Annotated in this window: 44 protein-coding genes and 5 tRNA genes; 20 read left to right on the top strand and 29 right to left on the bottom strand. The window is 33.7% G+C overall.

The window, feature by feature from the left end; translation table 11 throughout:
- Window positions 1–360 precede the first annotated feature (360 nt).
- Window positions 361–1,521 carry a tyrosine-type recombinase/integrase gene (locus tag ES948_RS08690; protein ID WP_152184558.1) on the top strand — a complete coding sequence of 387 codons (1,161 nt, stop codon included), beginning with the start codon at window positions 361–363 and terminating at the stop codon, window positions 1,519–1,521.
- Window positions 1,522–1,535: 14 nt separating this feature from the next.
- On the opposite strand, the gene ES948_RS08685 is transcribed toward ES948_RS08690, so the two are convergent.
- From ES948_RS08685 to ES948_RS08675, 3 genes are all read right to left on the bottom strand, one after another.
- Window positions 1,536–2,255 carry a hypothetical protein gene (locus ES948_RS08685; protein WP_152184557.1) on the bottom strand — a complete coding sequence of 240 codons (720 nt, stop codon included), beginning with the start codon at window positions 2,253–2,255 and terminating at the stop codon, window positions 1,536–1,538.
- On the bottom strand, window positions 2,240–3,259 hold the full coding sequence (locus tag ES948_RS08680) for a winged helix-turn-helix domain-containing protein (RefSeq protein ID WP_152184556.1): 1,020 nt from the start codon (window positions 3,257–3,259) through the stop codon (window positions 2,240–2,242). Before ES948_RS08680 ends, ES948_RS08685 begins: the two co-directional genes overlap by 16 nt.
- A 376-nt stretch (window positions 3,260–3,635) precedes the next feature.
- Complete coding sequence (locus ES948_RS08675) at window positions 3,636–4,445, bottom strand: hypothetical protein (protein ID WP_152184555.1); 810 nt, start codon at window positions 4,443–4,445, stop codon at window positions 3,636–3,638.
- 249 nt (window positions 4,446–4,694) lie between these two features.
- On the opposite strand from ES948_RS08675, the gene ES948_RS08670 reads away from it, so the two are divergent.
- The 3 genes from ES948_RS08670 (at window position 4,695) to ES948_RS08665 (ending at window position 6,293) form a co-directional block, all read left to right on the top strand.
- Complete coding sequence (locus ES948_RS08670; protein ID WP_152184554.1) at window positions 4,695–4,922, top strand: MerR family transcriptional regulator; 228 nt, start codon at window positions 4,695–4,697, stop codon at window positions 4,920–4,922.
- A 17-nt stretch (window positions 4,923–4,939) separates the two neighbouring features.
- Complete coding sequence (locus ES948_RS10890; protein ID WP_188109494.1) at window positions 4,940–5,116, top strand: hypothetical protein; 177 nt, start codon at window positions 4,940–4,942, stop codon at window positions 5,114–5,116.
- A 70-nt stretch (window positions 5,117–5,186) separates the two neighbouring features.
- Window positions 5,187–6,293 (top strand): hypothetical protein, encoded by a 1,107-nt coding sequence (locus ES948_RS08665; RefSeq protein WP_152184553.1) that lies wholly within the window; start codon window positions 5,187–5,189, stop codon window positions 6,291–6,293.
- A gap of 69 nt (window positions 6,294–6,362) precedes the next feature.
- On the opposite strand, the gene ES948_RS08660 is transcribed toward ES948_RS08665, so the two are convergent.
- From ES948_RS08660 to ES948_RS08620, 9 genes are all read right to left on the bottom strand, one after another.
- On the bottom strand, window positions 6,363–7,631 hold the full coding sequence (locus ES948_RS08660) for an McrC family protein (RefSeq protein ID WP_152184552.1): 1,269 nt from the start codon (window positions 7,629–7,631) through the stop codon (window positions 6,363–6,365).
- A complete protein-coding gene (locus tag ES948_RS11075) occupies window positions 7,621–9,939 on the bottom strand; it encodes an AAA family ATPase (protein WP_188109493.1) in 2,319 nt (772 codons plus the stop codon). The genes ES948_RS08660 and ES948_RS11075 overlap by 11 nt, the downstream gene beginning before the upstream one ends.
- A 4-nt stretch (window positions 9,940–9,943) precedes the next feature.
- A complete protein-coding gene (locus ES948_RS08650) occupies window positions 9,944–13,087 on the bottom strand; it encodes a type I restriction endonuclease subunit R (protein ID WP_152184550.1) in 3,144 nt (1,047 codons plus the stop codon).
- Window positions 13,080–14,057 carry a Fic family protein gene (locus ES948_RS08645; protein ID WP_152184549.1) on the bottom strand — a complete coding sequence of 326 codons (978 nt, stop codon included), beginning with the start codon at window positions 14,055–14,057 and terminating at the stop codon, window positions 13,080–13,082. The genes ES948_RS08650 and ES948_RS08645 overlap by 8 nt, the downstream gene beginning before the upstream one ends.
- Before the next feature lie 70 nt (window positions 14,058–14,127).
- Window positions 14,128–14,955, bottom strand: coding sequence for an HNH endonuclease (locus ES948_RS08640; RefSeq protein WP_152184548.1), 828 nt, complete (start codon window positions 14,953–14,955; stop codon window positions 14,128–14,130).
- A 4-nt stretch (window positions 14,956–14,959) separates the two neighbouring features.
- Entirely contained in the window at window positions 14,960–16,447 is a 1,488-nt protein-coding gene (locus tag ES948_RS08635) for an AAA family ATPase (RefSeq protein ID WP_152184547.1), read from the bottom strand.
- Window positions 16,444–18,501: an ATP-binding protein gene (locus ES948_RS08630; protein WP_152184546.1), complete on the bottom strand. Its 2,058-nt coding sequence runs from the start codon at window positions 18,499–18,501 to the stop codon at window positions 16,444–16,446. The genes ES948_RS08635 and ES948_RS08630 overlap by 4 nt, the downstream gene beginning before the upstream one ends.
- A 33-nt stretch (window positions 18,502–18,534) precedes the next feature.
- Window positions 18,535–19,707, bottom strand: a complete 1,173-nt coding sequence (locus ES948_RS08625; RefSeq protein ID WP_152184545.1) for a restriction endonuclease subunit S — start codon at window positions 19,705–19,707, stop codon at window positions 18,535–18,537.
- Window positions 19,691–21,259: a type I restriction-modification system subunit M gene (locus tag ES948_RS08620; protein WP_152184544.1), complete on the bottom strand. Its 1,569-nt coding sequence runs from the start codon at window positions 21,257–21,259 to the stop codon at window positions 19,691–19,693. The genes ES948_RS08625 and ES948_RS08620 overlap by 17 nt, the downstream gene beginning before the upstream one ends.
- Window positions 21,260–21,530: 271 nt before the next feature.
- On the opposite strand from ES948_RS08620, the gene ES948_RS08615 reads away from it, so the two are divergent.
- The gene (locus tag ES948_RS08615; RefSeq protein WP_152184543.1) at window positions 21,531–22,184 is read left to right on the top strand and encodes an AAA family ATPase; all 654 of its coding nucleotides are present in this window, start codon (window positions 21,531–21,533) and stop codon (window positions 22,182–22,184) included.
- A gap of 41 nt (window positions 22,185–22,225) precedes the next feature.
- Window positions 22,226–22,477: a hypothetical protein gene (locus ES948_RS08610; protein ID WP_152184542.1), complete on the top strand. Its 252-nt coding sequence runs from the start codon at window positions 22,226–22,228 to the stop codon at window positions 22,475–22,477.
- 165 nt (window positions 22,478–22,642) lie between these two features.
- On the opposite strand, the gene ES948_RS08605 is transcribed toward ES948_RS08610, so the two are convergent.
- The 6 genes from ES948_RS08605 to ES948_RS08580 form a co-directional block, all read right to left on the bottom strand.
- Window positions 22,643–22,873, bottom strand: a complete 231-nt coding sequence (locus ES948_RS08605; RefSeq protein ID WP_152184541.1) for a hypothetical protein — start codon at window positions 22,871–22,873, stop codon at window positions 22,643–22,645.
- Between the two features lie 473 nt (window positions 22,874–23,346).
- A tRNA-Leu gene (locus ES948_RS08600) sits at window positions 23,347–23,431 on the bottom strand.
- 42 nt (window positions 23,432–23,473) lie between these two features.
- A tRNA-Arg gene (locus ES948_RS08595) sits at window positions 23,474–23,550 on the bottom strand.
- A gap of 58 nt (window positions 23,551–23,608) precedes the next feature.
- Window positions 23,609–23,685: transfer RNA gene (locus ES948_RS08590), tRNA-Arg, on the bottom strand.
- A gap of 39 nt (window positions 23,686–23,724) precedes the next feature.
- Window positions 23,725–23,801, bottom strand: a tRNA-His gene (locus ES948_RS08585).
- A gap of 48 nt (window positions 23,802–23,849) precedes the next feature.
- Window positions 23,850–23,927: transfer RNA gene (locus ES948_RS08580), tRNA-Pro, on the bottom strand.
- Between the two features lie 145 nt (window positions 23,928–24,072).
- Between ES948_RS08580 and ES948_RS08575 the strand changes: the two genes are divergently transcribed.
- Window positions 24,073–25,410, top strand: a complete 1,338-nt coding sequence (locus tag ES948_RS08575) for a sodium-dependent transporter (RefSeq protein ID WP_152184540.1) — start codon at window positions 24,073–24,075, stop codon at window positions 25,408–25,410.
- A complete protein-coding gene (locus ES948_RS08570) occupies window positions 25,411–25,683 on the top strand; it encodes a hypothetical protein (protein WP_152184539.1) in 273 nt (90 codons plus the stop codon).
- Here the strand turns inward: ES948_RS08570 and ES948_RS08565 are convergent.
- The 3 genes from ES948_RS08565 to ES948_RS08555 are packed head-to-tail and all read right to left on the bottom strand — an operon-like array spanning window position 25,680 to window position 28,617.
- Entirely contained in the window at window positions 25,680–26,459 is a 780-nt protein-coding gene (locus tag ES948_RS08565; RefSeq protein WP_152184538.1) for a thiazole synthase, read from the bottom strand. The two genes, ES948_RS08570 and ES948_RS08565, sit on opposite strands and share 4 nt — an antisense overlap.
- 51 nt (window positions 26,460–26,510) lie before the next feature.
- Window positions 26,511–27,881, bottom strand: coding sequence for an NAD(P)H-hydrate dehydratase (locus ES948_RS08560; protein ID WP_152184537.1), 1,371 nt, complete (start codon window positions 27,879–27,881; stop codon window positions 26,511–26,513).
- A 1-nt stretch (window position 27,882) separates the two neighbouring features.
- Window positions 27,883–28,617 carry an ATP-binding protein gene (locus ES948_RS08555; RefSeq protein WP_152184536.1) on the bottom strand — a complete coding sequence of 245 codons (735 nt, stop codon included), beginning with the start codon at window positions 28,615–28,617 and terminating at the stop codon, window positions 27,883–27,885.
- Window positions 28,618–28,683: 66 nt separating this feature from the next.
- Between ES948_RS08555 and ES948_RS08550 the strand changes: the two genes are divergently transcribed.
- Genes ES948_RS08550 through ES948_RS08520 form a run of 7 tightly spaced genes read left to right on the top strand, consistent with a single transcriptional unit; the run spans window position 28,684 to window position 36,562 of the window.
- Window positions 28,684–29,646, top strand: coding sequence for a KpsF/GutQ family sugar-phosphate isomerase (locus ES948_RS08550; protein ID WP_152184535.1), 963 nt, complete (start codon window positions 28,684–28,686; stop codon window positions 29,644–29,646).
- A 4-nt stretch (window positions 29,647–29,650) separates the two neighbouring features.
- On the top strand, window positions 29,651–30,451 hold the full coding sequence (locus tag ES948_RS08545; RefSeq protein ID WP_152184534.1) for a pseudouridine synthase: 801 nt from the start codon (window positions 29,651–29,653) through the stop codon (window positions 30,449–30,451).
- Window positions 30,452–30,454: 3 nt separating this feature from the next.
- Window positions 30,455–31,630, top strand: coding sequence for a replication-associated recombination protein A (locus tag ES948_RS08540; protein WP_152184533.1), 1,176 nt, complete (start codon window positions 30,455–30,457; stop codon window positions 31,628–31,630).
- A 52-nt stretch (window positions 31,631–31,682) separates the two neighbouring features.
- A complete protein-coding gene (locus ES948_RS08535; protein ID WP_152184532.1) occupies window positions 31,683–31,970 on the top strand; it encodes a hypothetical protein in 288 nt (95 codons plus the stop codon).
- Window positions 31,971–31,973: 3 nt separating this feature from the next.
- On the top strand, window positions 31,974–33,950 hold the full coding sequence (locus ES948_RS08530) for a methyl-accepting chemotaxis protein (RefSeq protein WP_152184531.1): 1,977 nt from the start codon (window positions 31,974–31,976) through the stop codon (window positions 33,948–33,950).
- Window positions 33,950–35,209, top strand: coding sequence for an ATP-binding SpoIIE family protein phosphatase (locus ES948_RS08525; protein WP_152184530.1), 1,260 nt, complete (start codon window positions 33,950–33,952; stop codon window positions 35,207–35,209). Before ES948_RS08530 ends, ES948_RS08525 begins: the two co-directional genes overlap by 1 nt.
- Window positions 35,210–35,257: 48 nt before the next feature.
- Entirely contained in the window at window positions 35,258–36,562 is a 1,305-nt protein-coding gene (locus ES948_RS08520; RefSeq protein WP_152184529.1) for a malic enzyme-like NAD(P)-binding protein, read from the top strand.
- Here ES948_RS08520 and ES948_RS08515 read toward each other — a convergent pair.
- Window positions 36,559–37,209 carry an MqnA/MqnD/SBP family protein gene (locus tag ES948_RS08515; RefSeq protein WP_152184528.1) on the bottom strand — a complete coding sequence of 217 codons (651 nt, stop codon included), beginning with the start codon at window positions 37,207–37,209 and terminating at the stop codon, window positions 36,559–36,561. The genes ES948_RS08520 and ES948_RS08515 overlap by 4 nt on opposite strands.
- Window positions 37,210–37,275: 66 nt before the next feature.
- Between ES948_RS08515 and ES948_RS08510 the strand changes: the two genes are divergently transcribed.
- Genes ES948_RS08510 through galE form a run of 5 tightly spaced genes read left to right on the top strand, consistent with a single transcriptional unit; the run spans window position 37,276 to window position 40,732 of the window.
- Window positions 37,276–37,497 (top strand): MoaD/ThiS family protein, encoded by a 222-nt coding sequence (locus ES948_RS08510; protein WP_152184527.1) that lies wholly within the window; start codon window positions 37,276–37,278, stop codon window positions 37,495–37,497.
- Window positions 37,498–37,500: 3 nt separating this feature from the next.
- The gene (locus tag ES948_RS08505; RefSeq protein ID WP_152184526.1) at window positions 37,501–37,947 is read left to right on the top strand and encodes a molybdopterin synthase catalytic subunit; all 447 of its coding nucleotides are present in this window, start codon (window positions 37,501–37,503) and stop codon (window positions 37,945–37,947) included.
- Window positions 37,944–39,170: a molybdopterin molybdotransferase MoeA gene (locus ES948_RS08500; RefSeq protein WP_152184525.1), complete on the top strand. Its 1,227-nt coding sequence runs from the start codon at window positions 37,944–37,946 to the stop codon at window positions 39,168–39,170. Before ES948_RS08505 ends, ES948_RS08500 begins: the two co-directional genes overlap by 4 nt.
- Entirely contained in the window at window positions 39,170–39,715 is a 546-nt protein-coding gene (locus tag ES948_RS08495) for a hypothetical protein (protein ID WP_152184524.1), read from the top strand. The genes ES948_RS08500 and ES948_RS08495 overlap by 1 nt, the downstream gene beginning before the upstream one ends.
- Window positions 39,716–39,718: 3 nt before the next feature.
- On the top strand, window positions 39,719–40,732 hold the full coding sequence (gene galE, locus ES948_RS08490) for a UDP-glucose 4-epimerase GalE (protein WP_152184523.1): 1,014 nt from the start codon (window positions 39,719–39,721) through the stop codon (window positions 40,730–40,732).
- On the opposite strand, the gene ES948_RS08485 is transcribed toward galE, so the two are convergent.
- The 7 genes from ES948_RS08485 to ES948_RS08455 form a co-directional block, all read right to left on the bottom strand.
- A complete protein-coding gene (locus ES948_RS08485) occupies window positions 40,710–41,726 on the bottom strand; it encodes an HlyD family secretion protein (RefSeq protein WP_152184522.1) in 1,017 nt (338 codons plus the stop codon). The two genes, galE and ES948_RS08485, sit on opposite strands and share 23 nt — an antisense overlap.
- On the bottom strand, window positions 41,723–42,526 hold the full coding sequence (locus ES948_RS08480) for a hypothetical protein (protein ID WP_152184521.1): 804 nt from the start codon (window positions 42,524–42,526) through the stop codon (window positions 41,723–41,725). Before ES948_RS08480 ends, ES948_RS08485 begins: the two co-directional genes overlap by 4 nt.
- A gap of 2 nt (window positions 42,527–42,528) precedes the next feature.
- Window positions 42,529–43,848 (bottom strand): glycosyltransferase family 2 protein, encoded by a 1,320-nt coding sequence (locus ES948_RS08475; protein ID WP_152184520.1) that lies wholly within the window; start codon window positions 43,846–43,848, stop codon window positions 42,529–42,531.
- Window positions 43,849–43,851: 3 nt separating this feature from the next.
- A complete protein-coding gene (locus tag ES948_RS08470) occupies window positions 43,852–45,207 on the bottom strand; it encodes a TackOD1 domain-containing metal-binding protein (RefSeq protein ID WP_152184519.1) in 1,356 nt (451 codons plus the stop codon).
- 106 nt (window positions 45,208–45,313) lie between these two features.
- Complete coding sequence (locus ES948_RS08465; protein WP_152184518.1) at window positions 45,314–45,790, bottom strand: DUF2628 domain-containing protein; 477 nt, start codon at window positions 45,788–45,790, stop codon at window positions 45,314–45,316.
- Window positions 45,791–45,834: 44 nt separating this feature from the next.
- The gene (locus tag ES948_RS08460; protein ID WP_152184517.1) at window positions 45,835–46,386 is read right to left on the bottom strand and encodes a ribonuclease HII; all 552 of its coding nucleotides are present in this window, start codon (window positions 46,384–46,386) and stop codon (window positions 45,835–45,837) included.
- 1 nt (window position 46,387) lies between these two features.
- Window positions 46,388–47,452 carry a DUF4143 domain-containing protein gene (locus ES948_RS08455; protein WP_152184516.1) on the bottom strand — a complete coding sequence of 355 codons (1,065 nt, stop codon included), beginning with the start codon at window positions 47,450–47,452 and terminating at the stop codon, window positions 46,388–46,390.
- Between the last annotated feature and the right edge of the window lie 284 nt (window positions 47,453–47,736).

The following is a 47,736-nucleotide window of genomic DNA, read 5'->3' as shown; positions in this document are numbered from 1 at the left end:
TTAAGAGGTGGAAATTGCATTTATTGGTTGAATGGGCGCAATTCAAGGTTAGAAATAGGTTAGAAAAATTATTTATGAGTTTTCTTAAAGTCTTTAAAATTTCGTTGTTTTGGTAGTTTTAAGAGATTTAATTATTTGATGGTGCGGACGAAAGGACTTGAACCTTCACACCTTGCGGCACCAGATCCTAAGTCTAGACTATATAACTTATATTAAATTATATAGAGTTGTCTGTAGAGCTTAAAATAGGGGTTTTATAAATACTATTTGTTCTATAATATATATAGAAATATATCAAATTATATCTAATACCATACCCTAAACCATACCCTAAGTTTATTATGTTAAAATTTCTTTATTATGGCATTACAAGATAAATTAATTAAAATTAGTATAGATGGATTGGACACAACTGGACTTTATTATAAAGATAGCAAGTCTATTTTCTCAAAAAAACAACTTAGTCGTAGTGATTTGAAAAAACTTGACTATACCTTTATGTCTATCATTATAAAATTTTACTTTAGAAATAAACAAATGAAGAAGACAGTTAAATATAATAATATAACTGGCTTGCAAGCAGTGAAAAAAGCAATTTCAAAGCGTATAGAACTTAGGGAAGAATTAGAAGAAAATGGCATGCTTGAAAAAAAACATTTTGTTTCCTTGCATAATTTATTTATTGAATATAAAGAGCTGAAATCAAAAACACTATCAGATGAAACCATCTACAATATGGAAGTAACCTATAGTAAATGGATTAAAAAAGTATTAGGGAATGTTTCAATACAAAATATTAAAACATCTGATATTCAAAAAATTGTAAATAAAATGCTCAAAGATGGTAAAAAACCGAGAACAGCACAAACTATTAAGCAAATTTTGAGACCTTTATTTAATTATGCCATTGATCTAGAAATTGTACAAATTAATCCAGCAGTCAAGGTCAATATTCCTTCATATGACAATACAGTAAACTTTGAGCTTTCTGATGATAAAAGAACAGATTTATATCACGCAATTTTAGAATATCCATATAAAAAATATAGAGGGATAATGCTTTTTTTATACTTTGGTAGACGTTTAAATGAAGTATTGACCCTACAGTGGAGAAATATTAATTTTGATCAAATGACTTATACTATTGAAGATGTATATTCTAAAATTAGAAGACGGCAAGAATATCCTTTACTAAAACCATTACAAGACTTTTTAGAAGAATACGGTTCTAGTAATAATGGCTATATTTTTAAAGGGGAAAAGACTAAACATGTAACAAAAAATACATTTCGACATCATTGGGAAAAAGTGATTCAGAATGCAGGAATTAAGCATATGCGTATACATGATACTAGACACTTGCTTGGGAATACACTTGTCAATAATGGTGAAAGTTTAGAAAATATTGGTAAAGTATTAGGTCACAGTTCAATAGCAGTTACAAAAAGATATGCTAAAACAACTCTTGAAACTGCTGATAGATTGTTAAATGGTTATTTGGAAGATAGTCTTGATTCCTGATTATGCAGAATATTCTATTTTTTTACATATACTTTTAAAGCATTTTCCACAGCTTCTTCTTTGCCTCTAATTTTTTTTACTTCATTTAGAACTGTAGTAATTTGATCGAGTATTTTTGTACTAATCTTTACTTCATCTTCTTCAATAAAACCTATTAATTCCTTTATATCTTGAAGATGTTTTTGTTGATCCCTTTTAGCTCTTGAAGAATTTTCTTTTCCTAAATTTACATATGCTAAAGCTTTTAATGCTATTAAAACTTCAGGTGCAGCTATGGATAAATTATAATAGTCCAACTTAAACTGATCGATAAGCTCTTTATAATCATTATCAAGAACTATTGCACTTATATAATAATAATGCTCGCTACCTTCTAAACGTATAAAGTTTAATTCATCATCTTTAATATCATCTATGGTGAAAAGTTCTATTTGTTCTGGTGCTTCTTTATCTTTAGGACTTTTAAATTGATATAATATTCTAGATTCTTCTTTATATTTTCCACAATGCCGATAACCTACTTTTTTTATATATGAAACCATTCTATCTACAAATCCAGATTTTTTTTCATCATCTAAAACTATAAGGTCAATATCTAATGTAGCTTTAGAAGTAACACCAAATCTTCGTTGATTTAATGCTGTTGCAACACCACCAATAATTATATAATCATCTTTATAGTCTTTAAAAAAATCAGAAAAATGAGTTAATCCTTGCACTATATCGTTTGCCATCCATATATCCTTTCAATATTTTCAAATAACATTTCTATTGCATCTCCAACTCTGATATCATCACTACTATTTCTTAAGCTTAAATATAGTGATATTGGATCAACATTATTTTGATTATAAGTATGTACATCTTTCATCATCCGAATAATACTTTTTGGGTCATAATACCATTTTTGTATTTCATCATATTCGTCATAATAACGGGAGGAATAGTTGAGCTTATCCCAAGCAGTTTCTTGTGTATCCTTATAAAAAACTGCATAGCATTGTTCACTCACTGCTAAATTATATTGATTTAAAGCACTTTTCCCTGCTATACAATATATTTGATTCTTATTTATATGTTGAAAATCTTCATCTTTAATAAAAATTGTTTCTTTTATCGGTGAGTGTAATAATTTAATCATATCTTTAAAAGAAATTTTTTTATTCAATTGAAAATGTTTAGTTCTCCCATCTTTTTTGACACTTATTAGGGATAAGTCTTCTAAATCTTTTATATGCCTATATAAACTAGGAGTACTATAATCTAATTCTGATTGAATTGTTTCAATATCAAAATATTCATAGTATTTATAATTATACAAAATATATAGTATTAAAGGCTGTATAGATATAGGTATACTTTTCCTTTTATTAATAATTTCTCCTTTCTCTTTTTTAAGTAATAGAAGAGGATAAAGATAAATCATTTGTTCTGATATGAATGATATACGTGACTTCAAAAATTGTTGTTGTAGAGGTAATATAATGTTCTCGCTTAAATACAATAAGGGTAAATTGTATTTCTCTTGTATTATGTTGATACGCTTTATGGATTCGGACTCTTGATGCTTTGGCGTTATAAGAACAAAATCAATAAATTCTATTTTGATTGTAAATATTTCATAGTCCATCTTTATTATAGGTGGTAATTTTACATTATGCTTTGTTTTAATAAATGATATAGACAGATTAAACTTGTCTTTTATAGTATTTAAAAGCTCTTTATTTTTCTTTTTCATAAACTTATATTATCATAAAAATATTATTTTATCAATAGTGTTGATAATATTGTATTTTTATGATAATATCAAATATATATTTGAGAAAAAAATTGATAATGTAACATTTTATAAGATTTAGACAAATTTAATTCTTTATTTCATTAAATACAATTATAATAATTGTGATATGAAGGAATAAACTCAAACTAAATCTTGTTCTTTTAACCGATTTAAACTATTAATAAAAATACTTCTCTTAACGCGAAAGATTTTACATAAGACTATTTTAATTATGCTCTCATCAAGTACTTTTTACTGAAAACTTTTAGGATTCATTCAGCAGCAGATAATTCGGATATGCTATCTATATGAATAGGATATCTCCAATATTTAGTTAGGTTATTTCTGCTAAATACTTCAGTTGTAAACTATTTAACTGCTGAAATAATTCTTCTTTATTTTTGAAAATAGTAGAGCTTAAATTAGAAAAGATTTTTGATATAAGACTTATCTTTTCATTAAAGTTTAGCTTATTGTCTATATTAGAATAGACATGATACCCTATGATATGGTACAAAGCTTCTTTTCTTGTAATTTCATTATCTTCACAATCAAATAAATCAAACATATGATTATCTATGATGTCTTGTAAAGTTATAAGCATATAATCATCCCAACTTTGAAAAATACAAAAGTGTGGTTGTATTCTATTTATTATATCTTCATTGATTATTTTATTAAGGCTATTAAGTATATTTTGAAGTTCATTTTTATCGTTTGTATAATCCTTTTCAAACTCGTCTTCAATTATAGATGGTTGATATGTATATAAACAATAGGAGAGTAAGTGCTTTTGTATAAGTAAATCTAGAGAAGTAAAATATGATTGATTTTTTACAAAAAGTAAAAACTGAAAGTAGAAATCAATAAAAATATCATGAGAGAGACTTAATCTATCATACCTACCATCCTGTAAAAAAGAAGATAAATATTTGTTTATATTCTTTTTTTTAACTAAATTGAAAAAGTTTAATTGCTCATATTTTTCAATTTTACCTGTATTTAAAAACTCAATTAGATCTTCTGTAGAGAAATATGTTTCAATTAGATCAATTAAAACAATATGATCTTTTTTTTTCCATCTAAAATAGGAGTTTTCGCTAATTTCTAACAGTTCTGACATTACAGTAGAATGTTTTTTCATACCAATTCCTTTATGTTTATAGAAGTATAACATATTTCATATACAAATAATAATCAAACAAATAGTATAGATAGTTTTAAATATAAACATATCACCTCTAATCTTCAAAAAGTTTTTCAATTGAATTCTTTGGTAATTTTTACTCTTTAGATTTTAATTTATAATAAATTTTGAAATTTTTTAAAAGTTTCTTATTTTCAAAACACCTTTTTTGTTAAAGTTGAGAATATTTAAATTAAAGGAGTACTTATGAAAACAAATGAGCTAGAGGAAATAAAAAAAATACAAAATGAGATACTAAAAATATTGTCTATTCGGAACAATAATGATGAGCTTATAAGCTTGGAAGAAGCAGAGAAATTAACTGGTATAGAATATCAAAAATTAAGACAAATGTTCTTGAACGGTGAGCTTATTGGTAAACGTTTTGGCCGCGCAATTCGAATAAGTAAATCTAATTTATTAAAATGCAAATAAAAAAGGTAGGTTTTATTATGATAGAAAATAGTAAATTTCAGTTGGAACAAAAAAAAGAACTAACAAAAAAACAAAAGATGAAAAGAAATTTAAAAAAACTTGATGAACTTGAAAAAAAATTTATTTTTCATAATGCAAAAATAAAAAAAATAAAACAGCAAATCATCGAATTAGAAAAAGAACTTGGTATATAAAATAATAGAAATATATGACTAGGGTATCAGTGTGTACTCACTGATACCCTATCTAGGTAAAAGGTAAAAAATGAAAGCACAATCAAGTATACATTTTGCAAAAGGGAACTCAAGTTATTTTAGTCATAACGATAGGAGTTGTTCTACAAAAAATTCGATTTTTCAGGATGAAGAAAATGAGGTTTTACATAATGCAAAGGAATCATTGAAGATATATAAGAATGAGTTAAAAATTAGAGCTGAAGCTTATTTTAAAAGAACAAATCAACAGCTTCAAAAAAATGTTGTTACTCATAGGTCCGCCATAGTTAACTTGAATCAACATCATATACTCAATGATTTAAAATTAATTTGCGAGAAAATTGAACAGGATTTAGATACAAAAATTCTTCAAGTAGCGATTCATAAAGATGAAGGACGATATAAAAATATAAAGTACTTTGATACCAAAATTAAAGTTAAAAATTATCACGCTCATATTGAAATCATGGGCATCGATAGCAATGGTATTTCCATTGCACAAAATAGTTTTGATAAAAATGGTAAAAGAACACGTAAAAGACTTGATAAGTCTTTTTATATAGAAATGCAAGATTTTGTAGCAAAAACACTAGGGATGATAAGAGGGAAAAAGGGTAGTAAGCGAAAACGATTGGATACTTATGATTTCAAAGAAGCTATGGAACAGCAAGAAAAAGCTATTGCGGTAAAGAATACGCAAATTTCAAGATTAAAAGAAGAAAATGGGAATAAAAAACTTGAAATTAAAAAATACAAAAAAGAAAATGAGATTCTAAAAAATAAGATTCAAGATCTACAGCAAATAACTCTCAAGCAACAGATAACATATCAAAAAGATTTAAAAATCCAAAAAGAAAATAATATAAGTTTAAAATCAGAATTAACTGTAATTGCCGAGAAGATAAAAAAAACAATTCCTCCACATTTAATGAAAGAGGAATTTAACAAGATGTCGGTAAATAATTTATTACATGTTTTTTTGAAGCTTTTAGTGGAGGAAGCTAAAAAAAGGACAAATATAATAGATCAACAAAAAAAAGAGTTAGAAAAAGCTTTTCAACAAATTAAACAATTGGAAAAAAAGGATAAAGAGCTAAGTACTAAGTACTCCTCGTCAGATCATGATGATATAGAAGGATTCAGTTTTTCTCCATAAGGAATTAAGGTAAACTATATTAACCTTAAACTTTTTTCATAGAAATGAATTATATGTTCTTATGATTTTTCAAAAAGTTTCTATTGAACATTTTAATGTTTTATCCTTATAGAAGATCGGCTCTGGAGATGTCAAATCAAAAAATAATATATTCAATAATAATTTATTGTTTTTTTCTTCTTGATATATATATTTTAGATTAAGATGATTGTTCTCATATGGATAGATTAAATATAGTTGTGAACAACCTTGGTACTTTGTTCCATAAGCATACAGTTGATACATATCAGTTTGTGAAATATCTTTTTCATCTCTAATAATTTTCCATTTAGTATCCGCTATAAGCTGCTGTTCATCTTTATTTATAACAATATCAGGTCTTAATGCAAATTTATTAGGCTTCTCTACAAGATACTTTCCTTTATCCTGTAAACTAATATTTAATCCTTGCTTTTTTAAATAATCTCCTACATATGATTCAAATAGCAAGTTCATGTCAAATAGCAATGCAAAAGCTATATCCTTACCTTTGTAGGGTGTAAATGAATTTTTAAGTAAGAATGTTTTACACCATAATAGTGTTTTTTCATAATCTTTCATTTGCCTATTCAGTTTTATTTTTGAAAAGTCATGTTTTATATTATGTGATTTTTCAATATAGTCAAAAACAAATAAAAACTCTCTAATCTTTTGCTGATTTTTATTTGACCTTGATTTTTTATATAAAAATTCAAGAGTTGTTTTAATGAGTTTGTTTTCTACTCTATTACTTAAAAACTCTTGATACTCCACAAAGAAGTTTTCTTTGTGGATGTAGTTTGCCTTTATTTGTTGGTTTATTTTTAGTTTGCCTTTGAGAAATTTTAAATTTTCATTTTTGGAAATGTAATCAGATTTAATACCTTTTTTAATCAGCTTGAGCAGTTCATCAAGAAACATTGTAATAAAAATTTCTAAAAGTGGCATTTTTGAACTTTTTAGATGTGCCATATTAAAATTTTTAAATGGTGATTTTTTGAGAGTTTTTAGCATCTTTATTAAGAGTTTTTTTAATTCATCTTCATTAATGCTTTGTATCTTTGGTAATATCTCAATAGTTGTACCATCTTTAGTTTGTATTACCCCTACATAATTTTGTGCTTGTAGGGTTTCACCTAATCCTTTCTTGTATGAAGGCTTCAGAAACAGTGTTTGCTCACTATTTTTCAAAACAAACTGCTTTAAATCGTTAAAAATCTTTTTAGGTACGGCTAGATTATTTTGTGAATCTAATCCATAACTATCTGCTTTGTTTATATAAATAGAGTGGTATTCTGAAATTGAAAAATTAGTTTTCATATATTCTTATGTAGCTCAATGGATGATTAAAAGCAACTTCGTTAATTTCATATACACTAGATTCTTCTTCAACCTCTAATAAGTCTAAACCACTGTCACCAAACAGCTCTTTCATACTGTAATCTTCTTTTTGGATAATAAACTTTAAGCTTTTATCACTTTTTTGATTGTCACCAAGAACTAATCTTATCTTTTCCCAATCATCATAAAAATACTCTTGCAAAAGAGGGATAATTTTATTTTTAAAAATAGTCGCTAGAGTACCTAAATTATTTTCCTCTTTTAGTCTCATAAAGTAAGCATGACCAATAGTATGATCTCTATCATAAAGATACTCGATTCTTTTGTTGATTGTTTCAAGAAGTTTGTAAACATTAATATCTTCAACACTTACATTTTTAACAACTTCTAAATCTGGCATCATCTCTGTAAACTCAAACCTTCTTCTGAGTGCTGTATCCATTAAAGCTATACTTCTATCTGCTGTATTCATCGTACCAATGATATATAAATTATCTGGCACACCAAATGAACTATTACTATAAGGTAAAACTATTTCCATGCCTTCATCTTGACCAAGCCTTTTACCATCTTCTATAAGAGTGATAAGCTCTCCAAAAATTTTAGAGATGTTACCACGATTAATTTCATCTATAAAAAGTGCATATTTGTAGTTTGGATTTTTCTTTGCCCTTTCTGCCATTTTTTTAAATATGCCATCTGTTACTTGGTAAATCATCTCTTCACCATCTTCATTGCCCATTTCCCCAGCAGGAATAGCTTTAATACCCTCTACAAATTCTTCATACCCGTAACTTTGATGAAATGTAATGAACTTATAATTATGTAATTCTTGAGAAAGAGGCTTTCCATTTTTATATTTATCGTAAATACTAATAAGTTCAGGTGTTTTTTCTTCAAAACCATCTATCAATCTCCATATAGAGTTTTTTAATTTATCAAAGACTAAAGGTTCAACCCTTGTTTTATAATTCACTGTCGTAGACTCTAGAATAGTATGTGTTTGTAATGCTGCCCAAATTTGTTGCGGTACACCTTTTTTCTTATTCAGTAATTCCGCTTTAGCAATAATTAACTCATGCTTTGCAATCTCTGGAACTTTTGCTTCTTTTTCTAAATCATAAAGGACAAGTGAAACTACTTCGAACCAAGTCAACTCTTCTACGATTTTTTTTACCCATTCAACATCGCTAATACTACTTTCTTTATAGATAAACTGTTCTTTAAGTTTATTAATTTTGTAAGTTTTTCCTGTTCCTGGAGGACCATAGAGGATTTGATTTAATGCTTGTAAATTTACTTCTTTCTCTTCCAATGTTTTTTCCTTTGTAGTTGTGCCAAGCTGATAATATTGATTAATTTTTTCTTCATATTGATTATATAGTTTTTGAAACTTTTCTCTGATTTCATTTTCTGTCATATTGGTAACTATTGTCTCTGAAAAAACTCTTTTTGACGATGCTGGGTTTGGAATGTTTAAATACTTTTTCAGACCTTCTCTATCTTTTATTCTATTTTCTAAATGCAATGCCAGTACAACATCATCTCCCTTTATTTCAAATTCATAATGAGTGCCACCTGTGCCTTCAGATATTGGAGTATTTTTAGGATAGATTTGGAAATATTGTCGACCACTTGAGAGATGTGGTTTTCTAGTAGTGAGTTCAAACTCATTTGCTAATGTTAGATAAAATCTTTCATCTTCTTCTTCAATAATTTTTTTTCTTCTATCCTTTAAAGCTTCTAAGTATGTTTTTGCTTTTGTCTTTAATGTGCTAAAAAGTTGTTTATCATCAAAACCTAGTTCTTTCTGTGCTTTATCATATTCTTCAAAACTAATCTCACCATTTTTCATACTTTCAAAAATTTCATTTAGATTTTTTTCTTTAAGCTTTTCGATATTTTGAAAAATCTTAATCGCTTTTTTAAGATCAGAATAGTAGGTATTTATAGTAGTTTGATTGTCGTATTTTCCTTCTAAATATTTTTTATATTTTTTATCAGCATATAAAACAAATCCATTTCTTTCAAGGCACCATTGAGCAGCAGCCTTATGATTACCTGTAGCATTATATAAGGAGCTGTCTAATATGTCTTGTCCATATTTTAGTCCATAAGCAATGCCCACAATATATTTTTGAGGATATTCTTTACTATTCCAAAATAATATATAATCTTTCGCTTGTCTATGTGGATTTATTTGGTTATTTGCTTTTAATTCATCATATTTATGAAAAGCTTTAATAATATCCTCTCTACTAATTTCACTAAAATCTATCTCTTCCATCTCATCACTCCCTATATTTCTTAAAATTCTCAGCCTGTTCAAATATCTCTTTAAATACTTCATCTCTTGTGATTGGTGGATACCCATGTTTAGCTAGTAACATTATAAGATCAACTTTAAGTTCAGCTTTTATATCTTCTCTTATATTCCAGTCTGTATATTTGCTTTTATCATCAACAACTTTTTTCACTTCACGAGATAGAATTATTAGTTTCTCCTCTGGATAATTAAAATCAAACTTATGTGCTATACTTTTTAAGATATCGTAGAAGGCTTTTTCTTCAAAATCTATACCCATATCTCCAAAGGATGCTTTTTCTTCTCTAAGAGCATGATAGAGGTCAATAATCTCATCAGTGAAATCCTCTAGGACTCCACTGACTAAAACATCTTCCTCTTTTCTTTCATTGTACTTTTCTACTAAGGCTGTAAACTTTTTAGAAAAATCTACTGCTTTGACCTTATTTACTTTTTTAAAATCTTCTAGTGCTTTTTGTAGTAGTTGCTGTAGAAGTTTTATCTTTGTATTTGGCAATTTAATTTTTTCTATTTTGTTAATATAATCTTCGTCAAATATATCTATCTGAGCTTCATCTTCAGATCCTAGTTTAAATATCTCCTCAACACCATCACTTTTAAGTGCTTCTGCTATCATTTGCGATACTTTAGCATTCATCTGTGCAGTATCAGGAGCATCTCCACGAGTAAGCTTTATGATAATGCTACGAACTGCTAAATAAAAATGAATATGATCTTTTTCATCTTGAGTAAAAGCTTCACTACCACAGCATATATCATAAGCCCCTTTTAGTCGCTTAACTATATACATAAACCGAGATTCTAACTCTTTGGTTAACTGCACATATTCACTCGCTTGATTTAAACACTCTAGTTGTTCTGTAGGAGTTCCATGAAAATATCTACTTGTATCGAACTTATGAAACAGTTTTGCAAGTAAATCAAGCTGGTCTTTTACTACAACTATAGAAGCATTAATATCTTCAAAGTTTTGACTATCTATCTTAGAAAACTGTTTAAGAGCCTTATTCATAGCTGTCTTTATGCCTATATAGTCAACTACAAGCCCTTTCTCTTTCGACTTATATTTTCTGTTGACTCTTGAGATAGTCTGTATAAGGTTATGCTCACTTATAGGTTTGTCTATGTAGATAGTATCTAGAAATGGCACATCAAAACCTGTAAGCCACATATCTACTACTATGGCTATTTTAAAGTTTGATTTTTCATTTTTAAACTGCACATCAAGAGTTTTTCTATACTCTTTCGTGCCTAGCATATCGTATAACTCTTTTTTATCATCTTTATTGCGAGTCATCACCATTTTGATTTTTTCAAGTGGAAGTATCTCTTTTTTTTCTCGCTCAGTAAGTTTGGCATTATCATCACATACTTTTTTCTCATTCCACTCAGGTCTAAGAGCCACTATCTCTTTAAAAAGGTTATAGGCTATATCTCTACTGCTTGAAACAAAGATAGCTTTACCTTTGAGTGTTGCACCTTCTTCTACTCTTTTTTCATAATGCTTTACAAAATCTTTGGCTAATGCTTTGAGTCTATCCGGGTCTCCCAAGATAACACTCATCTTTGCCATAGATTTTTTACTCTCGTCTATCTGGTACTCATTTGCACCAGATTGGGCACACTCATCATAATATTTCTCAATCTCTTGAAGTTTAGAGTTATCAAGTACTACCTTGGCAGCTCTTCCCTCATAAACGACTCTTACCGTTATCTCATCTCTTACAGATTCAGTCATAGTGTAGCTATCTACTACATCTCCAAATACATCTAAAGTAGCATCTATAGGAGTTCCAGTAAAACCAACATAGGTAGCATTTGGCAAAGAATCATGCAGATATTTTGCAAAACCATAACTCTTTTTTACACCATCTTTAGTAATTTTTACTTTTTGGTCTAGGTTGATTTGACTACGGTGTGCTTCATCAGATATACAGATGATGTTATTTCGCTCACTCAAAACCTCTAAATCTTCTGTAAATTTATGAATAGTAGTTAAAAATACTCCTCCACTTTCTCTACCACTGAGTTTCTCTCGTAAATCTGCACGGCTCTCTACACTCACAACACCATCATCACCTATAAAGCCCTTGGCATTTGCAAACTGTGAACTTAACTGTACATCTAAGTCTGTTCTATCAGTAATGAGTATAATTGTAGGGCTTGAAAATTCTACACTCTTCATAAGCATTCTAGTTAAGTAAAGCATAGTAAAACTCTTACCACATCCAGTAGCACCAAAGTATGTACCACCTTTACCATCACCCTTTGGTTTTTGATGGAGTTTGATGTTTTCATAGAGTTTTTTTGTAGCATAGTATTGAGGATATCGACATACTATCTTTTGTTCATCTTTTGCTTTGTCTGGTATATAGATAAAGTTATGGATAATATCTACCAATCTATCTCTGTTAAACATCCCTGCAATCATAGAATACATAGAGTCTATGCCATCTACATCTTCTTCATAACCTGTTATCTTTCTCCAAGCATAAAAAAACTCATAAGGTGCAAAAAATGAACCTGCTTTGTTGTTCACTCCATCACTAATGACACAAAAAGCATTGTATTTAAAAAGCTCTGGTATATCTCTCCTATACCTAGTAGTGAGTTGCACATAAGCATCATGAAGTGTTGCTTCTTCTCTTATGGCACTTTTAAATTCAAATACCACAAGTGGCATACCGTTTATATACAGTATCCCATCGGGTATTCGTTTTTCGTATCCTACAATCTCTAACTGATTTACTATTTTAAAATTATTGGCTTCTACATCTTCGTAGTTTATAAGTTGTATATGTATATCTTTAGCAGTTGCATCTTCTCTTTTAAATATAAATCCGTCAGAGACTAACTTCATGATAGACTTGTTTGTATCGTAGAGGTCACTAGCTGGATATGTTTCTAGTTTTCGTACTATCTGAGCAATCTCACTCTCAGTAATATTTTCTTTTTTATATCTTTCTTGTAAATACTCTTTAAGATCCTCTTTTAAAAGGACTTCACTCTCATCTCTATCTATATCTTTGCCGTATTGATAACTTATGCCTTGTTCTTCAAGTAGTTTTATAAATGCTAGTTCTAGTTTTTCTTCTGTAAATTTACTCATCATACACTTCCCAGTAGCCACCTTTTGCACTGCCTACCCTTTTGATTTTCCCCTCTTGTTTGAGTTTGTTTATAGCTTTTTTTATACCTGATTCACTCATAGCAAGTCTTAATGACAACTCTTTTATAGTAATTTTACTATCTTGCAACATCAAAGTAAAAATTTTCTGGTCACTTTTTAGGCTACTTTTTGGGTCACTTTTTTGATACTCTTTTATAAAATCACTAACTGCTTTTTGAATACTCTCTAGCATAAACTCTACAAAAGGTGTACTTTCTCCACAACTTCCAGCTTCTTCCAAAGCTTTATAATACTCACTTTGATACTCTTTAACTACACTCTCTATAGGAATAAAATAAAAAATCTCTCTAAAACTACCAAGTATAACACTCTGCCAAAGTCGCCCAATTCTACCATTGCCATCACTAAAGGGGTGAATAAACTCAAACTCATAATGAAACACACTACTAACTATAAGAGGATGCTCTTTTGTAATCGCCAACCAATCAAACAGATCTCTCATCAGATCATGAACTTTATATGGTGGAGGTGCCACATGACTTACCCCATCTTTGCCATATATTCCTACATTTGAAGCTCTAAATTCTCCTGCATTATTGAGTATATTTCCCATCATTAACTTATGAGCCAACAAGAGATCCTCTAACTTTTTAGGATCATACTCGTGGATATGTTCATAAGACTCTATAGCACCCTTTACCTCTTCTATCTCTTTTACACTGCCAAGCACTCGTTTACCATCTATAATGGCTGTTATCTCCTCTTGACTAAGTGTATTGCCCTCTATTTGTAAAGATCCTGTGATGGAGCGAACTCTGTTTTTTTTACGAAGAATAGGAGTGTTTCTCTCTTTTTTGATAGTTGAGATAGTAGCTATCATCTCACTTATATCATTTGTAAGTGTTAACATTTTTGAAGTTATGGTATATGGTGGGGTGTAGATATTCATCATTGATTCCATTTTGTTTTAAGTAAATCTATAAGTGATAGTTTTAGTTTTTCTTCTGTAAATTTTGTCATTAAGCATATCCTCCATTACAATACCATTGACTTTTGTACAATGCTTGGTACATAGCTGTTTCAAAAGAGTTTTTATATCTACTTTCATACACTTTTGCTTTTTTCTTTAATTCTTTTTGAATAATACTAGGGCTAGACTTGTATAGTATAAACTCTTCTCTTAAATCAGCTAAAGCATTTGATGCTTCAATAGAAAATCTTTCAGCTAGCTCATAACTCTTAAAATGCTCTTGAACCCTATCTTTATCTACTTGATCCCAATGGCTAGGAGGATTAACATAAAATTCAATCGATACAGGAATAGACTCTAAAACTTTTGCATATAGCCATTGTTCATGTGTATAGTCATCATAATATGGATGTATAGTTTGTGTATTTTGTGTGCTTGCAAAATGTGTAGATTTGCCGATGTTACAATCTCTACAACTTGCCACTAAATTATAAGGTAATACAGAAAAAGTTGGAAACTTTGTTTCGGGTAAATAGTGATCTAATGTTTTTACTCTTCCAATACCACAAAAAGGGCATCGATCCAATGGGGCTAGTCCCATTAATTTGTCATATATTTTTCGTCCTGTAGGATGTTTTACCATTTTATCATTATATAATTTAACCATTTCATTTTTTGATATATGCCCATGTACATGAGTGTGCACTGAAAATGTATATAAGTTTTTATTGTTGGCTCTTCGATCATAGTCTAAAGATTGAATATCAATAAATTTTGCAATAGCTCTAAAATTATTTTTGGCAGCAATTCTATAACTCGAGTAACACCTCACATATGTTCTAAGAGGAGAAATACTTGGTTTTGTAATTATTCTCATTATATTAACTCTCTATTTTATTGTTTAATAGGGCTCTCAACAACAATTTAGCTTCAAAACCTAATTGACCATTATACTTTTGAACAATCTGTTCATAAGTTTTACCATCATTTACATCATCACTAAGTAGCTTATAAAATCCAGATTCATTAACTTCCAAATCAAAAACTTCACGAGTAATTTTCCCAATTGTTTCACCAAAAGTTTCATGTTCAAATCTTTCAGCTTTTGCTTCATATCTAAATCTACTTAATTTCCATACACAGCTTTTTGGTACTTCTTGTACTATTACTGGTGAATGAGTAGCTATAATTCCAACTGCATTTCTATTCACTAGTAAATCTGATAAAGACCTTATAAATGCTGATAAAAGTGGAGGGTGCAAATGAGCTTCTGGTTCATCTAATAAAACTAAAGTTTTTTCTTCTACTTTTTCTACTAATTTAGTTAGTGTTAATAAAACAATGGAATGCCCAGAGCTTAATCTCTTAAATATTTTCTTAATATTTTTAGCTTTTACAGACTCCTCTGCAATATGCGCAATATTGATTTCATTAAATAATGTTGATGATTCTAGGCTTTGCATTGCATTTAGCCACTTATCTTTTTTCCCCGTCCTGAAACAATGTTCTATACTATTCGAAAACTCTTCTGCTAATTCAGCATGATTTTTAGTTGTATTTTCATCTGTTTTTTTTAATCCTATATAAGAATAATTGGGATATTCCTTCTCTGAATATGGCTGAAATGGGTCGAAAGCACTATATGATACTGAAACAACACGGGAAAAAAACTCTCCCGAATCTTCCCATTCATCTTTTATTTGTTGAAAGCTACCTTTTGATTCATCAAGTTGTAAAAAGCTTTTTACCATATTATTAAGTAAGTGGGTTTTACCAACCCCATTTCTGCCAATTAAAATATGAATATTGGTTGGAGGATTACTTTTAGGTTCCACATTAAATGTTAATTTATATCCTGCTTCAGTGTTACTCTGTCTTGTTTTATACTTAAAATTATAAGGGGTTAAAATTGCATCACCATTCAATATCCTAAAATACTGTTCTTTTACTGTTACAATACTAGTATCTCTAAGTAATGATGTTCTAGTTACTTCTTCTTCTAACGCTTTTAACTGCAATTCTTTATCAAAAACTATATCTCTAATATTTGTTAGGAATAACTCTTTCAACTGTGGATTTAATTTTTGTATGGTTACATAATACTCAGAACTTTGTCCCAATGAAAAGAATCTCTGATCAAGTTCTTCAAATTCTGTTGGTAGTTCCAACCTTTCTTCTGTAGTTTGACCAAAGTTAGCTATCTTGATATAGCCTAAATCATATTCAGTTCCTTTGTCATCAAAAAGGGTAATCTGATATAAAGTTCTAAAACTAAAGTCATTCCAATTATCCTTTATTAAATATACGGACAAGTTACTACTTTTAGGTATCCTAAAGCCTCTATCTCTGGTATAAAAAGTTAATTTCATGTTGCTGGTAACCCCAATTTATCAAAGAATGCTCTATTTCTTTCTTTTGCAGATTGAACTAATTTATCAAACGAGATTACTTCAATATATGCTTCAAACTCTTTATTAAAACCAAAATAACCCATACCATCATCAGTAGGTGTTAAGTTAGACATTTTACATCTATATACTAATGTATCAGTAAGGTCAGCTACAATATAGCAGAAGCCAGGCAATCTATTTGCATTTGGAATATGTCGTCCTTGAGCAGTTGTAACTTTTCCATTTCTGATTCTATTTAAGTATCCTAATGCTTGTTCAATAGGATCATCTTTTTCCCCTGATTTCATATTGTTTCTCATAGGTCTTTTGATTTCTACAACAACCATAGAAGCTAGAGGTGAGTTATTATCTTCCGAAACAAGTATGGGATTATCTCTAACATGTAATGCAAGTAAATCTGGTTCTTTAGTAGATTTTGAATCTGTAATACTCATTGAGTTAAGTGTTTTATCTGAAGCTAAATAGTTATGGAATGCTAATTTTTCATCTAACAACCATAAATTCATCTCATCAAAGCGTAATTCATTAGATTCTTTTTGCATTGGCATTATAAGATCATGAATAAGTTCTTCTCTTGCATATTTACCATCTTCTCGCCGTTGAATTGAAGCTTCCAATAAATCTAAAATCACCTTTCTATGTGAAACATAGTTTGCTAAATCTGATTTTTTTATATCCTCAACATCACCTAAATAATTTTGTAGACGTTTTTGGTACTCTTCAGAGTCTTCATGTGCTTCAGGTACCATAATTGAATGACCTCTGTCTATTACATCCTTTTCAATTTCATATAAATATTTATGTAAAATTAAATCTAAATCTTTGTCTGAAATATTAGGATCAACATTTAATTTATTCTCAGGAATTCTTGACATTATTGGACGATAACGAGGTGCTTTAGTTTCTACGAAATTATTAACTCTCTCTTTACTGGCATTTAAATTATCTTCTAAATAAGACTTTAAAAATTTTTCAGTTTTTTTCAACACTGCTTCTTTTATATCTTTATATGATATTTCAAACTCAGATATTAAACCTTCAGAATTATCCACAATATCCAAACCAGTTCTTTCTGGTCGCACTCTTTCATCCAAAAACTCTGAACTTATATAACATTTATAAATAAAGTCGTTTGTTCCATCATTCAATTTTCCATACAAACCAGGAATACTTTTTTCTATGCTTTCTTCTTTAACAAATCGACTCGCCGCAATATATGAAATTGAGTGTACTTTATTTGAAGAGGGCTTTGATTTTATATGAATTAGATCGAATTTTTGCTCTTTTATTGTAATACTATCAGGAACTGCTGAAGCAGTCATATATTCTTCATATAAATCATCTAAAGATATACTTTCTTCCTTGTCCCGTATTACAATTTTAGGAACACCTCTCTCTCGTACAAAATACCAAAGACAATGTTCTAGTAAACTTTCTGCAATTTTATATGTAGTTTTTGATGAAGCTTTTCTATAATCTTTATGAAACCCATTTAATGTCACTATGGTTTTGATTTCACTATTAGATACAGTTTCATCTATTGGATCACTAACTCCAGAATGTGCATCAAAAGTGAAAGTCCTTTTTGTCATCTTTCTATGATTTTTAAAAATACTTACAACACTTACAGTATCAAATGCTTTTAACCACAATAAACGCCCAACACCTCGACAACCTTTATCAATCTTATATTCACTATCTAATGTCTCAAACGATTGATAATTATCATCGTTGAAACCTATTCCATTGTCAGTTATTTTAAACCCTGTAATCTCACTTTGAGCATTAACACCTCGTTTTGTTTTAGTATCATCTAAGTCTGCTACAGTTTGAGTTTTTCTCGCGATGTCAATAACAATACTTCTATCACGGATATTACGTCCATTTTTTTCTCCATACTCTTCTATAGAATGAATAGAGTTTACAACAGCTTCAAAAAGAGGCATTAGTCCTTGATTAACAGGTAAAGGTGTATTTCTTAATCGTCCATGTAGGTTTGTTTTAACACTCATCTCTTTTTGTCTCCTATAATAGATTTTATTGCATCAATCCTGAATAGTTGCCATTTTTGAAAGTAATACTGCCTTGAATTTCTTTAAATAGTCTATTTCAAATTTATGATTCTCTTTAATATTTATAAGTACATTTGTTAAGTTTTGAAATTTTTTTAAAGTACGAGAATTTGGTTTTAATATTTTATATAATGAAATACTAGGTACTGTCAGTTGTCCTTGAGCTGAAGATTCATTATGAAATGTAAAGTTTTTAACTGTCTCGTATAAATAATTAGTTAGTTCCTCCTTTTTTGGAACAATAACGATTAGCCTTACAATTGGTACAAATGGGCTTAATCGTAGTACTGTATAACCAATGATTGCACCTCTAGCTGAAATTGTTATTGCTTTTTTTGTTATTTTTGCTTGATTAGTAAAACCATATAAACCTTCTTTTTCGGTGCTATTTGCATATATTGGAATATTAAAATTATTACTTTGTACATGTGTTACATTTGTAGGCTTATCACCACCAGCTGTTATATCTGAAAGCTTTGTAAGTTCTGTATAATTCCATTCAACAGGTATTTCCATATCCAACTCATCACAATAAACCATCTCCCCACCATTAGATTTATAAGGCTTACCATCCTTATTTGGAAACTCAAAATCCACAAACCACTCTTTATAGATAGCTTGTGCAGTCTCTTCTAGCTTTTTGTTAAGTTGTTCATTGAGTTTGATTCTATCTGTGATAGTTTTGTACTCTTTTACCATCTCTCTTTGTTTTTCTATTGATGGGACTGGTAATTGCATAGCACAAAAGTCTTCCCACTCTAAACTTCCTCTTACTCCACCAACAGCATAAAAACATGCTTCTCTATCAAACTCACTTCTACTCATCCACATCATCAAATATTGAGGTAATAATTTATTAGTATCTATTATCTCAAATACGGGATAGGCTTGTGAGATAATTGCTTCTTCATCTTCCATGAGTGCTACTGGTATTTTACCATCTCTTCGAACTTGCATAAGACTACAGGCAAATTGATTTTTTTTAATCAACTTATAGTTTTTCATATTTGTACCGACAGTATTTGCAACTGATGGAATAAACTTTTTATTTACTGTTACACCAATTAATGGAAGATTTTTAAGTTCACTATTTCGATTATCAACAAGTTGTATAAATTCCCCGATTGGTTTATAGTTTGATTTCATAACCCAACTCTTCAAATACTGTTAATAGTTCTTTTTTAGATTTTTCTTCCTCTTCTAACAGAGTTTTAAACTCACTTTGTAGTTTTTTCATTTTTGTATCAAAGTCTATATTTTCATCACGATTTATAAACTCTATATATTTACTAGGAACAAGTGAGTAATCTTTTTTTGCTACTTCTTCTTTAGAAGCAGAGTAACAAAACTCTGGTATATCTTCATATACTTTTTTATCACTTTGCCAAGTGTGATAAGTAGATGCTATTTCTTCGATGGTCTCTTCATCAAATTGAATATATTTTTTCTCAAAAGGCACTCCCTTTTGTCGTAAGTCCATAAAAAGTATCTCATTAGTTCTATCTCTATGAGTTTTAGTTTTACCATTTTGCTCAAAAGTTCTCTCTTTTTTATTGGCATTTAGTATCCAAAGAGTTACACTTATATTGGTTGTATAAAACATATTTTGAGGAAGTATTAAAATAGCCTCTACTAAGTCATTTTCTATAAGTTTTTTTCGTATCTTATATTCTTCACCACCACCACTTAATGCTCCATTTGCCAAGATAAATCCAGCTACACCGTTAACAGATAGTTTAGATACCATGTTTAGTATCCAAGCATAGTTTGCATTTGATTTTGGAGGCACTTCATACCCTGCCCATCGTGGATCATCTAGTAGTTCATTTTCCCCTCGCCAATCTTTTTGATTAAATGGAGGATTTGCCATGATGAAGTCAGCTTTTAGATCAGGGTGTTGGTCTTTGTGAAATGTATCGGCTGGTACATCTCCAAGATTTGCAGATATTCCTCTGATAGCTAAGTTCATTTTTGCCAGTTTGTAAGTAGTTGCAGTATATTCTTGTCCGTAAATAGATATATCTTTTTTGTTCCCATTGTGTGCATCTACAAACTTCATAGACTGCACAAACATACCACCACTTCCACAAGCAGGATCGTATATCTTACCTTTATATGGTTCTATCATATTGGCTATAAGGTTTACTATAGATTTTGGAGTGTAAAATTCCCCTTTACCTTTTCCCTCAGCTATGGCAAATTTACTTAAAAAGTACTCGTACACTCTTCCAACTATATCGTGTGACTTGTCTTCTATTGTGTTAATGTTGTTGATAGTATCTATAAGAGATGAGAGTTTGCTCACATCAAGTCCAAGCCTTGAAAAGTAATTATCTGGTAAAGCACCTTTAAGCGATGGGTTATTTTTCTCAACGGTTGCTAATGCAGTATCTATTTTGAGGGCTATATCATCTTGTTTGGCATGTTGTTTTATGTACGACCATCTTGAGATTTTAGGAAGATAAAAAACATTCTCCATAGTGTAAAACTCCACCATATCTACAAATACCTCTTTTCCCTCAGCTATGAGTTGTTCTTTTCTCTCTTCAAACTTATCACTAACAAATTTTAAAAAGATAAGCCCAAGAACGATATGTTTATATTCGCTGGACTCTACAGTACCGCGAAGTTTGTTTGCACTCTCCCAAAGAGTCTCTTCCATACTCTTTTGTTTTTTCGATGCTTTAGCTTTTGTCATGATTGATTGTGACCTTTTTTGTATAACAAATTTTATTTTTATTTATTATATCAAAAAGTCGTTTGTAGGAGTTATATAAGGACTCTATATCCTAAATTCTTTCATTCTATTTATTCAATGTATATACTTCTCTAGGAAAGCATTTTCTTCAAAATTGTTTTTATAATTTGTATTATGGTATTACTATAATTAAATATAGATCTTTTTAATATTAATAAGTATTATTCAAGTATAAAACATATATAATACTCTATTAAAAGGAGTATTTATTATGATAGTACTATTTGGTCATCAAAAGGGTGGCGTTGGTAAAAGTACCATTGCGATCAACTTCGCATATCAAATACAAAAGAAATATAAAGATCTGGCTTTGTTAGATTTGGACTCTCAAAACTCCGCTATTCTTTTTAATCAATTACGCGAGCAGGAAAATCTTCCTTGTATTAAATGTATAAAAGATGAAGATATAGATTTTAAAGAATTGATCAGTACTTACTCCAAAAATAAAAACAATTTGCTTATAATTGATAGTGGTGGGTATGATAGTGATATTAATAGAGCTGCTTTGATTAAAGCTGACCTTATTATTACACCGGTAGGCATTTCACAAATAGAGATTTTTGGTCTTCAAAAATTTAGAAAAATCCTCAAAGAGGCAAGTCAAGCACTGGGTAAGACTATAAAAACCAATGTACTCCTTAACAATGTAGATAGTCGATCAAAAAACAAGCTCAAAGATTTACGAGAGTATATAAAAGATAAAAGCAACTATTTTAATTTATTAGATACTACGCTTCACACAAGAGCAGATTATAAAAATAGTTATGGTGAAGGGCTTACAGTAAAAGAGTACAATAAAAAAGGTGCTGCTCAAGTAGAAATCAAACAACTTGTAAAAGAGATATATAAACTACTTAATAAATAGTTTTTTATAGGTTTTATACTAATAATAAATAAGGAAAGAACATGGCTAAAATTAAAGACCTTGATGATTTAGAAATAACAGACAAAGAGAATAAATTTATAAAATCTGCTGACATGAGTAAAGGAAAAAAGAACAAAGGTGGCAGACCTAAAAAAGATGCAAATGAAAAAGCAAGCGAACAGATTTTTATTAATGTTACTAAAGATGAAAAAGCGAAGATTGAATCTGCTGCGAAAGAACTAGGGATAAGCATTAGTGCTTTAGCGAAGATTGCAATAAATAAGTTTATATGATATTGGTTGAATTCCAGAACGAGAAGGGAGTGAGAAACTGTAGTTTGGGCTTAAAATCTGCCAAAAACTTGGGCAGACTTCTAGGCTCTCGATTTTTCCATATGTAAAAAATATGTTATAATTCCGTCACTTCGATCGGTCGGTCGATTTGTGCCTCTTTGCCTTTTACACGCTCAGTAAGAGCATACCATCAGCTGTCGGTTGTGCTGTACAGCTTGTTCCATGCCAAATATGTGAGAGTTTTTGGTTTAGGTCGGGTATGAGAAGGTGATGAGAGCATAGTATCATCCACAGCGCCCAAATCTGCGTGTAGTCGATTCCTCTTTTAGTTTCCCTGTGAGAACCAGCCGCAACTGTATCAATTTCTACTTTTTGTTCAATATACCAGGTACCCATTATGCCTTTTAACTATGATATTACTCATAAATGATATATCTACTTCACCAGACGCTTGATAATACGCCTATCATTTGTAGTTTTAACATTGGAATGTGATTGAGTGAGGAACAGGTACCAAGTGTTCCTGTATTGAATTACTCAACGGGAAGCCAAAGTTAGCTTCCTTCACTTGGGAGTGAAAACACTTGGTACCCCGTTGAATAATTTAAACGAGGTAATGATACAGCTAAAAATAATGAGTGTCCATAAAGAGTAAATAGGTAGATTTTTATTATATGGAGATATATGAAGTTATATCGAGTTGTAAAAAGTGAGTTCAGAAAAGAAAGTTACTTAAATATGATAAATAGATAATATATTTTATATAAAATTTAGAAAAACTGAAACCGTACCCTATACAGTACCCTGGTTTTTTTAAAGCGAGATTTTAATAAAGTTTAAAAGCTTTGAAAGTGCCTAATTTAGGCTAATGGTGCGGACGAGAGGACTTGAACCTCCACACCTTGCGGCACCAGATCCTAAGTCTGGCGTGTCTACCAATTTCACCACGTCCGCGTGGTTAAGTTTTTAGTGTCACTTCTGACAAACAATATTAAGTGGTACGCCCTAAAGGATTCGAACCTTTGACCTACGCCTTAGAAGGGCGTTGCTCTATCCAGCTGAGCTAAGGACGCTCATGTTATCAGTTGAACAATCTAAGTCAAATTGCTTTAGTGCATTCAAATCATAAAGTGGTACGCCCGATAGGATTCGAACCTATAACCCTCGGAGCCGAAATCCGAAACTCTATCCAGTTGAGCCACGGACGCGTCAATAATTGTTATATGTTTGTTTATATTTAAAATTCATGGGGTGGGATACGAGATTCGAACTCGCGGCCCCCAGTGCCACAAACTAGTGCTCTAACCAACTGAGCTAATCCCACCATCTTTTATTGATCTTTAAATATAAAAAGTTGTGATTTGAAAAAAAATGGTCGGGGTGAAAGGACTCGAACCTTCGGCCCCTTGGTCCCAAACCAAGTACTCTAACCATACTGAGCTACACCCCGACCTACACATTAAACAAGCAGTTATGCTGATTAATGAGGCGAAATTATAGTCAATAACGCTTCATTTGTCAATAGTATTTCTCAATTTCTTTAAAAAAATGATCTTTTTAAGTATAATTAGCCTAAGAAAAAGGGAAAGTTATATATGAAGATAGCAAGATTTAGTAGGATAGGGTTTATTTTAGCTGCGGCAGGATCTGCTGTTGGACTTGGAAATATTTGGAAATTTCCATACATTACCGGCGAATATGGTGGCGGAGCATTCGTACTTATTTATCTCTTTACAGTTCTTTTTATCGGCTTTTCTATTTTGATAGCGGAAATGCTTATCGGGTATCTTGGGCGTCGTGATGCTGTTACATCGTTTGAAGAATTAGCACCAAAAAATAAAGAACTTTGGAAGTTTGGCGGGTTTCAAGCTTTAGCTGGTCTTTTTATTATGATATTTTACTCTGTTGTTATTGGATGGATCTTTAACTATATTGCTACGTCATTAACAACTTTACCTGCGACGGTAAAAGAGGCTGAGACAACATTTACCTTAATGCTTCATTCCGATTTTTTGACACAGCTTTTTTACCATACACTCTCATTTTTATTTATTACCTATGTTGTTCACAGAGGGATTAAAGGCGGGATTGAGAAGTTAAATTTTTATCTGATGCCTGCCTTAATGCTTATTTTGGGTGCTATGTTCGCTTATGCAACAACACTTGGGGCATTTTCCCAAGCTGTTGAGTTTATGTTCTATGCAGATTGGTCCAAAGTAAACTCTGAAGCATTTGTTGTGGCTGTTGGGCATGCCTTCTTTACGCTTAGTCTTGGTATGGGTGCTATTATGACCTATGCAGCTTCTCTTGAAAAGGGCGCGAGCTTAGTTAAGAGTGCTTTTTGGGTTGCTTTTTTAGATACGGCCATTGCCATTGTGGCAGGGCTTATGCTCTTTACATTTTTGTACCAATATGGCTCAGGCCCTGCAAAAGGTCCCGGACTTGTCTTTATCTCATTGCCTGCTGCTTTTTATGAGATGGGAATCATTGGTAATGTGTTTGCTGTTCTTTTCTTTTTAGCACTTGCATTCGCCGGACTTACATCTTCGGTTTCACTTGTTGAGCCAATGGTACAGTATTTTATAGATAGATTTGGTTGGAGTCGTATGAAGTCTTCACTCTCTATGGGCTTTTTCTTTTGGTTTTTTGGTGTTTTTGCGATTCTCTCAAATATAGATGGTGCTAAAGAGATGCTTACTTGGGGAGGCAAGAACTTCTTTGACTGGGTTGATTATGTGACAGCGGCTATTATGCTGCCACTTGGCGGACTTATTATGGCTGTTTTTGTCGGTTATATCATTCCTGAGAGCGAAGTTAAAAAAGTTGTCAAGCCACAGCTTGGCTGGGCTTATGGAACTTGGTACTTTTCACTTCGCTACATCACACCTGTTGCGATGTTTGTAGTAATGCTTTCACTTATGGGGATTATTTAGATGGATATCGCAAAAGGGTGCCGAGAAATTTTAGCCCAAGAGGGAGTCAATCCTGCATCAAGTATAGATTTTGAAGTCAATGGTGAAGTGATTACATTGACACTAGATTATATTATCGATACCTATATGCAGGCTTCAAATGAGTCACAACTTGTTTTTTATTCGGCTTTGAAAAAGTCACTAGAGGCAAAAGAGATGGGGATCGAGAAGTTTTTTGAGGGGATGGGACAGCTTCTTCTGATGACCCATCTCTCAAAGAAGTTTAACGTCTAGAACTGAATGAGTCCATCAACAGGGCTAGATGCCGTAGCGTAAGGTTTTTTAGGAATTCTTCCTGCGAGATAACTCATACGGCCGGCAATAACGGCATGCTTCATTGCTTCAGCCATAGCTATTGGGTCTGAAGACTGTGCGATTGCTGTGTTTGTTAAAACTCCTTCAGCACCAAGCTCCATAGCATAGGCAGCATCACTTGCACATCCGATTCCCGCATCCACAATTACTGGAACATCTACCGCTTCACGTACAAAAACAACATTGTAAGGGTTTTGTACACCAAGCCCACTTCCAATAGGAGCTGCCAGAGGCATAACAGCGTGAGCCCCTGCATCTTCGAGGCGTTTTGCCATGATCGGGTCATCTGAAGTGTATGCCATAATTGTAAAACCGTCTTTATAAAGTACTTCACATGCTTTGATAGTCTCTAACACATCAGGATAGAGTGTTTTTTGCGTATCGCCGATAACTTCAAGCTTGATAAGATCAATGCCTGTTGCCTCACGTGTAAGACGAAAAGTAGTGATTGCCTCTTCAGCTGTTACACACCCTGCAGAGTTTGGTAAGAATTTCACATTTGTCCCTGCAAAAGTATCACGTAAGTTCTCTTTGTCCGGGTCAGTGATGTTTAAGCGGCGTACTGCAACAGTGATAAGCTCACTTCCCGATGCCAGTGTTGCCTCTTTGGTCATCTGAAATGTGTCATACTTCCCACTTCCAACGATAAGACGACTGCCTAGTTCATATTTTCCAATTTTTAGTTTGTTATCCATTATAGTGTTTCCTATATTTATATTAATTATTGATTTATAACATAAGCAATCTTATAGATTACCAATACCTGCTATTAAATCATCTGGCGTAAGAGAAAAATCAGCACCATTGTAATTACTTGCCAGTTTTGTATGTGCCAGTGAAGCATGTATGGTGGCTTCTAGTGGTTTGTATCCTTGTGCCAAAAGTCCTGCAATAAGTCCGGAGAGTACATCTCCACTGCCACCTTTTGCAAGTTTTGCACTTCCGTGAGGATTGACGAAAAATTGCTCATCTTGGCCAATGATAACATTAGCCCCTTTTAAAAGCAGTGTTGCGTGAGGATAATGTTCGCAAAAGAGTTCCACATAGTAAAAACGTTTCTTTTGTAGTGTATCTACTGTTATATCTGCCAAATGCGTGAGCTTTAAGAGTGCAACAAACTCTCGTGGATGTGGTGTGAGGACGATGTTTTTTCGTTTGAGAATATCTTTGATAATTTCCATATGAAAAAGGTCGGCATCTACTACCAAAGGGAGACCGTTATCTAAAAAGTTTAGAAGTTCATTCGTGCTAAACTCAGCACCAAAACCCATACCCAGTGCAAGGGCGCTTGTATTTTTTGGAAGCGTATGTGAATACATCAATGCGTGAGGAATGTGTAAAAAATGCTCTTTTTCAAAGCCTACAAGTGTAACAAGCCCAGACCCAAAACGTAGTGCAGCTTCTGCGCAAAGCAGACTCGCTCCGATTTTTTCACCGCTAATAACTGCAAGATGTCCGTAACTGCCTTTATGGCTATCCTCACGCAGGCGGTGAGGGAGTTTAAGATCTTCTATATCAAGAAGTTGCCAGTTAGATTCTTTTTCATAAACCTTGCGTGAGATGCCTAAATCAATTACTTGAATTTTTCCAACTGCATCTTTGTTCGCATCTAAAAAGAGTGCTTTTTTAAGTGCCCCCATTGTCAATGTAATATCTGCAAAAAAGCCACTGCTTGGCATATCGCAGGCAATTTTAAAAGCTTTTGTAGTGTTTATTTTCGCGATGAGCTGCGTGAGCTCTTCATTGAAGTTCCCACTAAATCCAGTGCCTACGATAGCGTCAACTATTACATCGCACTCAAAAAGTTCTTTTGTTGTTGGAATATTAATAGCATCGGCACGTTTTTTTTGTAGTTGTGCCATTGGAGATTTTGGCTCTTTTGCATGAAGCAGGCTTACTTGATAGTCACCATGTAGTAGTCTTGAGAGGGCAATACCATCTGCTCCGTTATTCCCACTACCAACGACAATAATGATTTTGGAGTTTGTTGGGAAGTTAGCTCGAATGTATGCTGCCATTCCATCAGCAGCATGTTCCATCAAGATATCTTCAGTAAGCCCAAACTCCTCATAGCATCTCACATCAAGTGAGCCAACCTCCTCAAAAAGATTTTGCATTTTAAAGCTCTGGTACGTACTCGTCTATTTTTACCATGGAGCTTACTATCTCATTAAAGAGTAGTGTTGGGTAAGCTGTTCTGTACTGGTAGAGGAACTTGTTTTTCTTGAGTGTTTTTAAAATTGCCGTGTTGTAGTAGTTGGCATTAGAACACTTTCCAAGAAAGAGGAATGAGAAGAGTAGTTTAAGGTGTGGATTCTCAAATGTCTCATGTGGCTGTGCCAAAAATGTAAAACCGTACTTTTGCAGGTTGGCAAAAGAGAGCATATAGAGAAGAAAATCTTCAAACTGTGTATAAAAACCATTGAGATTTTCAATATCATGGAAAAAATAGTAATAATCATCAAGTAGTTCTTGCTTTGAGATTATTTTTGAAAGTTTACTTCTTTCGTCTCTCTTTTTTGCAAAATATTTTGGATCAACTGCCATATAGATATGTTTTTTTTCTGCAACAAGTCTACAGAACTCTTTATCAAAAGCTTCACTCTCTTCAAAGCGAATATAGTTAAAGTGTTCATCTTTATAGCGAAGTTCAACCTCATCTTCATGAGAATTTGCAAAGTCCATGTAAAGTGTTGGAACTTCATTGTCAATAACGTAGTTTCGTATCTTACATGCAAGATTTGTTTTCCCTGAACCTTGCTCACCCAAGATAAGTGTGTTGTGACAAAGCATTCTCTCTTCAAGTTTTAACTCATCAATCGTATCAAGGTATTTTCCAATAGTATCTCTCATAGCCACTTCCTTAAATCGTTTTTGTTTATTATATCTTCTTGATGGTAAAAAAGGTATAATACGCCTATGAATTATAAAACAATTGCACAAGAGACACTTGATATTGAAGCCTCAACACTTCAAGAAGCTTCGAAAAAAATCGGTAATGAATTTGATAAAGCAGTAGAGATGATTTTAAACTGCAAAGGTAAACTTGTAGTAAGTGGTGTCGGTAAAAGCGGGCTCATCGGTGCGAAGATGGCTGCTACTTTTGCTTCAACTGGAACACCGAGTTTTTTTCTGCATCCAACTGAAGCACTTCATGGTGACTTGGGGATGATTGGAAGTGATGATGTAGTACTGGCGATTAGCTACTCGGGAGAGAGTGAAGAGCTCAGTTCCATACTTCCTCATATCAAACGTTTTGATGTACCACTTATCGGGATGACTCGTAATGAGAACTCAACACTTGGAACATATAGTGACTTAGTCATAAAGGTTTCGGTTGAGCGTGAGGCCTGTCCGCTTAATATTGCACCGACAAGCTCAACGACACTGACACTTGCTCTTGGTGATGCACTTGCAGTTTGTTTGATGAAGGCACGTGATTTTCAAAAGTCTGATTTTGCCTCTTTTCATCCTGGAGGTGCTTTGGGTAAAAAACTTTTTGTAAAAGTAAAGAACCTGATGCGAACAGAGAATCTTCCGCTTATCGGTGAAGATGCAAAAGTAAAAGATGCGATTTTAACTATCAGTGAAGGACGACTCGGTACGGCACTTATAGTTGATAAAAAGGGACGACTTGTAGCACTGATGAGTGATGGCGATGTCCGTCGGGCACTGCTCAGTGAAAATTTTTCACTTGATGATAGTGTTCTTAAATATGCAACAAAAAATCCGCTCTCTATCGATGATGAGGAGATGCTTGCAAGCGATGCACTTGTTTTAATAGAAGAAAAAAAGATACAGCTTTTGGTTGTAACAGATACAAATAAAAAGATAAAAGGGGTACTTCATATTCATACCCTGATAGAAAAAGGAATTTCATAAAATAATGAGATTAAATAAATACATAGCACACTACTCAACCTATTCACGCAGAGAGGCTGACCGTGCCATTCAAGATGGTTATGTCCGTGTTAACGGCGAGATAGAGATGAACCCTGCCACACAGGTAGAAGAGGGTAGAGATATTGTCTATATCAGTGGAAAACAGGTAAGTCCGCAAGAAAAATATACAGTTATAGTTTATAACAAGCCAAAAGGGGAACTCGTTACAAAGTCAGACCCAAAAGGAAGAAGAACGATTTACGATTCACTTCATAAAGATTTTCGTCACTTTATTCCAGTTGGGCGTTTGGACTTTGCTTCAGAAGGGCTGCTTCTTTTAACAGATGCTTCTCATGTGGCAACGGCTTTGATGGAGTCAGATTTAGAGAGAATCTATAAGATTAAAATCAAAGGAGAAGTGACTCCCGATATGGAAGATGTGATGCTTAATGGTATCTATCTGGAAGATGCAACGGCTGGTGCGCATTCACATTCTAAGATCAAATCGATGGAATTTAAACCTTTTATCGGGTATAAAATTCAGAAAAATCAGCCAAATTACTCAGTGTTGAAAGTGGCACTCTCAGAAGGGAAAAATAGAGAACTGCGTCGTTTTTTTGCGCACTTTGGAGCTGAAGTTGTTGACCTAAAGCGTCTGAGTTTTGCAGAGATTGAGCTTAATAATCTTCCAACAGGTAAAACCCGCTATCTCTCACGCAGTGAGTACTCAGCTCTACATAAATTTTTAAAAGAAGAGAAACGAAAGGCAAAAGAGAAGGCTAGAGTTTCTAAAGAAAAAGAGTAAAACTTGGATTTTACCTATCTGCTTCGACCTGCATCTTTTGATGATATGGTAGGGCAGGAACATCTCACGCAAGTGGGTGCCCCGCTTCGAACACTATGTGAAAAGAGTGCACTTGGTCATAGCTTTTTTTATGGACCGGCAGGAGTTGGAAAAACCTCACTCGCACGAATAATTGCCACAACACTGGATATGCCTTTTTATGAGATGAATGCGACTTCACTCAAGATTGAAGAGCTGCGAAAAATATTTAAAGAGTATGCCAATGCTTTGCAGAAACCTTTGATATTTATCGATGAAGTGCATAGACTCTCTAAAAATCAGCAAGAGGTACTGCTTCCTGTAATGGAGAATAACTCTGTACTCATTATCGGTGCTTCTACAGAGAATCCGTTTTTCTCTCTCACTTCCGCTATTCGTTCCCGCTCTATGCTTTTTGAGCTTGGTCCTATATCTCACACAGGGCTTGAAAAACTTCTGGACAAAGCTATAAATCGAGAAAAATTGACACTTGATAAAGATGCAAAAGAGTATCTAATAGCCTCAAGCGGTGGTGATGCAAGGGCTATGTTAAAACTTCTGGAGTTTGCAACTGCCATTAGTACAGAGGTAACACTGGATTTACTGAAATCTTTACGTCCCAATGCCCTGCAGGCTGGAAGCAGCGAAGCGGGTGTGCATTATGATTTGGCTTCAGCACTTATCAAATCGATTCGAGGCAGTGACACTGATGCCGCCATCTACTATCTTGCAAGGCTGATTGATGGAGGGGAGAGTGCTGATTTTATAGCGCGCCGTTTGGTCATACTTGCGAGTGAAGATGTGGGCAATGCCAATCCTCAAGCCTTAACACTTACAACTTCAACACTGACAAGCGTAAAACAGATTGGTTATCCCGAAGCAAGGATTATTTTAGCACAGGCTGTTATCTATCTTTGTGCTTCGCCAAAGTCTAATTCGGCATATTTAGCGATAAATAAAGCGCTTCAAGCTGTTAAAGATGGTGCAATTTTAAAGATTCCAAAGAACATCAGACAGCAAAATGAGGGATATTTATATCCGCATGATTTTGGTGGTTATGTAAAGCAGAATTATTTAACAAAACCATTGCATTTTGTTGATCTTAAAGAGATAGGTTATGAGAAAAAGATGAAAGATTGGCTTGCTTTTTTGGTTAAATAAGGTTAAATTAGATATGATTAGAGACTTTAATTTTCTATAAACAGAGGTAAAAATGGATATTTCATCATCAGGAAATAATATAATTATTCACGGAAATATAAAATCAGTCAGAGACTATCAAATCTTAAAAGATATGCTTGATGAAGTGAAAAAAACACATGAAAGTATAATTCTTACGATTAAAAACTCTATTTCAATTACCTCTTCCATCATCGGTTATTTGACAAAGCTGGTGCAAAAAGAAGGCGTTGATCTCTCTATAAAAGTCGGAGACAGTAGTCTTTTTGAACTTTTTGACGATTTAAATTTAGTAACACTCTTTAAAGTGAAGAAGGTATAAATTATGACTATTAAAAACAAACTCAAACTCATTACAGCTATTGTCGTCTCTTTTGCACTGGTAATCATGGTGTTGACTATTAATAAAGCATTGGAAAAAAGAGCTGTCATTACACAAGCACAAGAGTTAAATATACTTTCACAGAAACTTTCTCTTCTTATACATGAAACACAAAAAGAGAGGGGCGCGAGTGCAGGTTTTCTCGGCTCAAATGGAAAGAAATTCGGTGAGATCTTAAAGAAGCAGAGAGTTTTGACAGATGGTCGTTTCAAAGAACTTCAAATGTACGTGAACTCTCTTGATTTGACAAATTATCAGGAGAGTTTACGTAAAAGTATTCAAGCTGTTATGAATGGGATGGGAAGAATTGAAAACATCCGTTCCCGTGTTGATAATTTTACAATCTCGGTTAAAGATGAGGTCGGTTACTATTCAGGAGTGAACAGAGATATTTTGCACGTGATTTCTCTTACAGCGAAGTTAGCTGATACTCCAGAGCTTGTAAAAGCACTCAGTGCCTATACAAACTTTTTAAAATCAAAAGAGCGTGCCGGAATTGAGAGAGCTGTTATGAGTGCGACTTTTTCTGCTGACAAATTTGGTTCTGGAATGTTTGCGAAATTTATCACGCTTATGGCAGAACAGAATGCTTATATGGATGCATTTGTGAGCATCGCTCCAAAAGATTCAGTCGATATGTATAAACGTATTATGAATTCATCTGTTGTTACAGAAGTGAACAATATGCGTAAAGTTGCTGTTGCTAAAGCAAATGAAGGTGGTTTTGGTGTTGATGGTGTTGTCTGGTTTAAAACAATTACAAAAAAGATCAATTTACTTAAAAAAGTGGATGATAACTTAGCTAAAGAGAATGACAAACTACTTGCAAATATTGAAGCAGAGTATAAAACAAATACACTTATTGCACTGCTAGGATACAGTATCTTTGCAATTGCGGTCTTTATTATTATCTTAATCATTGCACGTGGTGTAAACAGAAGTGTTGAGAGCTCACTTAGCAAGATCAGCTGTGTATCGAATGATTTAGACTTGACATGTAATGTGGTTGTAGAAGGAGATGATGAGATTTCTCAAATCTCACGAGCACTTCATAAAATGATTGTATCATTTAAAGAGAGTGTTTATAATACACAGGATGTGGCAACGGCTACGACAAGAGAGAGTCATAAGCTTAATAGTGTTATAGATACTTTAAGACAAAATAGTCAGATTGAAGAGAATAAAATTAAAGAGGTTAATGGTTTAATTGCTGAAATTGGTGAGAAACTTGACATTGTTGAAGAGTCCACAATTGTTGTGACAGAGGATTTAGATAGTACTTTTAATGTGCTTGATACTTTCATTGTAAAACTAGAGTCAGTTGTGACATCGATTGAAAATGGAAGCCAACAGCAACAAGATCTTGTCAACAAAGTAGCATCTTTAACAGAACAGGCAAAAAATATCAAAGATGTACTCGCTATTATTTCTGATATTGCAGATCAGACGAATCTTCTTGCACTGAATGCTGCTATTGAAGCAGCACGTGCGGGTGAACATGGACGTGGTTTTGCCGTGGTTGCTGATGAGGTAAGAAAGTTAGCAGAGCGTACACAAAAATCACTTTCTGAAATCAGTGCAAATGTAAATCTTATTACACAAAATGTTGTAGAGATCTCTGAAGAGACAGATAAAACATCAGAAAGTATGAATGAGATAGCAGACTCTGCGCAAGAGCTTATAAGCTCTTCAAATGAGACTAAAGAGAATCTCTTGAATACCAAAGATAAATCGACAGATGTAATGCATCAAAGTGTCCTTATTGCTACAAAAACAAAAACACTTATTACAACAATGGATGAGATTATTGACGTTGCATCGAAAAATAGTGAACTCAGAACAACAGTAGAAAATGCAGTGGATTCATTGACACGAGATGCCAAAAAATTACAATCAGAACTAAGCAAGTTTAAAATTTAATGTTCAAAGATAGACTAGAACTCTTGGAGAAGAGTGAGGCTTATGCCTCCTATCAAGCAGAACTGGCATTTGAAAAAGAACTTAATATTCTTCGAAATGATTTTTACTATCAGATGATAGACTCAAAAACAACATCTTTAGTAGACTTTCTTTACAGACCACTTGATACTTTGAGTGGTGATGCTTACAGTGCCCGAAGAATCGATGAACACAGAACCTTTTATCTTCTTGTAGATGGTATGGGCAAAGGGATCTCTGCTTCATTTACAACAGTTATTATGACGACTTTTATCAATCATCTGATTGATAAGATGATTGAACATGACAGTTTTAGTTTAGATATCATTATTAGTGAGTCTATGGAGTTTATCAGACCAATTTTGCTTGATGATGAAGTTTTAGCTATAGACTATATATGTTTTGACAGTTATTTTGGTCTCTTAGAATATGCAAAGTTTGCAATGCCTCCTTTTCTTCTTCAAGACAAGCAAGACAATATTATCAAAATTAAATCAAACAATACTCCGATGAGTAAATGGCAGAGAGAGTATAGAATAGATCATTATCAAGTACAACATATTGACAAGTTTCTTTTTTACAGTGACGGCATTGTTGAAAACAGTACACAAGATGGGAAACAATCTTACGGGAGCTTTATAGAGGAGGACTTTAAAACATCTTTTACGAGAGAAGATTTTAAAGATAAGTTTAACTCTCGTATAAAAGAGCAAGAGGATGATTTGACACTTATATTTATTAACAGCCTTGATATGCGAGAAGAGACTCTTATTGGCAAGAAAGAGTTTGCAACATCATTACAAGATGTAGAGAGTGCTTCTGCTTGGTATGAGATGCTTTGGAAAGAGTTGAATGTTGATATGAAAGAGGCTTACAAGGCAGGTGTTGTTTTTACAGAGCTCTATATGAATGCTTATGAGCATGGAAATTTGGGTATTGATTCTCAAACAAAACATGATTTTCTAGAAAAAGATATTTACTTTGAAAAGTTAAATGAATTAGAAAAAGATTGTTCAAAAAAGATCTTTGTAGAAGTTTACAGGTTCAAAGAGTCTGCAAGTGAATATATTGTTACAAAAATTTATGATGAGGGAGATGGGTTTGATACCCACATACTCAGTCAGATTTTTAGAAATTCGAAAAAATTCAACGGACGCGGAGTTTTTGTCTCACGCAAGAACTCTATGGGGATTTATTATAATGCCAAAGGAAACAGTGTTTTATTTTTAAATAAAATCTAAACGTTTATTTTAGTTATATAATTTTTAATAGAAAAATAAGGATTTGTTATGTCAAAAAATTTATCATTTAAAGAGGCTTCTCTAAATTATCATAGAGCAAAAGATGAGTTTGATGGAAATGGGAAAATAGCGACACTTTTAACAAAACCATGCCATACCCAAGAGGAGCTTTCAATGGCTTACTCTCCAGGTGTTGCCTATCCGTGTCTGGAAATTCAAAAGGACCCGAAAAAGGTATATGAATATACAGATAAAGGTAACCTTGTCGCTGTCATTAGCGATGGTACAGCAGTTTTGGGATTAGGTGATATCGGTCATATGGCAAGTAAGCCTGTTATGGAAGGTAAAGGTGTTTTGTTCAAAGCATTTGCCAATGTAGATGCAGTAGATATTGAGCTCAATACAAAAGATACAGAGGAGATTATTACAATTGTATCTGCGATAGCGGATAGTTTTGGCGGTATTAACTTAGAAGATATTTCAGCACCAAGGTGTTTTGAGGTAGAGAGCCGTCTTAAAGAGATTTGTAATGTCCCTGTTTTTCATGATGATCAACATGGAACAGCTGTGATTACAACAGCTGGACTTATGAACGTTCTAGAGATGAGCGGTAAAAATGTTGCTGATCTTAAAGTTGTTATCATTGGTGCGGGTGCTGCCGGAATCGCTTGTGGTAATATGTACAGAGAGCTTGGTGTAAAAAACATAATTATGCTTGATTCCAAAGGTGTTATTCATGATGGAAGGGAAGATCTCAATAAATACAAAAAACGCTTTGCACTTAAAACAGAAGATAGAACTTTAGAAGATGCGATGAATGGTGCCGATATGGTCCTTGGACTCTCCGGCCCTGACTTGATAACTCCTGAGATGGTACAGTCAATGAGCGATGAGCACCCTATTATCTTTGCCTGCGCCAATCCAAATCCTGAGATAAAACCGGATGTAGCCAAAAAAGCACGCCCGGATATTATCATCGGTACTGGACGTAGTGATTATGCAAATCAGGTAAATAATGTTCTTGGTTTCCCTCAGATTTTTCGTGGTGCACTTGATGTAAGAGCTACAAAAATCACACAACATATGAAACTCGCTGCTGCTCGTGCACTTGCACGTTTAGCAAAAGAAGAAGTACCGGATCATGTAAAAGCTGCACACAATAGAGATGTTATGGAGTTTGGTCCGGACTATATCATCCCTTCACCGTTTGACAGACGTGTACTTGTATATGTTGCATCAGCTGTTGCAGAGGCTGCCATAGAAGATGGTGTAGCACGCGAGAAAGATTTTGATATAGATGCTTACAGAGTGAAACTACAGCGTTTAGCTGAGCATTTAGATGGAAAAATCTAGAGCTTTTTGGCCTCTTTATAAAACTTTTTGAGTCCAAGTTTTGCTTTGTTATCAAGTTTGTAGGAAATAAGCTCAAGATAGTCTAAAATCTCTTTTGAGTCTACTGCCGTTTTTTTTGCTGCTTTTTCTAAAAGATAGGCAGGAATCTTTTGCTTCTTTTTTAAAAACTCTCTCTCGATTTTTTTATAGACTTTTTTATCTTTGTGATAGCATAAAAGTGCAAAAACAAAAGGGAGTTGGTGTTTTTTGCTCCAGAGCTCTGCCAAATCTACATAGTCACTGTTTTTCAGAGAGTAACGCAGAGCCTTGTCTCCGATGAGTATCTCTCCATTTTGCGCTAGTATTTTTGCCAAAATATTTGAAGAGGCGGACTCTATATCATTTTTATCTCTGCGTGAGGGAATAACCAAAACACTGCGTACCTCTTTTTTTGCAATGATTCCAAGATTAATGTACTTGTATTGTTGTGCTGCGATACTTGATATAAAAGCGGCATCAACACGATTGTTGATAAATTCTTGATTGATTTTGGCAGGTACATTCTTTTTATAATTCATGATGGCTTTTGCTTGAGAGTTTTTGGCAAAGCGTTTCATAAAAACATGAAATGGGAGGAGGTTGAGGTATTCTATTTTTCCAAAAATCATGCGAAATTATAGCGCACTTAACTTATCTTAGATATAATTTGAACAATATTTTACAAGGTAGTAAAGATGGTAAGAGTAGAATTTTTAGGACCGATACAAAAAGATGCACTGGAACTTGAGATAACAAACTTAAATGAGTTAGCAGAGATTTTACAAAAAGATAAAGAGCTCTCTGAGTGGCTGCAAAACTCTGCAGTTGCCGTAAATGATACAATGGTTTCTTCTTTGGATGTAGTACTGCAAGATGGAGACAAGATCTCACTTCTGCCACCTGTTTGCGGAGGTTAATGGATGCTAAGCCTTTATGATGGTGCTTTGGATGTGCCAAAAATTTTAAAAGAGTGGTATGACGCAGAAGCACAAAGCAACTATGGTGCTTACATTCCATTTGTAGGGACTGTTCGCAGTGAAGACGGTATTGACGGGCTTAGTTTTGATATTTATGAGCCGATTTTAGAGTCTTGGTATGAGGCATGGCAGAAAAAGGCACAAGAAAGAGGCGCAATCATTAAAATGGCTCATTCACGTGGAGATGTTATGCTGCATGAGTCTTCTTATATTGCAGCAGTATTTTCACCAAAGCGTCGTGTCGCTTTAGAATTTATAGATGAATTTGTAGAAGATTTTAAAGCAAGTGCACCGATTTGGAAGTATGACCTCATAGATGGACAACGTGTTTATGCAAAAGACCGCTCAACTGCGATAAAAGGCAGTGGAATTCTAGGAGCAAACCAATGAGTATAACAGGAGCAGATTTTATCTCTTACGAGACAAGCCAGAATATGCTGGACCTTCTGCAGGTTAATAACCATCGCTATGAGAGAGTACCACTGAGCAGTGCACTTGGACGTGTTTTGGCAGAGGATATTGTAGCCGTTTATAATGACCCGCAGTTTCCTACGGCATCGATGGATGGTTATGCTGTAAAACATGAAGACTTACAAAAAGGTGAACTTGTTGTCCTTGGAGATAACCCTGCAGGACATGATGAGCGCCGAGTTTTAGGTGAAGGTGAGTCTATTAAGACCTTTACCGGTTCAATGATGCCAGAAGGGAGTGACACACTTATCCAGATAGAGAATGTTACATTTTCCGATGGCAAGATTACTATCAATGAGATGGTAGAGCGCAGGAATGCTGTTCGTCCTGTAGGCGAGGGTTATAGAGCTGGTGAGATTCTTATTGAAAAAGGAACGAAGATCGGTTTTGCCGAAATCGGTGTAATGGCAGGGCTGAACTGTGTGATGGTAAAAGTAGCACTTCGTCCTCGTGTAGCAGTTATTGCAACAGGAAGTGAGATACTTGATCTTGGAGAAAACTCTGACAATCCGGCTCAAATTCGAAGCTCAAACAACTACACACTAGCAGCACTGTTTGAGTCAGCTGGTGCAGAGGTGATTCAGCTTGGAACGGCTCCTGATGATAGAGATGCCATAATGAAGACTTTTGAAAATGCGCTTGAGTCTGCAGATATCCTTGTCAGTACCGGAGGTGTGAGTGTCGGGGACTATGATTTTGTCAAAGATATTATCCCTCGTCTTGGTGCTGAAGTGGTTTATAAAGGTGTCGGGATTAAGCCGGGTCGTCATATCTTAGTTGCACAGCGTGGACACAAGTTTATCTTGGCACTTCCTGGTTTTGCTTACTCTTCAACAGTGACTGCAATTCTGTATGCCTTACCACTCATTGCAAAGATGCTTGGCAAAGAAAAACCATATAAAATGGTAGCGGCAAAACTCCAGGAAGAGTTTAAGAAGCGTAGTAGATTTACAGAATTTACTGCCTGTAATGTTGTTATAGAAGATGGTGAGTACTTTGTGAACTTTGAAGGCAAAAAAGTAGGAAGCTCAGCGATTCTTACAAATATGCTACATAATTCGGCACTGATGATTGCCGGTGAAGATGATAAATTTTTAGAAGCAGGTACCTATGTCTCTGTAATACTACTGGATGAATTTTAATGAAAGCACTTGCACTAAACCCACAAACACAAGAGATATCTGAGATAGATATCGAGATGAAAGCAAATACGGTCTATACTTTTTTTAGCTCAATCCTTATCGATGAGTTAGAGTCAATAAACGAACATGTCATCTATACAGATGCAAATGCTTTAAGCCAAAAGAAAAGAGCCTATTTCATAGGTGAGCAGCTTGTTTTAGGAGATGCTTTGATACTTGGGAGATTTGATTTTGATGATATGGAGGTTAAAATCCCAAAAGAAGAGCTCTCTACACTCATTAGCTATGAGGTCAATGACTTTTATCAAAAGGTTTTAGAACTGCTTTCATCTACCGATATCAATCTTTATCGAACATTTGAAGTAGAAAAAAATGGTGAAAAGATAGCCCTTAATGCAGAATGGGTACTCTATACCTTTAATATTGCAGATGAGAGAACAAAAGAGTACTTTATCAATGAACTGCAAAAAGTTTTAAATGCAGGTGAGTCTGTTGAAGCGTATGTGCAAAAAATGGCACAGTTAGCTATGAACGCTGCAGGATAAGAGATGGTACTTGTTACTGGTGGTGCAGGCTACATTGGAACGCACACCTGTATAGAATTAGCGAAAGCGGGATATGACTTTCTTGTTTATGATAACTTCTCCAACTCCTCACGTGAGGCATTAAAGAGGGTTGAGAAGATTATTGGCAAAAGTATAATATTTGTAGAGGGTGATATTCGGGATAAAGAGGCTTTAGAGTCTGTTTTTAAATCGTACGATATCGACTCTGTCATTCACTTCGCAGGACTAAAGGCTGTTGGTGAGTCTGTTGAGAAACCATTAGAATATTATGACAATAATGTCTATGGAACAATGTCTTTGTGTGAAGTGATGCAGAAAAATGAGTGTACAAAAATAGTCTTTAGCTCCTCTGCCATTGTTTATGGTGACCCGCATACAACACCTATAAAAGAAAATTTTCCTCTGAGTGCTACAAATCCTTATGGACGCAGTAAACTTTTTACAGAAGAGATGTTGCGTGATCTTTTTGTCTCTGATAATAAATGGAAGATTGTATTGTTACGTTATTTTAATGTTGTAGGTGCACATGAATCCGGACTGATTGGAGAAGATCCAAATGGTCTACCAAACAATCTGATGCCATACATTGCCCAGATTGCAGTTGGTAAACAAAAAGAGTTACGTATTTTTGGGAACGATTATGAGACCAAAGATGGCACAGGTGTGAGAGATTACATTCATGTTGTCGATTTGGCAAAAGGACATGTAAAAGCACTCCAAAAAATTGATACTCTAGAGAATGTACTTACAGTAAACCTTGGAACGGGGAAAGGATATTCTGTTTTAGAGATGGTTGATGCTTATGAACAGGCTTCAGGTAAAAAGATACTCTACAAGATAGTATCAAGACGTGCAGGAGATATTACAAAATGTTATGCAGACACAAGCTATGCAAAAGAGATGCTTGGGTGGAGTGCCAAGAAGAGTTTGGGTGAGATGTGTGAGGATTCATGGAGATGGCAGTCTATGAATCCTAATGGTTATCAAAGAGATTGAAACGTACTTTTATTGGCAAATAGTTTATCATAAAACGCTTCGGTAGAGGTTTTTCAAGTTTAAGCTCTAAGACGATTGAGTAGGGTGTTTTGTGAAATATATTGTTAAGTGAGAGCGGTGTTTTGATAGCTCGCATTTGAATTTTTGAAACAGTAGCATTGATTTTTTGTTTATTTGGAAAAATAACGTTTACTTTTTTCCCAACCTCTGCATACTGTGCATTTTTAGGATTTAAAAAGACTTCCATTGTTGGATTGGCATGCAGATCAATCACCAAGAGTTCATCATATTGCTGTACGAGTTCACCTTCTCTTGCCACATTTGAAGTAATCGTTCCATTCTCCGGAGCAATAATAGTCAATGATTTGAGCTTCTCTTTTATCTCATAAAGTTCGAGTTTGTCATTCAGAACATCTTTAAGGGCAAGTTTACTATTTTCAAGACTCTCTTTTGCATTTGTGTAAGCAAGTCTAGCACTCTCTAGTTGAATGAGCGCATTGGAGACATCCAGCTGTGTGACATTCCCTTTTTCTTTAAGTTTTTTGATACGTTTATAATCTTCATTTCTATAGTTATATGCATTTTTGGCAATTCTTAAAGCTGTACGATTGTTGTTGATGGTTTCCATGATGTTCTTTTGGTTGAACTCTAGTTTTTTGAGGTAATTGTTGTATTTTGCTTCAAGAAAATCATTTTTTAGGATTGCTAGCGTATCGCCTTTTGTGACAACTTCACCTGTCTCTTTGAGCGTAACAACTTGACCATCAGCAGGGGTTTTTATCTTCAACTCTTTTAACAGAACAAATCCAGGTTCGATAATGACGATATAATGATAGATGAGATAAGCAACATAAGTGACAAAAGGAAAAAGAAAGAGAAGAAGTACTAGACGAAAACGCCATTTTGCAAAGGGTCTTCGTGCCGGTGCATAGTTTACTTTTAGACCTCGAACTTCATCATCCGAAGATGGCGGTTTATTAAATTGTACATTCATTTTTTTGCCTTATTAAATGCTTTAAGAGATTGTATCACAACAGCTACAAAATTATTATAAGATGAGAGCTCATTTGCTATTGTATACCATTTTTGTAAAGATTTTTTTTTCCCATAAAGTGCGTACGTTTCATCTTGATAGAGAACGCTTAAAGGTTCTATGGAGAGTGCAAGAGAGAAGTGAAGCTTTTGATTGTTTTCTAAGAGATTTTTGAGCTTTTGAACTACCTTTTTTTGGTTGATACTGTAGTACATAATGACCGCTTCATTAAGACCTGCGGTATGGAGTTCTTGTAATAGAGAATGGCTCGCTATTTTATGATTTATAGAGAGACCAAGAGCTAAAGGAGTATGTTGCTTGACTTTATGAACAAGATTTATGATCTCATCTCTCCAAAGTGGATGCTGCTCTTTTGGAAGAGCTGAGGGTTCAATATCAAGCTGAACTCCTTTGAAAGGAAAGTTTTGAAAAAAATCTATGAGTGCAAGGAGTTTTTCGTGATTTTGAGGATAGATATAGCTCTCGTCACCAAGAAGCAGTTCAATTTGAATGTCATTTTGTTTTGCATCATGAAAAAAGTCTTTTAAGAGTGCTCTCTCATATGCGTTATTTTTGAGTTGCAAGATCTCCTGAGCACTAAAAGAGAGGAAGATTCTTTTTGTTGGAGTGAGTTTGCTAAAAAAAGATGTTTGCGCTTTTTTGTAGTTGCAAAATCCTTCCCAGCTATACCAGTCAAGCTTAAACTCTGAACTCCAAAGAGAAAGTGTAAAGAGAAAAAGAAGGATTGTTTTTTGCAGCATATTTAGTAGTTTCCTTTTTTGAGTACCCACCATGGTGCCATATTTGAATCAAGATGTGATTTGTTGATTATAGAGTGAAGCAGTGCCAGTGCGGCATTTATTCTCGCTGTATAGGTAAAGATAGGAAAAAGAGGAAGATATAATACGTACTCTAAATCCTCTTTAGGACGTTCACTGATTAAAAAGATATAAAGTATATAAAAAATCAGAAGCATCATAAAGTAAAAAGCATAGACAATAATGCTCAATCCTAGAAGATAATTAAATGGTACAAATATCAGCATCAGAATTGTATAAAGTGTAATGACAAAGGGCATGATGATTTGGAAGAAATAGACACCAACAAGGGTGAAGAGATAGTTAAGCCCACCAAGAAGACTCGGTCGGATATTGTTTATATATTTTCGAATAAGTATATAAAAAAGATCTCCTTCCCAGCGAATTCTCTGTTGAAAAAATCCAAGAAGCGTACTGGGGACCTCTGTATGCCCTATGACATGCGGGTCAAAAACTATACGCCAGTTTGGATACATAGCAAAGTGCTCTTTGAGTCGCATTGTTATATCAAAATCTTCAGCAGTACCACTATCCCATCCCATAAGCAGTTTTAAAATTTCAATACGAAAGATACCAAAAGCACCGGAGATATTGTTAACCATATTAAAAGAAGACAGCCCTGTTCTTCCTGCTGTGATAGAGAGCATATATTCAATGGCTTGCAAGCGTGTTGCCAAAGATTCTTTTGCATTTTTAACGCGTAAGTTTCCAGCTACTGCAACTACATCAGGATTATCAAAGTTTTGTACAGCTTTAATGACCATGTCATTATCAAAAGTCGTATCACCATCAAGAGCCATAAAGATTTCCCCACTGGCTAATTGCATACCAAGATTCATCGATGAAACTCGTCCGCCTCTTTTATACTTTGGAATGACTTTAAGTTCACGGTTTTGCAAGGCATTAATCTCATTTTTTAAATGAAGAGCGACATTATGAGTCTTTTTATTTGCAAGTGCGCCATCAATAACGACAAGTATCTCTATTTCACCTGGATAGAGTTGATGAGCTAAGGAGTAGATAGGCTCAATGATATTTTCACCCTCAGAATAGCATAGAAGAGTACAAGTGACTTTTGGCATATTTTTTGGAAAAGCTACTCTTTTTTGCTCTTTTTTTGCCCAGATAAACATGCCTAAAATAACCATAAAGAGTAGTGGTAGTTCCAGTAGCAGTATAAAAGGAGTAAAGAGCAACAAAAAATCTGCAAATGTCGAGTGTGACTGTAAAATGTCAAAAAGTGTTTCAAGTAGTGCATTTATCATTTGCTATTTATTTTCCTCACTTTGTAATAAATCATTCATTATGGTTTTTGCATTACTTTTCTCTTTGAGTGGATTTTTAATGGTATAGAATGTTTTTAATTTTACAGAGAGTTGCGGTCCGTTTTCTATCTTCAGCTCATGCAGAATATTTAAAAGTCTCTCTTCTATTCCTTTTTTCGATGTCGTCGGCAACAGTATCCAGAGTCTGTGTTCATCATCCATTGAGAGCATGTCTGTCTCACGCAGAAGTTCTAAGATTCTGCGTGAGAGCTCCTCCATAATCTCATTTGTTTTTGTAAAACCGTAGTAGTTGATAAATTTATGCATATTATCAAACTCTAAAAGAACTACTAGAAAATGAAAAGTGCTATCTCGTTTAAAAACAGAAGTCATCCAGTTGAGGAAGAGTTTGAACTCATCTATCTTAATATGTTTGAGACTCTCTGCAAACATTGAGAAGATGACATTCTTTTGGTCCAACAGAAGATACTCCTGCCCCTGCAGTGAAAGCTTGAGTTTATGAAACTCCTCTATATTTAACTTGTCAGGTTCATTCTCAGCAGAACAGTCCATACATCGTGCAACAACATAAGGCTCTTTAAATATATAGCTGCAGTCATAACATTTGTACTCAGAAGCAGGGAGGTCATAGTCAACGCCTATAAGCTTAAGCTGCGTGAGACATTTTGGACAGACCAGACCTGCATCTTTTTGAAATTGCTTCTCTTCATCCACATAACCGCATGAAAAACAGTGTAGAATTTTTGACTCTTTTATATTGATACTCTTACACTGCGGACATAAATCGATAAAATAGAGATGTGCACTTTGGCATTGGTTACATAAGCGCACTCTGTCTACAATTTTAGAAAATGTAAGTAGACTTTTTGCTGTAAGCTCATAGACCCAAGAATCATTAGACGTTTGAGAAATGAACTCTAAAATAGGATATTTGTAGAGTTTTTTTGTTTTTGGATGAAATTCGGGGATCAGTTCATAATCTTCCCGCAGATAAAGATAAAGAAGAAGTTTTTCTTCTCTTTTTAATGCTTTTATATTAAGTTTTAATTTAGAGAGTAACTCTTGTGAAAACTTAAAGCTTTTAAACGCATCTTTGAGGGATTTTTCACCATCAAAAAGTCTGTTTTGTATAAGATCTTCTGTATATACAAGATAGTACCAAAATTCAGAGGAACGAATTTCTTTTATTAACTCATCTGCTATATCACTACATGAAGCACTAATATAGAACCCTGCAATAGTAGTTTTATTGTTAGAAAATTCTTCCCAGCTTTTAAATGTAACAATATCATATTCAGTATCAATCGAAGAATCACTAAAGACGGCTATCTGTTTCAAGGCTGTCTCCTCTGTCAAAGTTATGAATATTATAGCACTATTTGTAAAAAGTTATTGTATATTTATGAGGCAATACATATGCAACAATGCATATGTAGAGAAAGTATTAGTTCATGGAAGCCATTGAGGCCATAACCATACTAAAGATGTAAAAAAACATCAACGCAACAAAGATAACATATACCCATACTACCCATTGATTGTAGCCACCAACTGCACGCATTGTCTCAATTCGTTTGTCAATATCATCAATATTTGCTTCAACCTCTGCTTTTTTATGTTTATAGCCTTTATAGATAAAGTATGTAGAAAAACCACCGGCTAAAACTGCAATAAGAAGACCACCAAAAGGAATAATTCCAGCTAAAAGAGAGATGATGAAAAGTACAAGTGCAGGAATGTACTGTTTTCTGTAGAGCAAAAATGCCCAACCTCCAAAGAAGGCCCACCAGCTCCATACCCATTTCATTGAATCAATACCATTGATATTGAACTTTGAAAAAGCATTCTGATACCACAATGTTTTTTCGGACTTGTTTACAAATGCTTCTATCATTGCATTTTCATAATCTTTTTCTTCCATTGAGAGCCTTTTAGGTTAAATTTCACATATTATAATGTAAAAAATTAAAAAAGAGTAGGTTCAAGTGCTTTTACTTTGTAAGATTTTCTGTGAATTGGTGAGTAACCATATTTTTTAATCATTTCAATATGGAGTTTTGTTCCATACCCTTTATGTTTTTCTAATTGATACTCGGGATACTCTTTTGCAAGTTCTAAAATATCTCTGTCATGGGTTACTTTTGCCAAAATGGAAGCAGCACTTACCTCTGCAACTTTTCCATCGGCCTTTATCATAGTCTCCAAACCTTGCACCCCAAAGTTTGAGTTTCCGTCAAAGAGATAACTCTGGGCTTCAAGATTTTGCATAATCTCCCTCAGCCCCTCACGCAGACAGTGAGATATACCATTGGCGTCAATTGCAGCGGCAGAAAATTTAACTATATGATAAGTAGAGCATTTGATTATCTCTTTATAGAGTGCTTCTCTTTTTTTCTCTGTGAGTTTTTTGGAATCATTGAGCCCTGTCACAGTCTCACGCAAGATACATCCCGCCATTACCAGATCACCAGCAAGCGGTCCACGACCCGCTTCATCTATGCCACACAGCTTGTCCATTTTAATCTCCCAAAGCCCAAATATCAAAAGGTATTATATCAACTTGAGAGAGAGGATGCGCAATGTTTCCTTCTTTATTCATAGTGACAACTGTGATTTTTCGCACACCATAGCTAAAGATAAAGGCCTCAATACTCTCCAGTTTTTTAAACAGACGCCGCTCATCCGCAAAAGGTTTGGAGAGGATAATCTCATCATTATCTGGCAGATAAAAATCAACCCCCTCTTCATAATAAACTTTTTTGGAAGCTTTAAAAAGCTCTAAAAATATCATATTTTCAAAAAGGCGACCGAAATTTTTCTCTACTGAGAGGGCAGCTTTAAGCGATGTATCGCAGAGATAGACTTTTTTTGTGGCTTTTGCGTGAGCAAACTTTTCTAATAAATGAATATAGTTTTTCTCACGCAGGGCTTCAAAAGATTTGTAGAGTTTGTCTTTGGAGATTTTACGACTCTGTTTGAGACGCTCATAAATGGTAAAAGCAGAGAGCTTTTGTGAGAGAAACTTTGCACACAGACGCATAATGTCAAACTCAACGGAGTCCAAGCTGTTTTGCAGTATATTTTGTAAGAAATATATGCGCTCATCAGCACTGATAGTATGCATGGCAGCAAATCCGCCAAGCTGGACAAAGTGCTTGAGTGCAGAAGAGTCATATTTATGCTCATAGGCTAAAAACTCCTCATAATCAAGTGGATAGAGTTGTAGTGTTTTTAAAAAAGGAATGTTATAGTGTTTTTGGGAAGCAACTAGCAACTGTGTGACATTTGGAAATATAAAACCCTCCCGATAGTTGTCATATGCAAGAACATCGATTTTGTTGGCATTGCAAAAATCAGCAAGTGCCGCATTAAAAGGCTCTAATTCTATGCGTATATCTACACAGTTGATGTAGAGATAGGAGCTTTTTTTTAAAGAGAGCAGATAGTTTTTTATCAGTTTTGTCTTGCCGCTCTGCGTGATGCCGTTTATCTGGTAGGATTTATCATCAATATAGACTTTTCTTTGGTGATACTTTTCAAGTTGTAGGTCGGTTTTGTAAAACTCTTCAAGTAAAATTTCCATAAATTATCCATTTTTTTGTGTAGTGTATTGTATCATTTCCTTATTAAAAGGAAATAAATTTACAATAATTTTGGTTTTCTGCCCCATAATCCTTGAATATTACTCTGTATGCGTTCCCGCGCAGAACATGGGAATAAGAGAAATGATGTATTAAGCATTTTCTTATAATGGGGGGGGTAAAATACAACATAAAATCATAAAAAAAGAGAATCACAATGAGAAAAAAACTCACTCTTAGCCTAGTGTCAAACGAACTGCTAAAATTGGCACTAAAGGAAGTGAGT

Origin of the sequence: Sulfurimonas indica (genome assembly GCF_009192995.1) — a bacterium.
Classification (GTDB): domain Bacteria; phylum Campylobacterota; class Campylobacteria; order Campylobacterales; family Sulfurimonadaceae; genus Sulfurimonas; species Sulfurimonas indica.
The sequence above is the reverse complement of the archived record's forward strand: the minus strand, read 5'-3'. Positions and strand labels throughout refer to the sequence as shown.

Coding starts and splice junctions, on each gene's coding strand:
- ES948_RS08460 (WP_152184517.1), bottom strand. CDS start 46,386: ATGGACAAGCTGTGTGGCATAGATGAAGCGGGTCGTGGACCGCTTGCT.
- ES948_RS08635 (WP_152184547.1), bottom strand. CDS start 16,447: ATGAAATTAACTTTTTATACCAGAGATAGAGGCTTTAGGATACCTAAA.
- ES948_RS08650 (WP_152184550.1), bottom strand. CDS start 13,087: ATGAGTAAATTTACAGAAGAAAAACTAGAACTAGCATTTATAAAACTA.
- ES948_RS08625 (WP_152184545.1), bottom strand. CDS start 19,707: ATGAAATCAAACTATAAACCAATCGGGGAATTTATACAACTTGTTGAT.
- ES948_RS08455 (WP_152184516.1), bottom strand. CDS start 47,452: ATGGAAATTTTACTTGAAGAGTTTTACAAAACCGACCTACAACTTGAA.
- ES948_RS08555 (WP_152184536.1), bottom strand. CDS start 28,617: ATGAGAGATACTATTGGAAAATACCTTGATACGATTGATGAGTTAAAA.
- ES948_RS08640 (WP_152184548.1), bottom strand. CDS start 14,955: ATGAGAATAATTACAAAACCAAGTATTTCTCCTCTTAGAACATATGTG.
- ES948_RS08620 (WP_152184544.1), bottom strand. CDS start 21,259: ATGACAAAAGCTAAAGCATCGAAAAAACAAAAGAGTATGGAAGAGACT.
- ES948_RS08575 (WP_152184540.1), top strand. CDS start 24,073: ATGAAGATAGCAAGATTTAGTAGGATAGGGTTTATTTTAGCTGCGGCA.
- ES948_RS08500 (WP_152184525.1), top strand. CDS start 37,944: ATGAGTATAACAGGAGCAGATTTTATCTCTTACGAGACAAGCCAGAAT.
- galE (WP_152184523.1), top strand. CDS start 39,719: ATGGTACTTGTTACTGGTGGTGCAGGCTACATTGGAACGCACACCTGT.
- ES948_RS08605 (WP_152184541.1), bottom strand. CDS start 22,873: ATGGGTACCTGGTATATTGAACAAAAAGTAGAAATTGATACAGTTGCG.
- ES948_RS08510 (WP_152184527.1), top strand. CDS start 37,276: ATGGTAAGAGTAGAATTTTTAGGACCGATACAAAAAGATGCACTGGAA.
- ES948_RS08525 (WP_152184530.1), top strand. CDS start 33,950: ATGTTCAAAGATAGACTAGAACTCTTGGAGAAGAGTGAGGCTTATGCC.
- ES948_RS08550 (WP_152184535.1), top strand. CDS start 28,684: ATGAATTATAAAACAATTGCACAAGAGACACTTGATATTGAAGCCTCA.
- ES948_RS11075 (WP_188109493.1), bottom strand. CDS start 9,939: ATGGAAGAGATAGATTTTAGTGAAATTAGTAGAGAGGATATTATTAAA.
- ES948_RS08545 (WP_152184534.1), top strand. CDS start 29,651: ATGAGATTAAATAAATACATAGCACACTACTCAACCTATTCACGCAGA.
- ES948_RS08515 (WP_152184528.1), bottom strand. CDS start 37,209: ATGATTTTTGGAAAAATAGAATACCTCAACCTCCTCCCATTTCATGTT.
- ES948_RS08610 (WP_152184542.1), top strand. CDS start 22,226: ATGGCTAAAATTAAAGACCTTGATGATTTAGAAATAACAGACAAAGAG.
- ES948_RS08505 (WP_152184526.1), top strand. CDS start 37,501: ATGCTAAGCCTTTATGATGGTGCTTTGGATGTGCCAAAAATTTTAAAA.
- ES948_RS08615 (WP_152184543.1), top strand. CDS start 21,531: ATGATAGTACTATTTGGTCATCAAAAGGGTGGCGTTGGTAAAAGTACC.
- ES948_RS08485 (WP_152184522.1), bottom strand. CDS start 41,726: ATGAATGTACAATTTAATAAACCGCCATCTTCGGATGATGAAGTTCGA.
- ES948_RS08660 (WP_152184552.1), bottom strand. CDS start 7,631: ATGAAAACTAATTTTTCAATTTCAGAATACCACTCTATTTATATAAAC.
- ES948_RS08465 (WP_152184518.1), bottom strand. CDS start 45,790: ATGGAAGAAAAAGATTATGAAAATGCAATGATAGAAGCATTTGTAAAC.
- ES948_RS08560 (WP_152184537.1), bottom strand. CDS start 27,881: ATGCAAAATCTTTTTGAGGAGGTTGGCTCACTTGATGTGAGATGCTAT.
- ES948_RS08665 (WP_152184553.1), top strand. CDS start 5,187: ATGAAAGCACAATCAAGTATACATTTTGCAAAAGGGAACTCAAGTTAT.
- ES948_RS08495 (WP_152184524.1), top strand. CDS start 39,170: ATGAAAGCACTTGCACTAAACCCACAAACACAAGAGATATCTGAGATA.
- ES948_RS08630 (WP_152184546.1), bottom strand. CDS start 18,501: ATGAGTGTTAAAACAAACCTACATGGACGATTAAGAAATACACCTTTA.
- ES948_RS08690 (WP_152184558.1), top strand. CDS start 361: ATGGCATTACAAGATAAATTAATTAAAATTAGTATAGATGGATTGGAC.
- ES948_RS08685 (WP_152184557.1), bottom strand. CDS start 2,255: ATGGCAAACGATATAGTGCAAGGATTAACTCATTTTTCTGATTTTTTT.
- ES948_RS10890 (WP_188109494.1), top strand. CDS start 4,940: ATGATAGAAAATAGTAAATTTCAGTTGGAACAAAAAAAAGAACTAACA.
- ES948_RS08570 (WP_152184539.1), top strand. CDS start 25,411: ATGGATATCGCAAAAGGGTGCCGAGAAATTTTAGCCCAAGAGGGAGTC.
- ES948_RS08645 (WP_152184549.1), bottom strand. CDS start 14,057: ATGAATATCTACACCCCACCATATACCATAACTTCAAAAATGTTAACA.
- ES948_RS08535 (WP_152184532.1), top strand. CDS start 31,683: ATGGATATTTCATCATCAGGAAATAATATAATTATTCACGGAAATATA.
- ES948_RS08565 (WP_152184538.1), bottom strand. CDS start 26,459: ATGGATAACAAACTAAAAATTGGAAAATATGAACTAGGCAGTCGTCTT.
- ES948_RS08680 (WP_152184556.1), bottom strand. CDS start 3,259: ATGAAAAAGAAAAATAAAGAGCTTTTAAATACTATAAAAGACAAGTTT.
- ES948_RS08520 (WP_152184529.1), top strand. CDS start 35,258: ATGTCAAAAAATTTATCATTTAAAGAGGCTTCTCTAAATTATCATAGA.
- ES948_RS08530 (WP_152184531.1), top strand. CDS start 31,974: ATGACTATTAAAAACAAACTCAAACTCATTACAGCTATTGTCGTCTCT.
- ES948_RS08475 (WP_152184520.1), bottom strand. CDS start 43,848: ATGATAAATGCACTACTTGAAACACTTTTTGACATTTTACAGTCACAC.
- ES948_RS08675 (WP_152184555.1), bottom strand. CDS start 4,445: ATGAAAAAACATTCTACTGTAATGTCAGAACTGTTAGAAATTAGCGAA.
- ES948_RS08670 (WP_152184554.1), top strand. CDS start 4,695: ATGAAAACAAATGAGCTAGAGGAAATAAAAAAAATACAAAATGAGATA.
- ES948_RS08480 (WP_152184521.1), bottom strand. CDS start 42,526: ATGCTGCAAAAAACAATCCTTCTTTTTCTCTTTACACTTTCTCTTTGG.